At 48.1% G+C, this 57,671-nt stretch carries 45 protein-coding genes (1 of these 45 running past the window's edge); 27 read left to right on the top strand and 18 right to left on the bottom strand.

Annotation, left to right across the window (positions count from 1 at the left end):
• Positions 1 to 363: the 5' portion of an LPS assembly lipoprotein LptE gene (gene lptE, locus PHQ97_08145; protein ID MDD4392697.1), read on the bottom strand. Its footprint begins 159 nt before the window's first position; 363 of the gene's 522 nt are visible here — the first part of the coding sequence; its start codon is at positions 361 to 363; its stop codon lies beyond the left edge, outside the window.
• 167 nt (positions 364 to 530) lie between these two features.
• The gene (gene leuS, locus PHQ97_08140; protein ID MDD4392696.1) at positions 531 to 3,131 is read right to left on the bottom strand and encodes a leucine--tRNA ligase; all 2,601 of its coding nucleotides are present in this window, start codon (positions 3,129 to 3,131) and stop codon (positions 531 to 533) included.
• A gap of 1,058 nt (positions 3,132 to 4,189) precedes the next feature.
• Here leuS and PHQ97_08135 point away from each other — a divergent pair.
• From PHQ97_08135 to PHQ97_08065, 15 genes are all read left to right on the top strand, one after another.
• Positions 4,190 to 5,650, top strand: coding sequence for an Rne/Rng family ribonuclease (locus PHQ97_08135; protein ID MDD4392695.1), 1,461 nt, complete (start codon positions 4,190 to 4,192; stop codon positions 5,648 to 5,650).
• A gap of 86 nt (positions 5,651 to 5,736) precedes the next feature.
• Positions 5,737 to 6,522, top strand: a complete 786-nt coding sequence (locus PHQ97_08130; protein ID MDD4392694.1) for a hypothetical protein — start codon at positions 5,737 to 5,739, stop codon at positions 6,520 to 6,522.
• A gap of 119 nt (positions 6,523 to 6,641) precedes the next feature.
• Positions 6,642 to 7,346 (top strand): hypothetical protein, encoded by a 705-nt coding sequence (locus tag PHQ97_08125; protein ID MDD4392693.1) that lies wholly within the window; start codon positions 6,642 to 6,644, stop codon positions 7,344 to 7,346.
• A gap of 38 nt (positions 7,347 to 7,384) precedes the next feature.
• Positions 7,385 to 7,735, top strand: a complete 351-nt coding sequence (gene yajC / locus PHQ97_08120) for a preprotein translocase subunit YajC (protein ID MDD4392692.1) — start codon at positions 7,385 to 7,387, stop codon at positions 7,733 to 7,735.
• A 139-nt stretch (positions 7,736 to 7,874) separates the two neighbouring features.
• Positions 7,875 to 9,449 carry a protein translocase subunit SecD gene (gene secD, locus PHQ97_08115; GenBank protein ID MDD4392691.1) on the top strand — a complete coding sequence of 525 codons (1,575 nt, stop codon included), beginning with the start codon at positions 7,875 to 7,877 and terminating at the stop codon, positions 9,447 to 9,449.
• Between the two features lie 49 nt (positions 9,450 to 9,498).
• A complete protein-coding gene (gene secF, locus PHQ97_08110) occupies positions 9,499 to 10,533 on the top strand; it encodes a protein translocase subunit SecF (GenBank protein ID MDD4392690.1) in 1,035 nt (344 codons plus the stop codon).
• Positions 10,534 to 10,574: 41 nt separating this feature from the next.
• Complete coding sequence (gene ybgF / locus PHQ97_08105) at positions 10,575 to 11,336, top strand: tol-pal system protein YbgF (GenBank protein ID MDD4392689.1); 762 nt, start codon at positions 10,575 to 10,577, stop codon at positions 11,334 to 11,336.
• A gap of 10 nt (positions 11,337 to 11,346) precedes the next feature.
• A complete protein-coding gene (gene dprA / locus PHQ97_08100) occupies positions 11,347 to 12,462 on the top strand; it encodes a DNA-processing protein DprA (GenBank protein MDD4392688.1) in 1,116 nt (371 codons plus the stop codon).
• A gap of 490 nt (positions 12,463 to 12,952) precedes the next feature.
• Positions 12,953 to 15,229 carry a type I DNA topoisomerase gene (topA, locus tag PHQ97_08095; protein MDD4392687.1) on the top strand — a complete coding sequence of 759 codons (2,277 nt, stop codon included), beginning with the start codon at positions 12,953 to 12,955 and terminating at the stop codon, positions 15,227 to 15,229.
• 258 nt (positions 15,230 to 15,487) lie between these two features.
• On the top strand, positions 15,488 to 17,158 hold the full coding sequence (gene ilvD / locus PHQ97_08090; protein MDD4392686.1) for a dihydroxy-acid dehydratase: 1,671 nt from the start codon (positions 15,488 to 15,490) through the stop codon (positions 17,156 to 17,158).
• 109 nt (positions 17,159 to 17,267) lie between these two features.
• Entirely contained in the window at positions 17,268 to 18,953 is a 1,686-nt protein-coding gene (gene ilvB / locus PHQ97_08085) for a biosynthetic-type acetolactate synthase large subunit (GenBank protein MDD4392685.1), read from the top strand.
• A gap of 16 nt (positions 18,954 to 18,969) precedes the next feature.
• A complete protein-coding gene (gene ilvN / locus PHQ97_08080) occupies positions 18,970 to 19,458 on the top strand; it encodes an acetolactate synthase small subunit (GenBank protein ID MDD4392684.1) in 489 nt (162 codons plus the stop codon).
• Positions 19,459 to 19,555: 97 nt separating this feature from the next.
• Positions 19,556 to 20,608, top strand: coding sequence for a ketol-acid reductoisomerase (ilvC, locus tag PHQ97_08075; protein MDD4392683.1), 1,053 nt, complete (start codon positions 19,556 to 19,558; stop codon positions 20,606 to 20,608).
• Positions 20,609 to 20,761: 153 nt separating this feature from the next.
• Complete coding sequence (cimA, locus tag PHQ97_08070; GenBank protein ID MDD4392682.1) at positions 20,762 to 22,357, top strand: citramalate synthase; 1,596 nt, start codon at positions 20,762 to 20,764, stop codon at positions 22,355 to 22,357.
• A gap of 365 nt (positions 22,358 to 22,722) precedes the next feature.
• On the top strand, positions 22,723 to 24,261 hold the full coding sequence (locus tag PHQ97_08065; protein ID MDD4392681.1) for a 2-isopropylmalate synthase: 1,539 nt from the start codon (positions 22,723 to 22,725) through the stop codon (positions 24,259 to 24,261).
• A 256-nt stretch (positions 24,262 to 24,517) separates the two neighbouring features.
• On the opposite strand, the gene PHQ97_08060 is transcribed toward PHQ97_08065, so the two are convergent.
• The 5 genes from PHQ97_08060 to PHQ97_08040 all read right to left on the bottom strand — a co-directional run bounded on the left by PHQ97_08060 (position 24,518) and on the right by PHQ97_08040 (position 28,855).
• Positions 24,518 to 24,973: a ferritin family protein gene (locus PHQ97_08060; protein MDD4392680.1), complete on the bottom strand. Its 456-nt coding sequence runs from the start codon at positions 24,971 to 24,973 to the stop codon at positions 24,518 to 24,520.
• 29 nt (positions 24,974 to 25,002) lie between these two features.
• Entirely contained in the window at positions 25,003 to 25,929 is a 927-nt protein-coding gene (locus PHQ97_08055; GenBank protein MDD4392679.1) for a dihydroorotate dehydrogenase, read from the bottom strand.
• 363 nt (positions 25,930 to 26,292) lie between these two features.
• A complete protein-coding gene (locus tag PHQ97_08050) occupies positions 26,293 to 27,126 on the bottom strand; it encodes an MBL fold metallo-hydrolase (protein MDD4392678.1) in 834 nt (277 codons plus the stop codon).
• 318 nt (positions 27,127 to 27,444) lie between these two features.
• Positions 27,445 to 28,299 (bottom strand): Mrp/NBP35 family ATP-binding protein, encoded by an 855-nt coding sequence (locus PHQ97_08045; GenBank protein MDD4392677.1) that lies wholly within the window; start codon positions 28,297 to 28,299, stop codon positions 27,445 to 27,447.
• 139 nt (positions 28,300 to 28,438) lie between these two features.
• Positions 28,439 to 28,855, bottom strand: coding sequence for a DUF134 domain-containing protein (locus tag PHQ97_08040; protein MDD4392676.1), 417 nt, complete (start codon positions 28,853 to 28,855; stop codon positions 28,439 to 28,441).
• Positions 28,856 to 29,196: 341 nt separating this feature from the next.
• On the opposite strand from PHQ97_08040, the gene PHQ97_08035 reads away from it, so the two are divergent.
• Entirely contained in the window at positions 29,197 to 30,672 is a 1,476-nt protein-coding gene (locus PHQ97_08035) for a DEAD/DEAH box helicase (GenBank protein MDD4392675.1), read from the top strand.
• Between the two features lie 648 nt (positions 30,673 to 31,320).
• Positions 31,321 to 32,190 (top strand): YitT family protein, encoded by an 870-nt coding sequence (locus tag PHQ97_08030; protein MDD4392674.1) that lies wholly within the window; start codon positions 31,321 to 31,323, stop codon positions 32,188 to 32,190.
• Positions 32,191 to 32,274: 84 nt separating this feature from the next.
• Here the strand turns inward: PHQ97_08030 and PHQ97_08025 are convergent, their stop codons facing one another.
• Together PHQ97_08025 and PHQ97_08020 are read right to left on the bottom strand one after the other, a co-directional pair.
• On the bottom strand, positions 32,275 to 32,904 hold the full coding sequence (locus PHQ97_08025; GenBank protein ID MDD4392673.1) for a LysE family transporter: 630 nt from the start codon (positions 32,902 to 32,904) through the stop codon (positions 32,275 to 32,277).
• An 8-nt stretch (positions 32,905 to 32,912) separates the two neighbouring features.
• Entirely contained in the window at positions 32,913 to 33,395 is a 483-nt protein-coding gene (locus PHQ97_08020) for a methylated-DNA--[protein]-cysteine S-methyltransferase (protein MDD4392672.1), read from the bottom strand.
• Positions 33,396 to 33,554: 159 nt separating this feature from the next.
• On the opposite strand from PHQ97_08020, the gene PHQ97_08015 reads away from it, so the two are divergent.
• On the top strand, positions 33,555 to 34,067 hold the full coding sequence (locus PHQ97_08015; GenBank protein ID MDD4392671.1) for a cob(I)yrinic acid a,c-diamide adenosyltransferase: 513 nt from the start codon (positions 33,555 to 33,557) through the stop codon (positions 34,065 to 34,067).
• A 145-nt stretch (positions 34,068 to 34,212) separates the two neighbouring features.
• Here the strand turns inward: PHQ97_08015 and PHQ97_08010 are convergent, their stop codons facing one another.
• Positions 34,213 to 34,416: a hypothetical protein gene (locus tag PHQ97_08010; protein ID MDD4392670.1), complete on the bottom strand. Its 204-nt coding sequence runs from the start codon at positions 34,414 to 34,416 to the stop codon at positions 34,213 to 34,215.
• Positions 34,417 to 34,552: 136 nt separating this feature from the next.
• On the bottom strand, positions 34,553 to 34,915 hold the full coding sequence (gene dksA / locus PHQ97_08005; GenBank protein ID MDD4392669.1) for an RNA polymerase-binding protein DksA: 363 nt from the start codon (positions 34,913 to 34,915) through the stop codon (positions 34,553 to 34,555).
• A 125-nt stretch (positions 34,916 to 35,040) separates the two neighbouring features.
• Between dksA and PHQ97_08000 the strand changes: the two genes are divergently transcribed.
• Positions 35,041 to 35,421, top strand: coding sequence for a hypothetical protein (locus PHQ97_08000; protein MDD4392668.1), 381 nt, complete (start codon positions 35,041 to 35,043; stop codon positions 35,419 to 35,421).
• The gene (locus PHQ97_07995) at positions 35,418 to 37,376 is read left to right on the top strand and encodes a penicillin-binding protein 1A (protein MDD4392667.1); all 1,959 of its coding nucleotides are present in this window, start codon (positions 35,418 to 35,420) and stop codon (positions 37,374 to 37,376) included. The genes PHQ97_08000 and PHQ97_07995 overlap by 4 nt, the downstream gene beginning before the upstream one ends.
• Positions 37,377 to 37,522: 146 nt before the next feature.
• Here the strand turns inward: PHQ97_07995 and PHQ97_07990 are convergent, their stop codons facing one another.
• The 7 genes from PHQ97_07990 to PHQ97_07960 form a co-directional block, all read right to left on the bottom strand.
• Positions 37,523 to 38,584 (bottom strand): hypothetical protein, encoded by a 1,062-nt coding sequence (locus PHQ97_07990; GenBank protein MDD4392666.1) that lies wholly within the window; start codon positions 38,582 to 38,584, stop codon positions 37,523 to 37,525.
• 220 nt (positions 38,585 to 38,804) lie between these two features.
• Entirely contained in the window at positions 38,805 to 39,989 is a 1,185-nt protein-coding gene (locus tag PHQ97_07985) for a phosphoglycerate kinase (protein MDD4392665.1), read from the bottom strand.
• A gap of 394 nt (positions 39,990 to 40,383) precedes the next feature.
• A complete protein-coding gene (radC, locus tag PHQ97_07980) occupies positions 40,384 to 41,115 on the bottom strand; it encodes a DNA repair protein RadC (protein ID MDD4392664.1) in 732 nt (243 codons plus the stop codon).
• A 9-nt stretch (positions 41,116 to 41,124) separates the two neighbouring features.
• On the bottom strand, positions 41,125 to 42,168 hold the full coding sequence (locus PHQ97_07975; GenBank protein MDD4392663.1) for an NAD(P)H-dependent glycerol-3-phosphate dehydrogenase: 1,044 nt from the start codon (positions 42,166 to 42,168) through the stop codon (positions 41,125 to 41,127).
• Between the two features lie 237 nt (positions 42,169 to 42,405).
• Positions 42,406 to 44,835, bottom strand: coding sequence for a DNA gyrase subunit A (gene gyrA, locus PHQ97_07970; GenBank protein MDD4392662.1), 2,430 nt, complete (start codon positions 44,833 to 44,835; stop codon positions 42,406 to 42,408).
• Between the two features lie 125 nt (positions 44,836 to 44,960).
• Entirely contained in the window at positions 44,961 to 46,097 is a 1,137-nt protein-coding gene (locus tag PHQ97_07965; protein MDD4392661.1) for an AI-2E family transporter, read from the bottom strand.
• 576 nt (positions 46,098 to 46,673) lie between these two features.
• Positions 46,674 to 46,832, bottom strand: a complete 159-nt coding sequence (locus PHQ97_07960) for a hypothetical protein (protein MDD4392660.1) — start codon at positions 46,830 to 46,832, stop codon at positions 46,674 to 46,676.
• Positions 46,833 to 48,150: 1,318 nt separating this feature from the next.
• On the opposite strand from PHQ97_07960, the gene PHQ97_07955 reads away from it, so the two are divergent.
• From PHQ97_07955 to map, 7 genes are all read left to right on the top strand, one after another.
• The gene (locus PHQ97_07955) at positions 48,151 to 48,732 is read left to right on the top strand and encodes a 2-oxoacid:acceptor oxidoreductase family protein (GenBank protein MDD4392659.1); all 582 of its coding nucleotides are present in this window, start codon (positions 48,151 to 48,153) and stop codon (positions 48,730 to 48,732) included.
• 72 nt (positions 48,733 to 48,804) lie between these two features.
• Complete coding sequence (locus tag PHQ97_07950; GenBank protein MDD4392658.1) at positions 48,805 to 50,547, top strand: FAD-dependent oxidoreductase; 1,743 nt, start codon at positions 48,805 to 48,807, stop codon at positions 50,545 to 50,547.
• Positions 50,544 to 51,713, top strand: coding sequence for a transketolase C-terminal domain-containing protein (locus tag PHQ97_07945; GenBank protein ID MDD4392657.1), 1,170 nt, complete (start codon positions 50,544 to 50,546; stop codon positions 51,711 to 51,713). The genes PHQ97_07950 and PHQ97_07945 overlap by 4 nt, the downstream gene beginning before the upstream one ends.
• Positions 51,710 to 52,588 (top strand): thiamine pyrophosphate-dependent enzyme, encoded by an 879-nt coding sequence (locus PHQ97_07940; protein MDD4392656.1) that lies wholly within the window; start codon positions 51,710 to 51,712, stop codon positions 52,586 to 52,588. Before PHQ97_07945 ends, PHQ97_07940 begins: the two co-directional genes overlap by 4 nt.
• 378 nt (positions 52,589 to 52,966) lie before the next feature.
• Complete coding sequence (der, locus tag PHQ97_07935) at positions 52,967 to 54,403, top strand: ribosome biogenesis GTPase Der (protein MDD4392655.1); 1,437 nt, start codon at positions 52,967 to 52,969, stop codon at positions 54,401 to 54,403.
• Between the two features lie 107 nt (positions 54,404 to 54,510).
• Positions 54,511 to 55,875: a replication-associated recombination protein A gene (locus tag PHQ97_07930; protein ID MDD4392654.1), complete on the top strand. Its 1,365-nt coding sequence runs from the start codon at positions 54,511 to 54,513 to the stop codon at positions 55,873 to 55,875.
• A gap of 45 nt (positions 55,876 to 55,920) precedes the next feature.
• Positions 55,921 to 56,808: a type I methionyl aminopeptidase gene (map, locus tag PHQ97_07925; GenBank protein ID MDD4392653.1), complete on the top strand. Its 888-nt coding sequence runs from the start codon at positions 55,921 to 55,923 to the stop codon at positions 56,806 to 56,808.
• Positions 56,809 to 57,671: the final 863 nt, after the last annotated feature.

The raw sequence follows: 57,671 nt of genomic DNA, 5'->3' as shown, positions 1-57,671 counted from the left end.
CTGTGAATCCATCATTTTCAGATCCATACAAACGGTTACGCGAGTTTCGATCGACGTATGGCTGTCTCTGTGCGACACAGAATCGATGGTCATGGATTTTACAGTTCCATGAAGAAATGCGTCTGCCCTGTCACGTTCGTTTGCAACCGGGTTTCCGTTTCGAATGAACTCGATGACCAGATCGTTGCTGAACACACTCTCGATCCCGGTCTCGGCGGTTCGATTTTCAAAGACATTGATAAAGATCGATTGTACGTTGCCCGGAAGCACCCCGTTGCCCGAAAACCGGTAACCGCAACCGGAACATGCCATCATGAAAAACAGCAGAAAAAAAATCGGAATATATTTTTTTACAGTACTCAATAAAAGCCTCCCTTTAAAAAGTAGGCAGTAATCAGTAGGGAGCGGGCAGTAGACAGCAAAGTGCAAAGGAACATAGCATATGCGGCTATCAGTTATTTACTGTTTACGCCTTACTCCTTACTCCTTACTCCTTACTCCCTGCTCCCTGCTCCCTGCTCCCTACTTGCCTATATCACAATATTAACCAGCTTTTTCTTGATCACAATGACTTTTTTTACCGGTTTTCCGGCGATAAACCGGATGGTATTGTCATCGGAAAGTGCGATTTTTTTAATAGTTTCATCATCCGCATCCGCATCCACGGTAAACCGGCCTCGGAGTTTGCCATTCACCTGAATCACGATGACCAGTTCGTCTTTTTCGAGCGCCTCTTCTTTCCATGTCGGCCAGGACCTGGCCACGATACCGGTATCATATCCGAGAGACTGCCAGAGTTCTTCGCAAAAGTGGGGCACGATCGGCGCCAGAAGCAGGACAGCAGATTCAATTGCAAACCGCATAACGCTGCTGTTCCGGCAGCTTTCTCCTGAGGAATCCTGAGGGTCCATTCCGTACATGGCATTGACCAGTTCCATGACCGCGCTGATGGCCGTGTTAAAATGAAACCGGTCTTCAATATCGCCGCTTACCTTCTTGATCGCAGCATGTGTTTTTTTATACAGGTCTCTGAATTTTCCTTCCAGTTGATCCGGACTGCCGTCAAAGGCATCGACATCTTTGATACGTTCCATCCAGGAAACGGCCAACCGCCAGATCCGGTTCAGAAAACGAAAGCCCCCATCAACCCCCTGCTCACTCCATTCCAGATCTCTTTCCGGCGGCGCGGCAAACAGGCAGAACAGCCGGGTGGTATCGGCTCCGTACCTGTCAAGAAGCACATTGGGATCAATGACATTTTTTTTGGATTTTGACATTTTTTCAACCCGGCCGATAGTTACCTGACTGCCGCATTTACTGCAGATCCGCTGCTCACCGCTTCCCACGACTTCCTCCGGAAATATAAATCCGTGTTCCGGGCATGATGCAGTTTCCTTACAGACCATACCCTGGGTCAGAAGACGGGTAAACGGTTCGTTGTGATCCACCAGACCGAACGCTTTCAGCACACGGGTAAAATAGCGGGAATACAGCAGATGCAGGATGGCATGTTCCACACCGCCGATATATTGATCCACCGGCATCCAGTAGGCAACCGCTTCTTTGTCAAACATGCCTTTATCATATGCGGGGCTGCAGTATCGATCAAAATACCAGGAGGATTCCACAAATGTGTCCATGGTATCGGTTTCCCGCCGGGCATCCGTACGGCCGCATTCCGGGCAGGTGGTCTGTTTGAACGAATCCAGAAACGGAAGCGGTGATTTGCCGCCTTCAAGCAGATTGGCATCTTCGGGAAGCGTTATCGGCAGATCTTCCAGAGAAGCCGGAACAATTCCGCAGGATTTACAATGGATCATGGGAATAGGCGCGCCCCAATAGCGCTGTCTGGAAATCCCCCAGTCTCTCAGCCGGAAACTGATGGTCTTTTTACCGATCCCCCTTTGGGCCATCTCCGCAACGATATCTTCTTTGGCCTGCGTATTGCGGATGCCGTTAAACCGGCCGGAATTGATCATATTTCCTTCTCCGGCATAGGCTTCGGTCATGATGCCGGAATCGGGTTCTCCTTCTTCCGGTTTTACTACCGGTATAATCTCCAGCCCGTATTTTTCAGCAAAATCAAAATCCCTCTGGTCGTGAGCCGGTACAGACATGACCGCACCCGTACCATATTCCATCAGGGCAAAATTAGCGGTATAAATGGGCATTCGGTAGCCGCTCATGGGATTGATACACCAGGCGCCGATAAAAACGCCTTCTTTTTCATAATTTTCCAGGGCCTTTACCGATCGTTCCTGAAGCGCCATTCGATCGACAAACGCACGCGCCTGGGTTTGCTGCCGGGTACCTTCAGACAGCTCAAGCACCAGCGGATGCTCCGGCGCCAGACACATAAATGTTGCCCCAAAAATCGTATCCGGCCGTGTTGTAAAAACGGAAATATCCTGATCACGCCCCTCAATAGCAAACCGGATCTCAGCGCCGTAACTTTTCCCGATCCAGTTTCTCTGCATGGTCGTGACCTTTTCCGGCCATCCCGGCAGCTGATCGCAATGCACCAGCAGATCATCGGCATAATCGGTAATCCGGAAAAACCACTGCCAGAGTTTTTTCTGACGCACCTGTCTGCCGCAGCGCCAGCACATGCCCGATTCCACCTGTTCATTGGCCAGAACGGTCTGGCAGGTGTCACACCAGTTTACGAACGATTCCTTCCGGTACACCATGCCTTTTTCATACATTTTAATAAACAGCCACTGCTCCCACCGGTAATATTTCGGATGACAGGTGGCTATTTCCCGGTTCCAGTCATAGCTGAATCCCATGCGTTTGAGTTGTGCCCGCATGGTTTTAATATTTTCATACGTCCATTTTGCCGGATGGGTGTTGTTGGCAATTGCCGCATTTTCCGCGGGCATACCAAACGCATCCCAGCCCATGGGGTGAAGGACGTTATATCCCCGCATCGTTTTGTATCTGGCGATCACATCTCCGATGGTATAATTTCTCACATGCCCCATATGAATCTTACCGGACGGATAGGGAAACATTTCCAAAAGATAATATTTTTTCTTATCCGGATCTTCGGTAACTTCAAACATCTTTGATTCATCCCAGAATCTCTGCCATTTGGCCTCTATGGCCTGCGGATTGTATTTTTCTTCCATGATATATACTCAACCTCCGGTATATGAACTGCAATGGGCTTCATTCCGTTTTTACTGCGACGGGCTTACGTACACCTTATTGCAAAAAATTCGCGACGCCTTGAACGTAAACTTTTTACGCGTTCACCACTCTTCATCTTCAAAAAACAAAATGTCGCGCGGCTGGAACCCGATCCTGACGCAAAAATTGAAAAAAATGGGGTTGGCCCTATCATCGGCCATTGCGTCATTTCCTCGCTGTAGAAATAAATCCGGCCGAAGTTAAAACCAAGCCCCAAAAAACAGACAGTTGTGGATGGCCACGACCTGAGGGCTTGCTCAAAAACCGATCCGTGTCCGTAATCCTCATGCCACAATATGACATAAATAGCAAGACTGCCGCCACGGTTTCATCCGGCTGAGTTCCAAAATGAATAACTCTGAAAACACAGGCCAGACGCCTGCTGTCCAATGCAAAGGAATTAGTGCATTTACGTCATTTTATGTGTTATATTTAATTTTCATTACGACGGACGGGATATTTCGTCAACACGCCCACGGATAATTCCGTAAAAAAACCGTAATGGAATTAAAATCGGAAGACTTACGACTTTTGACTCACAACTGAAGACTGACCGTTTCATGACTGACAAAAAGACAATTATTAAGAAAACAATTGACTTGTTACTATCAATTTCATATTCATGTAAATTAACCAAATGCCCTAAGGCTCCCATCCGGACAGATCAGCAGAAATCTGCTTTACCCGATCAACCGAATATTTCATGGACTTTCCGGGTGATATTTCAGACACACGCGACATGGTGAATTCAAAACGATCCGGACAACATATTTTATTTAACCGGAGCATAAAATATAAGATATTCAATTGCTATCAATGCCATCGGCTTGAAAAAATTACACTTCAGATCGGCATGTAATGACGCTTTCCGGGAATTTATCCGTGGCCACCCCTTTCATGCGGACAAAAAATGAGATTTAATTTTTTAAGTCTTTTGCATTGATGAAAATACTCTGAAAAAAGAGTATGAGAGGAGAGAAAAAAGGATGAACATTGTATGAACATTAAGATATTAATCAACGCCATCGATCCGGAAGAATGCCGGATAGCGACGGTAAAGGACAACAAGCTTGAAGAATTTAATATCGAAACCACTACAAGAGAAATTACACAGGGCAATATTTATAAAGGAATCGTCACCCGGATTGAACCGGCGCTTCAGGCCGCATTCGTAGATTACGGAGCAGAGCGGCATGGATTTCTTCAAAAAAATGAAATCCACAGTGATTACTATCAGGATAACCATACCGGAGATAATTCCATCGAAAATATTGTCAAACGAGGGCAGGAAGTTCTAGTACAGGTCAGCAAAGAGCCGGACATGAAAAAGGGGGCGATGCTTACCACGTTTGTGTCCCTGCCCGGCCGGCATATCGTCCTGATGCCGGGAAGTAGCAGCCGGGGCGTATCCAGAAAAATTGAAGACGAGGAAGAAAGAGCCCGGCTCAAAGACCTTATGGAGTCTCTGAAAATGCCGGATGGTTTTGGTCTCATCATTCGAACCGCCGGCTCTGACTGCTCCAAGACACTGATATACAAAGACCTCCGGTACCTGCTGAAGCTCTGGAAAAACATCATGACCAAGGGGCTCAATGAAAAAGCCCCGACCCTGCTGTACAAGGACCGGATTCTGGCTCTCAGATCCATTCGGGATTCGTTTTCGGATGATGTGACCGGCATTCTGGTGGATAACGACGCCATGTTCAATGAAGTCAAAGAATTTATCAATATTATTTCCCCGAAACATACAAAAATTGTCAAGCTCCACAAGGGGCCAAAACCCATTTTCACGAAATACCAGCTGGAAGATCAGATCGCTTCCATTTTTGAGACACGGGTCATCTTAAAATCAGGCGGCTCCATTGTGATCGAACGTACCGAAGCGATGGTAACCATCGATGTCAATTCCGGCAAAGCCATCCATAAAAAATCCGTTGAAGCGACGGCGTTTTTAACCAATATCGAGGCGGCGGAAGAAATTGCCCGACAACTGAGAATGAGAGATCTCGGAGGGCTTATCGTCATTGATTTTATCGACATGAGAGAGACCAAGCATAAAATGGAAGTTGAGAAGACCCTCAAAAACCATATTAAACCGGATAAAGCACGGACAAAAGTGGGGAGAATCTCAAAATTCGGTCTGATAGAAATGTCCAGACAACGAATCAGGCCTTCCATTGAATTTGGCAGTTACGAACCCTGCCCGTACTGCCGTGGAAAAGGCCTCACGCCTTCAACGGAAACAATGGGGTTGAGTTTTTTACGGAAACTGCGCATAGAAACCCTGAAATCAGATATTCACACAGTAAAAGGCATTGTCCCTGTGAGGGTCGCGGACTACCTGCTCAATAAAAAGCGGAAGGAAATTCTGGATCTTGAACTTAGAAGGGATCTGAGTATCAAAATAGAAGGCGACACGTCCTTGATACCGGGCAAATGCAAAATTATGAGTGAATGAGAAAATCAGAGGGCAGAGGGCAGAGGGCAGAGGGCTCTTGACTCACGACTCACGACTCACGACTGTCAACGTACGCTGGAGGTTACATGCCGGCAAAATCATCAGGCAAAGTCAATAAAATCATCATCTTTTCGATCATCATCATCCTGACGATGGCGGGTGCAATTGGGGTGAGCCTTTTCATGAAAAGCCATTCAAACAAGATGACCGGCACCTCTGCGCCCGAAAACCGTATATCCATAAAGGCCCCACCGCTCATCGATTACAATACACTGGAAAAAGACGAGGCGCTTAAGGCGATGATGCAGCGCCGAAAAGAAAAATACGGTTTGGAAAAAGGCGTCAATATCATTGCCAGGCCGGATGAATCCCTGAAAATCGGAAACTCAACAGTCACAATGAGGGAAATTTTAGACAGCATCCATCTGGATAAAGGCAACATCATTGAAGGCAATCTGCTGCAGCCCGGCGATGTGCCCGGCTCCAAAACCGCCGTGTATACAGACACCAATGACGTTTATGGTATTTATATTGTCCAGCCGGGCGACAATATCTGGAACATCCATTACAGATTTTTGAAAAGCTATTTTGGACACAGGGGAATAGCCCTCTCCCCTGTTGCCGATGAACCGGATATCAAGGGACACAGCTCAGGTGTCGGAAAAATTTTGAAATTTTCCGAAACAATGGTATACATTTACAATGTCAAAGACCGAAAACTTGAAGCGGATATCCACCTGATTTACCCGTTAAGCAAAATAGTCGTATTCAATATGAAAGAATTGTTTACGCTTCTGGATCAAATTGATTATCCCCGCGCTAATCACATCCAGTTTGACGGAGAAACCATTTGGATACCGACGGAACAGTAACGGTCTTGAGCTTTGTGGCCGGTTTCTGACAAACAAAATATGAAGAACTATTTGACGCCAACAATCTTTTACAGTATATCTGCGCCATTTCACTTGGCAATGGGTGTGGGAAAACAGCTATGGCGACATTCAAAGGGTTCAACAGACGATTGACCTGTCTGCTGATTATGGCAGTCCTGCTGGTGCTGTCCGGTTGCCAGGGATGCGGGAGCATGGCATCTGTTGAACGTTTTCGCAAATCGTCTGATCCGTATCAGGGAAGCCCTTATCAGGTTGCACTGTCGCAGTGGACCCGGGAAGCCCGGATATATCAGGGGCTGGATGTTAAACTAATTGCATCCGCAACGTACAAATCTCCTGCGTTCAGGCAGGCGTATATCGCCGAATATGCCAGGGCCTATGCCCTGACAGATGCCCGGAAAACCCGTCTGGAAAAAGACCATCAGGCGGCAGCCGGCATGTTTAACGATTTTATTCTTGCCGCTTATGTTCCGGAAAAAGACTGGGATAATTTCAGCAGAAGGGATTCGGCCTGGAGCATGTTTATCATTACCGGCTCAGGTAAACAGGTTCTGCCGGTTGAAATCCGAAAAATAAAAAAACCCGACGCGGTCTTCACGCACTTCTTCCCATATGCCACTCCATGGAAATCGATCTATCTGGTTCGATTTCCAATGCAGGTTACCGGGACACGGGAACCTGTCATCAACGATGATGCTGATGGGACAAAGCTTGTCATTACAAGCGTACTGGGAAAAACGGAAATGGTATGGAGCAGGAACGCAGCCGGCAACCGTCCATCAACTAAAACCGTACAACCATAACAAAACCATACAATCTTATTATCTAAAGGAGGTTTATCTTGACAGGAATCGCTTACGCAATGGGCCAGGGAGGCGCTCAAGGCGCTCAAGGTGGATTTGGAGCATTCATTCCTCTTATTCTGATGTTTGCCATTTTCTATTTTCTGCTGATCAGACCTCAGCAGAAAAAGAACAAGGCCCACGCTGATATGGTTAAAAACCTGAAAAAAGGCGACAGGATTGTTACATCCGGAGGCATTCATGGACGTATCACGTCAGTGGATGAAACGGTTATGACCATAGAGGTAGCTGATAAAGTCCGCATAAAGATCTCCAGGGGCAATGTCTCCTCATTACTTCAGCCTGCACCCGCAGCAAAAGAAGACACCTCCGAAAAAAAAGATGTATAAAATCAAATAACCGAAAGCATCAGGCTGGCAAAGGCTGTGCCTCTCAAACGGCACGAACACAGATTGCGTTTAATGGCTTCTTCCAGCGGGTCATACGGGAAAACAGCTCTATAAGATCTTTGCGGAAAGGAACGGATCAGTGAAGACTCTTTCTTGGAAACATATTATTGTTTTATTAATCACTGTTGCGGCAGTTATTCATATCATGCCAACGGTAAATCCGGCCCTGTGGCCCCACAAAAAAATCAACCTCGGACTTGACTTGCAGGGAGGTATGCATCTTGCCCTCGAAGTCGACACGGAAAAGGCCGTGGAAAGTACTGTGGAACGAATCAGCCAGGAGCTGCGCAACAGTCTTAAGAAAGAACATATCCGGTACACCGGCATTGACCGGGTAGACGGTAATAAAATATCCGTTCAAATCCCTGAAGACAGCAAACAGTCATTTGACCAGATTCTTGGCAAGGAATTCAAACAGTTGCGTCTGATTTCCACTGTCCCGGACAGCGGACAGATCCACATCACAATGGACCTGCCTGACAGAGAAACAATCCAAATCAAAAAACTGGCCGCGGATCAGGCGCTTGAGACGATCAGAAACCGTATAGACCAGTTCGGAGTCAATGAACCGGATATCCGTCGTCAGGGAGAAAATCGAATCCTGATTCAGCTGCCGGGGGTCAAGGAAACAAAAAGAGCCAAAGATATCATTGGCAAAACAGCGATTCTTGAATTCAAGCTCCTGGATGATACGCATGATGTCAATGCGGCGCTCAAGGGCAATGTCCCCCCGGGCAGCCAGATTCTGTATGAAATCAAAGTCGACCCTGCCACATCACGCGAAATCAAAGTTCCTTACCTGCTGAAAAAAGGAACCCTGCTGACCGGGGCCTATCTGACCGATGCCCGGGTTCAGATTGACTCTCAGTACAATGAGCCCTATGTGTCCATTGATTTTGACAAAAAGGGCGCTCGCCTGTTTGAACGGATTACCGAAGAAAATGTGAAAAAACGGCTGGCGATCGTTTTGGACAATAAAGTATATTCGGCACCGGTTATTCAGGAAAAAATATCCGGCGGATCGGCCCGTATTACAGGAAATTTTTCACCGGAAGAAGCCCATGACCTTGCCATCGTCCTCCGCGCGGGCGCGTTGCCGGCACCGGTTCAGGTCATAGAAGAGCGTACGGTCGGCCCCTCTCTGGGAGCGGACTCCATTCGAAAAGGGTTGATGTCCATGATTGTTGGCGGCATTCTTGTGGTGGCCTTCATGGTCCTCTATTACAGACTGTCAGGCTTGATTGCCGATGTCGCTTTGTTCATGAATATTATTCTCATTGCAGCAGGACTGGCCGCGTTCCAGGCAACGCTGACGTTACCGGGCATTGCTGGAATCATTTTGACCATCGGTATGGCCGTAGATGCAAATGTGCTCATCTTTGAACGTATCAGAGAGGAAATGGCCGTAGGCCGATCTCCGCGGGCCGCGGTTGATACCGGTTACCAGCGTGCCACCCTTACCATCCTTGACGCAAACGTCACAACGCTGATTGCCGCACTGGTGCTGTTCCAATTCGGGACAGGGCCGGTGAAAGGATTTGCCGTAACCCTGAGTCTGGGTGTGATTTCCAGCCTGTTTACTTCGCTGATTGTTACACGGATGATTTTTGATTATTTGCTGTTGAAACGGAAAACCCGAACATTGAGCATATAACGGCGCCAAAGAAAATAAGCGTATAATATAAGGATTAAGGATCTCACTCATGCAGCTTATTAAACCCGGTATTCATATAAATTTTATAGAAAAACGAAAAATCGCTTTTACCTTTTCCATGCTTATGATCCTTGCCGGAATCGTATCTCTGATCATTCATCAGGGACCCAAGTATGGAATCGATTTTGCAGGTGGAACCGTCATTCAGATTAAATTGAGCACGGCTGCAACCATCGGTGATATCAAATCGGGCCTCAAATCCATCGGACTGGAAAAATCCTCTGTTCAATCGTTCGGTGAACGGAATACCAATGAATTTCTTATTCATACCGACATAACCGATACGGACGAAAATTATTCCGATACGCTTCAGCAGGCGCTGAAATCATCGACTGGAACCGATGTTGAAATTCGACGAATCGAAATGGTCGGGCCCCAGGTCGGCAAAGACCTGCAGGAAAAAGCCCTTTTTGCCATGTTTTACGCACTGCTGTTTATCACGATCTACATCTCCGGCCGGTTTGAATTAAAATGGATGTTGAGTGGCATCATGGCCGCCGCCCTCATGGCTGCCGTGTATTTCTTTACCCTGTTTAAGGTCAGCATCCCGTTTTTGATTGGCACGGCATTGATCTTATCACTGGTGCTGTTCTGGTTTCTTGAACTCAAATATGCCATGGGAGCCATTGTTGCACTGATCCATGATATCATCATTACGGTGGGAATTTTCTCGATTTTCGATAAAGAATTCTCTTTGCCGATTATCGCCGCGCTGTTGACCATTATCGGTTATTCATTAAACGACACGATCATCGTATTTGACCGCATACGCGAAAACATGAGAAAGCACAACAAGCTACCCCTGGATACGATTATCAACAAAAGCATCAATGAAACCTTGAGCCGAACCCTGCTCACGTCAGGGACAACTATTATCGTTGTGCTGGCATTGTTTGTGCTCGGCGGCGGAATCATCCACGACTTTGCATTTGCCATGCTTGTCGGTGTGGTGATCGGAACCTACTCGTCCATATACGTGGCAAGCCCCATTCTGCTGGCCTGGCAAAACAAGGAGAAAAAATAGGTGTCCAGATCAGCAGATTCAGTGTGACAAGAGGAAGCTTCATGAGGCAGTTTATTAAAATAGCAGGCGTTTTAGCGTTCGCCGGCATATGCCTGTCAGCGTGCGCCATGGCACCGGCAACTGACGATAACGAGCTGCAGGTCCTTCAAAATCAGGCAGATGAGACGAATCAAAAAATCAAGGAAATCTATCACCGGATGTCGGTCATGCAGTTCATGCTCGATAATCATCAGAAAACGATCCATGACCTGGAAAAATGCAACGTTCAGCAGGCGCGACAGCCCCTGGCCGTGGCTGAAACTCAGCCCGTTTTCTCACCGGCTGAAAACATGGATGAAACGGATACCGTCACGACAGATAGATTATCATCATTGCCCGCAGCCTCTCCACCACCATCCCCTGCCGTCAAATCTGTTGCTGAACCGGCAAGGGCGCCGCAGCAACTTTACGACGAGGCCTTATCGACGTATAAACGCAATGATTATGCGTCAGCACTGTCAATGTTTAATTCATTCATCGCACATTACCCGGCCCACGATCTCATCGACAATGCCTTATACTGGTCCGGGGAATGTTTATACTCTCAAAAAAAATTTTCAGCGGCCATTGCCTTTTTTAAAAAAGTGATCGATACATATCCCCGCGGTGGGAAAGCGCCTGACGCTATGCTGAAAGTCGGATATACGTATCTGAATCTTGATGATCCACCCAAAGCGAAGTATTATTTTAAAGAAGTGATCAAATCATACCCGTTTTCATCGGCTGCTGAAAAGGCCGAATTGAAATTGAAGCGAATCAGGTAACTTCAGGGATATGGAAAAAATACTGCCATGGTTTACGCTGAAAAGCGTTCCGGGTATCGGCAATCTGCTCTTTAAACGGCTGATCGATCGTTTTCGATCCCCGGAGTCAGCTCTCAACGCGTCATATGACGAGCTGATTCAGGTTGAGGGGATAACGCATCGGCTTGTTTCCGGAATCAACCGACATAGCCTGCCGGATCATATCAAAAAAGAAATGGATCTGATTCAGAAAAAAGGCTATCAGGTCATCACCCTGACCGATGATGTTTATCCTCCCCGATTACGGGAAATTTATGATCCGCCACCGTTTTTATATGTGTACGGTACGCTGAAAAAAACCATTCGAAACATCGCGGTTGTGGGCGCAAGAAAGGCGACCACATATGGTATGGCGTCGGCCAGAGACCTGAGCATGGCGCTTGCCCGTCACGATTTGACGATTGTCAGCGGCATGGCCCGGGGGATTGATACCGCAGCTCATCACGGCGCACTCATGGCCGGGGGACAAACGGTTGCAGTGCTTGGAAGCGGTCTGGACCGTATTTATCCGGCAGAAAACACAAAATTATTTCACAAAATTGCTGAAAACGGGGCGGTAGTTTCAGAACTGCCACTGCTGACAGAGCCCGAAGCATATCATTTTCCCGCACGAAATCGCATCATCAGCGGCATGTCGCTGGGCACGGTGGTCATTGAAGCTGCCAGAAAAAGCGGCTCTCTGATCACAGCCCGTTTGGCCGCAGAGCAGAACCGGGAAGTGTTCGCAGTTCCGGGCAGTATCCATTCCATGAAAAGTTCAGGCACCCACAGCCTCATCAAGCAGGGAGCCAAGCTGGTCGAAACAGCACATGACATTCTCGAAGAAATCGCGTATATTATTGATGTAACCGATCATAGCGGTATGAAATCAGACAATGCCCATCCGCACCCTGGACTTCCTGACCTGTCAGCTGATGAATCAATGGTTTTCGAATGCCTTGAGGCCTATCCTGTCCATATCGACGATCTTATTTGCAAATCAGCCCTTACGCCGGGAAAACTTCAGGGCGTATTGCTTCAGCTGGAGCTGAAAGGAATGGTTCACCAGTCTGAGGGGAATTATTTTTCTTTGGCGCGAAATGGTTAAGGGGTAAAGGGTGTAGGGTGATGAAAATCATCCATGCTGACCCAATTTTTGCTTTGAAAATTATCACCAAGCTGAAAGCTCAACAGGGCAAACCGGCTGATATTTTTGAGCATTCAGCATTCAGATTCGAGCTTACGCTGAACAGAAATGGAATAATACCCAAAAGCCGGGTTAAGATTGATTTTCATTATCCCAGGGGCGGGCCCCCGTGTCCGCCCGTCGGGCCAAAGGAACAAGAATTAGTGCAGGGGTCACGGTAAATGATATAGGTATAAGAGGGAAAACAGCTGATGGCTGCTAAAATCTGGCCGTAAATACAGAGTGTTTCAGCAGGTAAACGAAAAAAACAGTCGTCAGTTCTCTGGCCTCTGACCTCTGACCTCTGATTTCTGTCTTCTGATTTCTGTCTTCTGATTTCTGACATCTGTCTTTAAATCTCGACTCGCGACTGAGTTTTCGCGACTGACATATATTGTAAGAGGGGAAAGCTTTGGATAAACCACTTGTGGTAGTTGAATCACCTACAAAGGTCAGAACCATAAAAAAATATCTCGGCGATGGCTATAATGTTGTGGCAACGGTGGGTCATATCATGGACCTTCCGTCAAAGGAAATCGGCATCGATATCGAACAGGGGTTCAAGCCCCAGTATGAAACGATTCCCGGGAAGCAGAAGATCATATCCTTGCTGAAAAAAGCGGCCGGCAGCGCCATTGAAATCTTTCTTGCCCCTGACCCGGACCGCGAAGGCGAAGCCATCGCATTCCATACTGCAGATGTATTGAAAAAAAAAGGAAGAAAATTTCATCGGGTTCTGTTTCACGAACTGACCCGCAATGCCATTCATGAAGCGATTTCATCCCCCGAGCCGCTGAACGAACATAAATATGAGGCGCAAAAAGCGCGCCGGATTCTGGATCGGCTGGTGGGTTATCAAATTTCTCCCCTGCTGTGGAAAAAAGTTCAACGGGGGCTGAGCGCCGGACGGGTCCAGTCCGTGGCCGTTCGGATCATCTGTGAACGGGAACGGGCAATTCAGGCGTTTGAACCCGAAGAATACTGGTCAGTCACCGCACATCTTGAAGGCGCTGCGCCGCCGGAATTTACGGCAAAGCTGGTCCGGAAAAACGGCAAAAAAATTAAAATCACCGATCAACTCAGCGCGGATACCATTGTCAAAGCGCTGGCCGATCAACCCTTTACGGTTGATCAAATTATCAGCAAGACAACAAAACGTAATCCCATGCCCCCGTTTACCACCAGCAAGCTCCAGCAGGAATCGATACGAAAACTCAGATTTTCCGCAAAAAAAACCATGATCATCGCCCAACAGCTCTATGAAGGCATTGACCTCGGACCCGGCGAACCGGTGGGGCTGATCACCTATATGCGAACCGACTCCACCCGCATTGCGTCAGAAGCGGCATTAGAAGCGCTGGAGTGGATACGAAGTCAGTATGGCAATGATTATGTCATCGACAAACCCAGAGAATTCAAAAATCGAAAAAAAGTACAGGACGCCCATGAATGTATAAGGCCCTCATCCGTATTGAACTCGCCGGAGCAGGTGGCGCCTCATCTGAATAAGGACCAGTTGGCATTATACACCCTTATATGGCAGCGTTTTGTCGCCTCTCAGATGAAACAGGCCCTCATCAACCAGAACTCCGTACTGATCAAAACCGATGACTGCGAATTGACCGCCAGTGGTTCCACGGTTGCGTTTCCGGGGTTTATGATACTGTACCTGTCCGAGGATGCCAAAGCAGAAAGCGAGATGGAAAAAGACAAAGGCCCCCTGCCACCGCTTTCAAAGGGTCAGGTGCTGAAGCTGAATCAGCTCGTCCCGAAACAGCATTTTACCGCCCCTCCCCCGAGATTCTCTGAAGCCTCCCTTGTGAAAGAACTCGAGGAAAACGGCATCGGACGGCCCAGCACCTATGCAAGCATTTTATCCACCATACGCGATAAAGGGTATGTGGACCTGATGAAAAACTATTTCAGACCCAATGAACTGGGCTTTATTGTCAATGACCTTTTGGTTGAAAGTTTTCCCGATATTTTAAACGTGGATTTCACTTCAAAGATGGAAGACGATCTGGACAAGCTGGAATCTGCCGAAGAAAACACCTGTCAGGTGCTCACACGATTTTATACTCCGTTCAAAACGGAACTGGATGCTGCAACCGAAGGGATGCTCAGTGTCAAAGGCGTCGGAGTGCCAACCCCTCTGAAATGTCCGAAATGCAAGGCGACACTTCATATAAAAATGGGTCGGAACGGTGCCTTTATCGCCTGCAGCAGCTATCCGGAATGTACGTTCACCGGCAATTACCTCCGGGATGAAAAAGGCAATTTTCAACTGATTGAGCCCCCGCCGGATCAGGTTTCAGATCAGATATGTGAAAAATGCGGAAAACCGATGGTGATTAAAACGGGGCGGTATGGTCAATTTTTAGCATGCAGCGGTTACCCGGACTGTAAAAACGCCCGGTCTATGAGTTCAAACGGCCAGGGTGAGGATACCGGTGTCAATTGTCCTGAACCCGGTTGCAGCGGGAAACTGGTTCAGAAAAGCTCCAAACGCGGAAAAATTTTCTACGGGTGCAACCGTTATCCGGACTGCACATTTGCCATCTGGGAAAAACCGATTCCCCGAAAATGCCCGCAGTGCGGCGCCGAGTTTCTGGTTGAAAAAACGACCAAAAAGGCCGGCACATGCATTCTTTGTCTGAATAAAGAATGCGGATTCAGAGAAATGGCTTGACAAGCACAGGCCGGCTTGTTAAACAAGCAGGAATTATTAATATTCAAATGAAGTACACATGTAAAAACTATGAATACAGCAATCATTGTCACCCTCATACTTAGCGTCGTTATTATTAGCCTCGTGGCGGTTCTAATCAGCTGCTGCGGGGAAGAGGCTTGATAATGGCTTAAACTAACTTCTGTCATCTGAACATCAAATCCGTTATCCGCTCTCTCCGAAGCAGATAGCGGATTTTTTTTATGGGAAGGGAAAAAGATGAAAAGCGACATTGCCAAGAAAGGGATTGAAAGGGCACCACACCGTTCTTTGTTTAAGGCCATCGGTTATACCGATACGGAAATCAACCGGCCGCTTATCGGTATTGCCAATTCCGCAAACGCAGTGATTCCGGGTCACGTCCATCTGGATAAAATCGTTGAAGCGGTAAAAGCCGGGGTTTACATGGCAGGTGGAACGCCTGTCGAATTCGGAGTCATCGGCGTCTGCGACGGCATTGCCATGAATCATGTCGGCATGAAATATTCACTGGCCAGCCGCGAGCTGATCGCCGATTCGGTTGAAGTCATGGCAACCGCCCATGCCTTTGACGCTCTGGTACTGGTACCCAACTGTGATAAAATCGTGCCGGCCATGTTGATGGCCGCTGCCCGTATAAATATCCCCGCCATTGTCATCAGCGGTGGCCCCATGCTGCCGGGGAGGTATCCCGGGAAAAAAGGCAATGAAAAAATCGATCTGATCTCGGTATTTGAGGCGGTCGGAGCCGTTCGCTCTGGCCAGATGACCGAAGACCAGCTGGCCGCCATTGAGGATGCGGCCTGCCCGACCTGCGGTTCCTGTGCCGGCATGTTTACAGCCAATTCCATGAACTGTCTGACTGAAGCGATTGGCATGGCGCTGCCCGGCAACGGGACCATTCCAGCGGTCATGTCCGCCCGAATCCGTCTGGCCAAACAGGCGGGCATGCAAATCCTTCATCTGCTGGAGCATCAGATCACCCCTAAAAAAATCATGACGGACAACGCATTCATGAACGCGCTGACCGTAGATATGGCGCTGGGTTGCTCCACCAACACGGTGCTCCATCTTCCGGCCATCGGCCGGGAAGCCGGAATTACGATCGATCTGAATCTGATCAACGACGTCAGCCGGAAAACGCCGCATCTGTGTTCGTTGAGTCCCGGCGGCAAAGACCATCTGGTTGATCTGCACTACGCCGGCGGCATCAGTGCGGTGATGAACGAACTTTCGGGTGCCGGTCTGATCCATACCGACTGCATGACGGTGACGGAAAAAACTGCCGGGGAAAACATACGGCACTGCCCCATTCTCGATACCGATGTTATCCGGCCCATTGCAAATCCGTATCATGCGCAAGGCGGCCTTGCTGTTTTATTCGGAAATCTGGCCCCCCTGGGATGTGTGGTCAAACAATCGGCGGTAAGGGATGAAATGCTTCAGCATCAAGGCCCTGCCAGAGTGTTTGAGTCAGAGGAAGAAGCGACAGAGGCGATTATGGCCGGCCGGATTCAAAAAGGAGATGTCATCGTCATCCGCTATGAAGGTCCGATGGGCGGACCGGGCATGCGTGAAATGCTCACGCCCACATCGGCGATTGCCGGAATGGGCCTTGACGCGCATGTCGCATTGCTCACGGATGGACGGTTCTCCGGTGGCACGCGAGGTGCGGCCATCGGCCATATTTCACCGGAAGCCATGCAGGGAGGCCCTGTAGCCGCTGTCCGGGAAGGTGATCTGATCTCCATCGATATCCCTTCAAAGACTATCCGGCTGAACGTGCCGGATCAGGAAATAAATGATCGATTGGCTGCCTGGACCCCGCCGCCGGCAAAAATAACTCACGGCTACATGGGCAGATACGCCCGGATGGTGTCATCGGCCAATGAAGGGGCTGTGGTCAAATGAGAGATGGGTCAAATCAGCAGGGAGTACCAGACAAACAGAACGAGATCAGGACTGGGAACAGGCGACTGACAACTCCCGCCTGGAAAAACAGATAAGGAATACAACCAGCATGAAACTAACCGGCGCACAAATTTTAATGAAAGTGCTCAAAGAAGAAGGCGTGGATACGATTTTCGGATATCCGGGTGCCGCAACCATCGACATATATGATGAACTGGAACGGACCGATATCCGCCATATTCTGGTTCGCCATGAGCAGGCGGCGGCTCATGCCGCGGACGGATATTCGAGAGCCAGCGGTCGTGTGGGCGTCTGCCTGGTAACCTCCGGACCCGGAGCCACCAATGCCGTTACCGGAATCGCATCCGCGTATATGGATTCGGTTCCCATGGTCATTCTCTGTGGCCAGGTTCCGACCCATCTGATCGGAAATGACGCCTTTCAGGAAGTCGATATTGTGGGTATTACCCGTCCCTGTACCAAGCATAATTATCTGGTCAAAAATACCGAGGATTTGCAGAGGGTCTTGAGGGAAGCGTTCTATATCGCCCGATCCGGCAGACCCGGGCCGGTTCTGGTAGATCTGCCTAAAGATGTGATTAAAAATTCCATCAATTACACATCTACCAAAAAAATTAAATTGCAATCCTACAATCCGAATTATAAACCGAATAAAAAGCAGCTTCAGAAGGTCATCGAACTGATTCAGCAGGCCAAAAGGCCGGTTATCTTTGCCGGCGGCGGTGTCATCCTGTCGAAATCATCCGGGGAGCTGACTGAATTTGCCCGAAAAGCCCGGATTCCGGTTACCGCATCCCTCATGGGGCTGGGGGCTTTTCCGGCTACCGATCCGTTATGGCTTGGGATGCTGGGCATGCATGGCACCTACCGGGCCAACATGTCTACATCCGAATGTGATTTGCTCATCGGTATCGGCGTCCGGTTTGACGATCGGGTAACCGGAAAAACCGATTCGTTTGCCTCCCAGGCAAAAATTGTCCAGATTGATATTGATCCGACCTCCATCCGGAAAAACGTTCACGTGACAATTCCGGTGGTAGGCGATTGTAAAATCAGCCTGCAGTACCTGAACCAGCTCATCGATGAGGTCAAGCTCGGAGATCTGACGGCCACCCGAAAAGACTGGATGGATCAGATTAAGGTGTGGAAGGATACCAACCCGCTGGCCTACTGCCTGAGCGACAGGATCAAACCGCAATATGTGATCGAAACGCTGTATGAACTGACCGGCGGAAAAGCCATCATCACCACTGAAGTCGGCCAGAACCAGATGTGGACTGCCCAGTATTATCATTTTGACCAGCCGGATCATTTTATTACATCCGGGGGTCTGGGTTGTATGGGCTTTGGACTGCCGGCAGCCATCGGCGCTCAGATTGCCTGTCCGGAGCAGCTGGTTGTCGATATTGCCGGTGACGGAAGCATACAGATGAACATTCAGGAACTGGCCACAGCGGTTCAATACGGCCTTCCCGTAAAGGTGGTCATTCTGAACAACGGGTATCTGGGAATGGTTCGGCAATGGCAGGAATTGTTTTATGACAAGCGATATGCCAGCACCAGAATGGATCATACGCCTGATTTTGTCAAACTGGCTGAAGCGTTCGGTGCGGTGGGATTTAAGGCTGAAAAACCCGATGAGGTAAAATCGGTTCTCGAGCAGGGTCTGGCCTGCCCTAAGCCTGTGATTATGAATTTTATCATCGAACCGGAAGAATGTGTCTATCCGATGGTGCCGGCAGGTGCTCCGATTACCGAAATGCTTCTGGTGTAATGTAAGGATATTCGATATGACAGAAGAAAAAAATATACTTTCCATTCTTGTGGACAATGAAGCTGGCGTGCTGTCACGAATCATCGGCTTATTCAGCGGAAGAGGCTATAATATTGAAAGCCTGTGCGTCGCAGAAACGACAGAGGCCGGAGTTTCAAGAATTACCATAGTGACCCAGGCCAATCCGCCGCTGGTTGAACAGATTAAAAAACAACTCAACAAGCTTGTGAATGTGATTAAAGTCCATGAGCTGACCGGAACCGAGTACGTGGAACGGGAAATGGTGTTGATCAAGGTCAAAGCCAAACCCGAAAACCGGGCTGAAATCCTCAGAATTGTCGATATCTTCCGGTGCAGGGTCGTCGACGTGGGAACGGATCATTATACGCTTGAAATCACCGGAGATCAGAGCAAGCTGTCGGCAATCCTCAGTCTTTTAAAACCCATAGGAATCAAGGAAATCGCCCGGACCGGGATTATCGCTCTGTTCCGGGAAGCGAAGTGAAGTGACAGAGGTCAGAGATCAGAGGACAAAGGACAAAGGACAAAGGACATATGTCCGATAACAGATAACAACAGATATAAGGAATAAGGAGAAAAACATGGCAAATATCGATTTTGGAGGCGTTATTGAAGAGGTGATTACTTCTGAGGAGTTTCCTCTTGAAAAGGCGAAAGAGGTTCTGAAAAATGAAACGATTGCCGTCCTGGGCTATGGAATCCAGGGCCCCGGCCAGTCGCTGAATATGAGAGACAACGGATTTAACGTCATCGTGGGACAGAGAAAAAACAGCAAATCGTGGGACCACGCGGTTAAAGACGGTTTTGTTCCCGGCAAAACCCTGTTTCCGCTGGAAGAGGCCGCACGGAAAGCAACCGTCATTCAATATCTTCTCTCCGATGCCGGTCAGATGGCCTTCTGGCCTACGCTCAAAAAATATCTCAACGAAGGCGATGCGCTGTATTTTTCACACGGATTTTCAATCGTGTACAAAGATCAGACCGGCATCATCCCACCGGCCAACGTGGATGTGATTCTGGCAGCGCCCAAAGGCTCAGGCAAAAGCGTCCGGACAAACTTTCTCAATGGAAGCGGCATTAATTCCAGTTTTGCCGTTTTTCAGGACTATACCGGAAAAGCCAAGGATCGTGCGCTGGCCATGGGAATTGCGATCGGCTCCGGGTACCTGTTCTCCACGACATTTGAAAAGGAAGTACACAGTGACCTGACCGGAGAACGGGGTGTTTTAATGGGCTGTCTGGCCGGCGTCATGGAAGCCCAGTACAATGTATTGAGAAAAAATGGTCACAGCCCCAGCGAAGCCTTTAATGAAACTGTTGAGGAACTGACGCAGAGTCTGATCCGGCTGGTGGCTGAAAATGGCATGGACTGGATGTTTGCCGCCACCAGCACCACGGCCCAAAGAGGGGCGCTGGACTGGGCGCCGAAATTCAGGGACGCTGTGGTTCCGGTATTTGATGACCTGTATGACAGCGTGGTAACGGGAAAAGAAACCCAACGGGTACTCGATGTCAACAGTTCACCGGATTATCGTGAAAAACTGGATAAAGAACTGGCTGCGATTAAAAATTCTGAAATGTGGCGGACCGGAGCCGCGGTCCGGGCACTCAGGCCTGAAAACCGAAATAAATAAGAGCGGCTCAATTCGCGCAGCAAGGATATGAGAAGCCACTCGGGCTAATGAGCGGATAAGCGGCCAGGATTTTCTGCTGATTCCTGACAGCTTATCCGCTCAACCGCTTCATCGCATATCCGGCCGGTCAATCCGATCAGGAGAAAGAGACATATGGAACCGATCTATTTGTTTGATACCACCTTACGGGATGGAACCCAGGGAGAAAATGTATGTTTTACAGTCGAAGAAAAATTAATGATCGCTCAGCGGCTGGATGACCTTGGGATTCATTATATTGAAGGGGGATGGCCCGGTTCCAATCCCAAAGATCAGCGTTTTTTTGAACAGGCCCGCAATATTCGATTCAAAAATGCCCGTTTAACCGCTTTCAGCGCTACCCGAAGGCCCGGCATCCCGGCAGCCGAAGATAAAAATTTAACGGCGCTGCTGGAAAGCGGGGCACCGGCCTTGACTGTTTTCGGAAAAAGCTGGGATCTTCATGTCGAAGAGATCATGAAAAACACGCTGGAAGAGAACCTGGCAATGATTCGCGATACGGTCGGTTTTTTAAAGCATCATGACCGAGAGGTCATCTACGACGCGGAACATTTTTTTGACGGGTATAAGCATAACCGGGATTATGCGCTTGAAACCCTGTATGCCGCCATAGAGGGCGGGGCCGACTTCATTGTCCTTTGTGATACCAACGGCGGCACCCTGCCCTTTGAGATAGAAACCATTATCGGCGAGGTATGCGGCAGCATCCCGGAGAGGTTCGGCGCTGAACCGGATCACCTGCCGGTCAACATCGGCATTCATGCCCACAACGATTGCGGACTGGCCGTGGCCAACTCCATTTCAGCGGTCAAATCCGGAGCGGTCATGGTACAGGGCACGATAAACGGCTATGGAGAACGTTGCGGAAACGCGGATCTGACCTCCATCATTCCTGTTTTGAAACTGAAGATGGACTGCCCGTGCATTTCGGAAACGAATCTGAAAAAGCTTAAAAGCCTTTCCCGGTTTGTCAGTGAAATTGCCAACATGATCCCCTTGAATTCAAGGCCCTTTGTAGGCCGGAGCGCATTTACCCATAAAGGCGGCATTCATGTCAGCGCCGTCATGAAAAACCCCAGAACCTATGAGCACACCACCCCGGACCTTGTCGGCAATAAACGTCGGGTACTGATGTCGGATCTGGCCGGCAAGAGCAATGTGGAATACAAAGCCAGGGAACTTGGAATCGAACTCGGGGCCAACGGCTATGACAGCCGGAAAATCGTTTCAGAAATCAAACAGCTGGAAGAAAATGGATATCAGTTTGATGCGGCAGACGGTTCGTTTAAAATTCTGCTGCAAAAGTATACCCAACAGTTCAAGCCCCTGTTTGAACTTAAATCGTTCAGGGTCACGATTGAAAAAGACAAAGACCTGCCGTGCTCGTCCCATGCCACCATCAAAATTTCCGTCGAGGGACAGGAGGAAATCACAGCGGCTGAAGGTCTTGGACCTGTCAGCGCCCTGGACAACGCCATGCGAAAAGCGCTGGACAAATTCTTTCCGGATATTGCTACCATGCACCTGGTGGATTTCAAGGTCCGCGTAATCGATGGACGGGATGGAACCGCTGCCAAGGTCAGAGTACTGGCCCAATCCAGAGATCAGGATCATATCTGGAGTACCATCGGCGTTTCTGAGGACATCATCGAAGCCAGCTGGCATGCGCTGGCAGACAGTTTCCAGTACAAATTATCCAAACTGGAATAATGGGCGCTTCGCTGCAGGAGACGTCTTTCAGAGGGTTGTCAGATTTTTATAACCAAACTGGCTTGGAAAGCACATTATGAACCACTTCTCGAATCAACAAAAGGCCTGGAATAACGCCGCAGGGTTTCATGTTTCTCCCGCCCTGCGGTCCATGCTCATTGTTTTGCCTTCCGCAAAAAAAGACGGCCGGGCGGCCGGCCTTTCCGCTTTACTACGGCTGCTGTAAATCCTTTGGTCAAAACACGGTTTCACTTTTTCACCCGGCAACGTCATGAAAACCGATACCGGCCATGAAATCGTATACACCCATGCCGACTTGTTTCGATTGACCGCGTTTAATTTGTTACATTTAAAGGAGCAAAACAATGACTGATAGAGTATATATTTTTGACACCACGTTAAGAGACGGGGAGCAATCCCCCGGGGCCAGTATGAATACGGCTGAAAAAGTCCGCGTGGCCATCCAGCTGGAAAAACTCGGGGTTGATATCATGGAAGCCGGATTTCCTGCGGCATCTGAAGGAGACTTCGAAGCGGTCGCAGAAATTGCGGCAAGAATCAAACAGGTAGAGGTAGCGGCATTGTGCCGAACGCGAAAAGAAGATATTGACCAGGCATGGGGTTCGGTTTGTCACGCAGAAAAGCCCAGAATCCATACGTTTATCGCCACCTCGGATATTCATATGAAATACAAACTGAACATGTCCCGGGACGAAGTGGTTCAGGCGGCCGTAGATGCGGTAAAATATGCCAGAACGTTTACCGGAAATGTCGAATTTTCTGCTGAGGACGGATCGAGAACTGACCGGGATTTTCTCTGTAAAATTTTCGAAGCCGCTATAGCCGCCGGCGCCACCACCGTCAATTTGCCCGATACGGTCGGCTATGCTGTCCCGAGTGAATTTGCGGAACTGATAAAATATGTCATGGCCCACACCCCTGATATTCATAAAGCCATCGTCAGCGTTCACTGCCACAATGATCTGGGGCTGGCGACCGCCAATACGCTATCGGCCATCTGCGCCGGTGCAAGGCAGGCGGAAGTCACCGTTAACGGGATTGGAGAGCGCGCCGGAAACACGTCTCTTGAAGAGCTGGTCATGGCTCTGCACACCAGAGGCAACCGGTTTCCGCTGTCAACCGGCATCCAGACCGAGCAGATTTATCCCACCAGCCGACTGGTGAGCATGACCACCGGTATCATGGTGCAACCCAATAAAGCCATCGTCGGATACAACGCCTTTGCCCATGAGGCAGGCATCCATCAGGACGGGGTACTCAAAAATCCCATGACCTATGAAATCATGAAACCCGAAACGGTAGGCATCAGCACAAACCGCCTGGTTCTGGGTAAACATTCCGGAAGACACGCGCTGGACGACCACTTAAAAACACTGGGATATGACCTGAGCAAAGAGGAACTCAAACAGGTATTTATCAAATTCAAGGACCTGGCCGACCGGAAAAAGTACATTCTGGATGAAGATCTGGAAGTAATTATTTCTGAAGGAATCCTGAGGACCGCGGACACGTTCCGTCTGGAATACCTTCATGTTGCCAGCGGCACTACGGTACTGCCCATGGCCAGTGTCAAACTGTCCATAAACGATCGGTCCGTTCAAGGGGCCGGTTATGGAAACGGACCCATTGATGCGGCTTTTAATGCCATAGCCAAACTGGCAGGCACTGAGTCGGAACTGTTGAGATTTTCCATCAGCGCCTTGAGCGGTGGTACGGACTCGCAGGGCGAGGTTACCGTCCGGCTGCGCGAAAACGGTCTGATCGCCATCGGCAAGGGGGCTGATCCGGATATCATTACGGCAAGCGCCAAGGCATATATCAACGGACTCAACCGGCTGGAATATCTCAAATCCCATCCGGTCGTCGGGCACAGGGAGATGTAAAAAAAGGGGTATGGGGTATGGGGTATAAGGTATAAGGGGAAAGGGTATAGGGGGAAAGGGTTAAGGTACAGGATAAAAACAACTATTGATCTATGAAAGTACGAACGTAGGGGCGGCCCCCCGTGTCCGTCCGTTGGGTCAAGGGGCACGGTTTACGGTGTATAATTTATGAAAAAGCCGGACTGGGTGCTGATGAGGTCTGAAATCCCCCCTCAATTTCTCAAGATATGAGGATTAAGGGGGGATTTTTGAAGGGTTAGTCGCCTGACTCGGCCATGAAGTCATCATACAGGGTTTCGAGTTTCAGTTTATGCTTGCCCTCTTCCTGGGCCAGAATATGAAAAAGATTTTTCACGACTTCCTGATGGGCATGTTTCTCCAGCTCCAGATACATATTCCGGGAATTTTCTTCCCGTTTCATTCCGACCCTGAGAATATCCCGATAATTCATTCCCTTCTCGTATTCCAACTCCACCAGAAAATCACTTCGCTTCAGGTTGGCTATCGTTTCAAACTTGTAGTCCGAGATGGCCTGGCTTCCGATGTTTTCAAGCATGGTCTTGTGTTTTCGTTCTTCACTGGCAAACGTTTTCAACATTTTTCTGGCCCCTGAAAAAGATGCCTCATCGCTGGCCTGATCATAGAAAGCGGCTGCCTCAACTTCCTTTTCAATGGCAAAATCGATAACGGCCTGAAAATCTTCAAACATCATGTGTCTCTCCTTTCACCGATATAAAGGGATTAAGAGCGGATTTCCAATTTACCTATCATCTCTTTTACACTTAACATGCCGTATTTCATCAGATATGCCTCAATGCCTTCCACTATATCCACGGTCGCATGAGGATTAATAAAATTTGCCGTACCCACCTGTACGGCAGACGCGCCGGCCAGAAAAAACTCCAATGCATCATCGGCTGTCATAATGCCGCCAATGCCGATGACGGGGATATGGACCTGCCGGGCTACCTGCCATACCATCCGAACCGCCACCGGTTTGATGGCAGGGCCTGAAAGCCCTCCGGTAATATTGGCAAGCCTGGGCTGACGGGTGTGAATATCGATGGCCATGCCGGTAAGGGTATTAATCAAAGACAGCGCATCGGCGCCGGCATCCTCAACGCGTTGAGCAATTTCGACAATATCGGTCACATTCGGAGAAAGCTTGACCATCACCGGTCGGGTGATAGCGGCCCTGACGGATTTGACCACGCGGCCGGCCAGATCCGGATCAACCCCGAAGGCAATGCCTCCGGCCTTGACATTGGGGCATGAGATATTGACCTCAATCCCCGCTATTCCCTCGGTATCATTGATACGCGATGCCAGGCGGGTATATTCCTCAATGCTTCTTCCATAAATGTTAACGATCAGCGGAACGGACAACCGCCTGAGAAACGGCAGCTTTTCTCGGATAAATGCATCTATGCCGATATTTTCAAGACCGATGGCATTGAGCATACCGCAAGGCGTTTCAACGATCCGGGGAGCCGGATTTCCTTTTGACGGATAAAGGGACAGGCCTTTTACGATAACGGCTCCCAGACGGTTCAGATCCATAAACGGTTCAAATTCACTGGCATACCCGAATGTACCCGATGCCGTCATTACCGGGTTGGCAAGCTGTATGCCTCCAATATCCACACTCAAATCAGGGTGATGTTTCATCATAACCATTCATTCAATTCCTTAACTCTTCAATCAACCACAAATTCAATATATTACGTCACTTCTGGAGGTGTATGCCAACCATATGCTGACACAATAAAGAAGGCAGGCGCATCAATAAAAATGCCGTATGACGCACGCATTATCAGTGCCGGAGATTACGAAACCTGGAAGATCATCCTTTTTGTACGGAAAAGTCATTCGGAAGAGTATCTATTCATATTTATAAAATAGTTGCTAATAGAAATCAAGAAACTCATGACCGGTTAGAAAAAAACAGGGCCGGGTCATAATTTCGGCCACAGTTCCGAAGTATGACCGCGAAGTCCCGCGGCAACGTGGCCGAAATTTATAACCCGGCCCTTAAAATACCATGGTGTGGCCAACCGTATTTACCGTTACGCTTCCCGGAAATTCATTGAAAAGGCGAATGATGGCCCTCATTCCCGTACAATGGCCGACCACCATTTTCATTATTTTAAATTTCCGGAGAGATTCAACGACAGACGTTAATCCGGCATCCGATACATTTCCCAGATGCAGCCCTCCCATGATCGCATGGATGCGCTGACGGCCGGTTAATGTCAGCACATGTTCCAATGTATTGATAATTCCCCTGTGACTGCAGCCCAGTACAACCACCAGACCTTTTGGAGTATCCAGTATCAGGGCCTGATCATCGGCCATCGGATCGGGTATTACCCTGCCTTGTTTTCGGATATAGAAACCGGATTCAACGGCTTCAAAATCGGTCACCATGGGAATCTCGCCGGTCGTCATCACTCCCGGACAAATTTCAACGGAGGCTTTTTCGAGCCTGAGCTTACAGTTCCTGTCCTGAAGATACTGTTGATCAAATGGCATTCCGATATTTCTAAACGCTGTTTTATCCCTTATCAGTTTATCATCGTATACGGCAGGGTGAGCAATTAAGGTAAACCGTTTATTCAACCCTGCAAATGCCGGTACCCCCCCTGCATGATCGTAGTGGCCGTGGCTGAGTACAACCGTATCAACCGAATTTAGATCAAGATCCAGAACCGCCGCGTTATTCAAAAGCCCACGGCCCTGTCCGGTATCAAACAAAAGTGTCTGACGCCCGGTTTCAATAAAAAAGGACAGGCCATGCTCACCTATAAGACCTTTTTTCCCGGAAGGAACCGTATTCTCGACAAGTGTTGTAACCGTAATATTCATAGGAAATAACATCGTGAGCAGCTGGTAGCAATATAGTCTGCAGATTGGTTAAAGGCAATTGTTCTTCAGGCCTCGACAAAAACAAACTGTGCAAAAATTTCGCTGTTTTTTTATTCGTCGTCAAGGCCTATCAAGCTATGCAGACTTGTTGTATGTGCACTTCGATACAACGAGAAAGACGGATAAAAATTCAGCCAAGGCGGATGCAATTTATTTTTGCCGTGGCCCTGAACTGTAAATAGAATCAGAAAGATGACACACCGCACCGCAATATCACAATAAAGCAACACGGCGGTGTGTACTCTCATGTAACCCCTGTCAGATCAATTCGGCCATTTTTTCTGCGATAACTGCGAACACCTTTGAAGTCTCAGAGCCTTCAAATTTTTCCTGATACGACGTGCCGGAATCACCGCAGGAAACCATTCCCGGATCAAACGGAATTTTTCCCAAAAAGGGAATTTTGGTCTGCTCAGCTGTACGTTGTCCGCCGCCGCTGCCGAACAGCTCCAACTCAACGCCGCAGTGGGGACAGGTAAAGCCACTCATATTTTCAATCAGACCGAATATTTCCAGATTTACCCGCTTACAGAAATTAATGGATTTTCTCACATCAGCAAGGGATACTTCCTGGGGGGTGGTCACAATGATCGCCCTGGCATCGGTTATGGTCTGCGCTATGGTCAAGGGTTCATCCCCGGTACCGGGGGGTGAATCAATTATGAGAAAATCCAGATCACCCCATGCCACATCTCCGATAAACTGCTGGATCGCATTATATTTGATGGCACCGCGCCAGATAATGGCATCATCCTTATTGGGCAGAATAGATTCTATGGAAATAACTTTCAGATGATCGGAATAATTGACGGGAATCAGTTTATGCTCCTCGGTTATGAGTACATCGCCAGAAAGTCCCAGCATCCTCGGCACATCAGGGCCATGCATATCCACGTCCATAATTCCGACCTGATAACCTTTTCTGGACAGCGCAATGGCCAGGTTGACCGAAGTGCTGCTCTTGCCTACTCCGCCTTTGCCGCTCATGACGAGAAATTTATTTTTGATTTTTCCCAATGACCGATCTACGGCCGCCTTCTGAATCGTCTGAGCATTAATCTGCTCTTTCATCGGTCCGGATGAACCGCATCCACCTGCATTGTTCTGCTGCATTTTCTACCTCTCCTACGCTGAATTTGTATATTTGACAATTGTATCGCCCAAATTGAAAAATAAATCTCTCCCATTGATTACGACGCCATATCAAAGCGGTCAATGAATCACAACCATCGGGTGAGGTCCGCATTCCGGATCAGATTTTCCGCTCAATTCGATGAATATGATCTCCCTCACAAGACGGACATTTCACGAGCTGTTTTACTGAAATGGATTCTTCCCATTTATGATGGCAACCGACACATTCCATCTGGCGCCCGTCACCGGTCAGCTCATAAACGCCTCCGTCAATACGAATGGCTTTGCCGTTGATCAGTGCATCGGCTACGGCATTTCGCGCACGCTGAACAATTCTTCCGAACGTTGCTCTGGACACCCCCATGCGATGGCCTGCGTCTTCATGGGACATCCCCATCAGATCAGCCAGCCTCAAGGCTTCCCGCTCATCAACGGTCAGATGCACTTCGGAAAGAATCGACAGCTGAACGCCTTTGGGTTTAAAATAATTTATTTCAGGGCTATACCCGACTATCCTATGTTTACGGGGTCGCATCAAGCCACCTTCCTATGAGCATATACTTATAAAAACGTTTTATAAGCTATGTATTGCCGAACGAATTGTCAAGAGTTTTCAGTAGATGAGGGGGGGCAAATGGGATACGTTATGAAAAAGTCCTACGGCCGGAATTTAAGCCCGGGCGCGCGGCTGAAACGACGGACAACGGACTAACGCTGTCATATCCGGAGCCACACGCCATTGCCCGGGCCTGAAATTCGTGCTAAAAAAAATTAAATTACCGATTTTATCAGAAAAATGGCTAAAAAAGACTTTAAAGAAGCGCGCAGATAGTATAAATAATAATTTTGAATAAAATTATCGGAAAGAGGGGCAATTTGATAGAAAAAATTTTAAATTTTTTTCGTTTAATTTTGAGTAAAAAATCGGATCAACATCAGAAAATTCCCCAGAAGCCTTCAGGCGAATCTTCATCGACCAAAACCGAAGACACCTTCCTTAAACCGCTACAGACGCGACGGAAAAAAAAGCCGAGGTGGGACATCTCACAGTTTAACGTCCCGCCGGCGGAAGGCAGGACCCGGTTTCACGATCTGAATCTGCCGGTCTGCATCATGCATGCCATCGCAGACCTGAAATTTCAGTATTGTACCCCTGTCCAGGCTGAAATCCTTCCAAAAGCCATATTGGGACAGGATGCCACAGGACAGGCTCAGACCGGCACCGGAAAAAGCGCTGCTTTTCTCATTACCATCCTGACCCGGATATTTCATAACCCGATCAGAGGAAACCGACGCCCGGGGGTTCCAAGGGCTCTGATTCTCGCCCCCACCCGGGAACTTGTGCTTCAGATTGAGCAGGATGCGTTTTCTCTGGAAAAATATACCCGAAGCCTTACGCTAGCCGTTTTCGGCGGGATGGGATATGAAAAACAAAAAAAAATACTGCGCGAAAAAACAGTGGACATCATTGTGGCCACGCCCGGACGCCTGATTGATTTTCAACAGCAGAAAATCATCGATTTAAGCCGGATTGAAATACTGATCATCGATGAAGCTGACAGAATGCTTGACATGGGTTTTATTTCAGATATCCGCCAGATTATTTCCAGTACGCCGCCAAGGGGAAAACGGCAGACCATGTTCTTCAGTGCCACCATTTCCCCTGAAGTGGAACGGCTGGCCAGTCAGTGGACAAAGGATTCCTTCAGTGTTGCAATTGAGCCGGAAACCGTTGCCGCTGATAGCATTCACCAGGTGGTGTATATTGTCACCTCCGATGAAAAATTTCCACTCCTGTATAATCTGATAAAAACCCATGACCGGGTGCTTGTTTTTGCCAACCGCCGTGATCAGGCACGTGATCTCATGGAAAAGCTCAAAACGTATAACGTGAGCTGCGATCTTCTGTCCGGTGCAGTTTCACAGGACAAGCGGATCAGAGTTCTGGATAACTTCAAATCCGGAAAAATCCGTGTTCTTGCGGCTACAGACGTGGCGGCAAGAGGAATCCACGTGGACGAGATCAGTCTTGTCATCAATTTTAATCTGCCGGAGGACCCCGAGGATTATGTCCATCGGATCGGACGGACCGGACGGGCCGGCAGCACCGGCACATCCATCAGCTTTGCATGTGAGTATGATTCTTTCTGTATTCCTGGCATCGAAGCGTTTCTTAAAAAACCGCTGCCCTGCGAATATCCGGATGCAAAACTTCTGGAACCACCACCCGAACCTGTGAGGAAACGACAAAGGCCCGTATCCGATCTACAGAAAAGACGACGCACCGGGGCAAAAACAAGACGGCCGTATCCCCCCAGAAAACGAAAAACACCCCCCCCGGCAAAACAATGATTTTGAGCTCTCCGTTTACAGACTTTACGGTTGACAAGATCGGGCTTGATCATAAGGTCCTTTGACCGGATTCAATGACTGACAAATCCTGAATACTTGTTGCGGGCCTGATAACACGTCATTGACATCCACACCCACAGCCGATTTTCTGCTTAGGGCTCGCTCAGAAATAAATTCGCAATTTTAAGTGTTAAGACGCCTGTCTGGCAAAGCACGAAAGTGCAGGAATATCAAGCATATTCCGAGCTTTCGTAACGCAGCCAGGCAGAGGATGTATCGGCGCTTAAAATGGGAAGTTATTTCTGAGCGAGCCATCAACCCGGTGACAGAACAAACGAACAGCCGCAAGGGCAGCCCTCCCCGATTGATACTCACGTATTATGTATTTCTGCGGAGGCAGCCCCGTCCTGAATATCGAAACGGCCCCTGGCAAACTCCGAAAATTTGGAACCACTGGCTGACCAGCAATTTTCTGCGATCAATTCTGCAACCGGAAAAAGAAATGACTAAAAAAACTTTTTTTCATCATCAACCGAGGTTTTTATTAAAACTCTCTTTGACATTTACCGATACGTTCTTATTGTTCAAATATTTATTTTTATTTTATGACAACTCTCTGACAAAAGGATTTTTACAGCGGACTACCCCATGGACACAAATACATTATTAAATAAAATCAAATACTCAATAGGTTGGAACTTGTTCATCATCACGATCGGATCGCTCATTTTTGCACTGGGCGTCAACGGGGTGATCATTCATCATGATTTTATCACCGGAGGAGTATTCGGGCTGGCGCTTTTAGTCTATTATAAAACGCAGGTATTATCGCCGGGAATCTGGTTTTTTCTAATGAATATCCCCTTGTTTGCCATCAGCTGGTTCTACATCAGTAAACCGTTTCTGTTTTACAGTCTGTATGCGATAGTGGTGGTAGCCATTGCAACAGAATATATTCATCTGGATTTCGGAATTCATCAACAGCTGTATGCCGCCATAGCCAGCGGGATTATTTACGGTGTCAGCGGCGGAATCATTCTGAGATCTCTGGGGTCAAGCGGGGGGCTGGATGTGATTGCGGTAATTTTAAACCAGAAATTCAATTTCCGCATCGGAGCCGTGTACCTGGTGTTCAACGCGATCCTGTTTACCTTCTGCATCGCTCAAATGGGAACAGACCTGTTTATCGCATCACTTATTCTGGTGTTCATATCTTCGGTATCTCTTGAATATGTGCTGGCCATGTTCAACCAGAAAAAAATGATCTATATTATCAGTGAGCAGAATCAGGCTATTTCTAAAACCATCCTCGAAGAGCTGCAGCACAGCGCCACTTTCATCAAAGCAAAAGGAGCCTATTCCGGAAAAGACTGCGACATCCTGATGACCATCACCAACAATATTCAGCTCAAACGGATGGAAGAAGTTGTTTTCAAACTCGATCCCAACGCCATGTTTATTGTGGAAAAGACATTCAATGTCATCGGGTCAACATTCGGTAAAGGAAAACCGTATTAACGCTTTTCTGAAAAGCCGGGCGCCCCTTTCGATGATGAAAACGGCGGCCGGCCGATTATCCTGATGAAATTCACCTGGTCCGATTCAGGCAATCAGTTTCTGAATCCCGGACCAGGCAAACCCGCAGGCAAAGACAACCAGAAAAGCAGCACAAACACCCATCAGCCATCGATACATTTTATCGGTCAAAAAATTTTTGCCTTTCCAGACAGCTGCAGAAATAGCCGAATACCAGAGCAGATCGGCCATGATGTGACCGATAAAGAAAAAGAAAACCCCCCATTTTCCGAAGGTGAGACTGTAGACGATATAACCGACCCCGATCGATACCCACCAGATGGTCCAGTACGGATTGGCCACGCTGATCATGGCACCGGCGATTACCAGATTGTTCTTTCGGCTCGATTCATTGCCCCCGCCTTTCAGACTCAAAGACGGAAGTGCCCGGAACATCCCCACCGCCATCCAGATCAGAATGGCAGCGCCTGCCAGAGCGATCGTTATAAATACACGCTTCTGATTCAGAACCGGGGCCAGTCCGAACAGTATGCAAATCACCAGCACCAGCTCAAGCATACCGTGGCCGAGAATAAGCAGCGGGCCGACCATCATACCCCTTCGTGAACTTTCGCTGATGGTTACTGTCAACAGGGGCCCGGGCATCATTGCACCGGAGAGGCCAACGACAAACGAACTCAACAAAATGGACAGCATCGAAAATATCATACAACCGACTTTTTCGGATTCATTGCGGATTCATGTTCCAGCAGCCATTTCTTTCGCCACAGGCCGCCGCCATAGCCGATCAGATCGCCATTTTTCCCGATGACCCTGTGACAGGGTATGATAATGGCCACCGGATTTTGATGATTGGCGTTGCCAACCGCACGGCATGCATTCGGGTTAGCAATGTCCCGTGCGATATCGCTGTAAGACACCACCCTGCCGTAGGGAATTTTTTCAAGTTGCCGCCATACGGTTTTCTGAAACCCTGTGCCCTGGAGATCGGTTTTGACAGAAAAGGAGGTCCGTCCGCCCCTGAAATAATCATCGATCTGAAGCCGACATTCGGCTACTGCAGCCGGCAGGTCAGTACCTGGCTGTTTTGAAGAATCTACAAACTGAACGGATATGATTCTTTCCCGGGTCCCTGTAATTTCCATAACACCGATGGGCGAAGAATAATATGTTTTGAACAGCTTCATGGTAAATATTTCCTGGCTACCCTTTCAGACAATGAACAGTTGGGCTTGATCAGCTGTTTCATATATCCGGTATTGTTTTGACATACAAGCCGATTTTTTTTAACGTATGTATAAAGGGCCCGTCAGATAAAGAATCTATAGACTTAAGGGGGGATATTTATGAAAACGTATGATGCCTACACAGATTCAGGCGGCACGCTTCTTGCGGACGGTTCCAAACGAAGAAAGGATGACATGCTGCTGGAAGCCATCGGCAAGCTGGATGAAGTCAATTCATTTTTGGGAATTATTTATTCACGGATATCTTTTCATGACCTGCAGGAGATAATGGATCATATTCAGACAGACTTATGCACCCTCAATTCGTTTCTGGGAAATGCCGGGGTCGTATTTGGCCACGATCGGGTCAGCTGCCTTGAGCAGATGATTATACAACTGGAATCCGATTTACCCCCGCTCAACCATTTTCTTCTGTCAGGCTCTGGAAGAATATCAGCCCAATTTCAGTATGTTCGCGCGCTGACCAGGACCGCTGAACGTCGGGTTCGGTCGCTCAACACCCCGCATGCAGAACTTCTGCCATACCTGAACAGACTCTCAGATGTGATGTTTTTACTCGCCAGGACAGTGGACCACAGAACAAATCGAAAAGAAAGGCTGTGGCAATCATGACCGGCAGATCTGAGAAAGCATGACGATTTCTCAGGGAGCAACGCGATCTTTTTCAACGATAGCCCGAAAATTTCGTATACAATTTCCGGGCTATCGTATCCTGTCAGCAACGCTAATCCATCCGAATTTCAGCAGGCGATGTTATCTACATTCTGCCTTTGCATTCAGGGCAATATTTCCTAGGAGCGCCCCGACCGATCCACCGGAAATTCATATAATGCTTCATGCCACATTTCGGACAGATACATTCAATATTTTTAGCCTCCACATCGTCTGCCAGAACATCATCGACCGGATCACTTTTTTTGTGTTTTCTAATTAATTTTTCAGCTGTATTTGTCTCAACCATTTCTCATCCACTTTCCGTTTCATGCTTCCCGCTGTTCAATACTTTTCTGTAACCCTTTTCTGATACTCACGCATTGCATTGCGACTATCAGATGCCCGTCTGTCATCTGCACATCACCTGCTGTTCACGAACGCCATCAGGCATGGACCATATACTCACGAACCTCCATCCTGGTTTTACATTTAATACAATAGCTTGTCACCGGTCGTGCTTTCAACCGCTCAATCGATATATCATCACCGCACATCTGGCAAATCCCGAATGTACCGTCTTCGATGCTGTCCAGCGCCTGCATGATTTTATTGATCAACTTCCGCTCCCTGTCCCGGATTCGGAGTACAAAATTCTGATCCAGATCATATGCCGCCCTGTCTACCGGATCCGCCAGTTCTTCGCCTGACAACTTCAAACCCGAAACCGTCGCATCGGCTTTTTCCAACAGTTCCCGAAGCTGATCGTTGAGCAGCTTTTTGAAGTATTCGATATCACTTGTTTTCATACGTTATGGTTCCGTCCTCATTCCAATGGGTATCCAATTTACATCCATGGTCTGATCGCCAGACCGTTTGAATGTATTTCCAAACTGATCATTTTTCATGCCCGACCGATCTTCATCATCCCAAATTGAAAACCATCAACGTTTCAAGCGCTGTTGCAATGCGCAGCCACCGCTCCGAACCCTTGATATCATCCGGAACAATGAATTCGGTCTTTTTAAGCGCATTAAAATTAATTATTTTAGAAAAATTAGCAATAGATATTTTACATTTTTTTATCATTCTGCGCCATTTTTTTCCTGTTGATTTTATCAAATCTAACATCCTTTTATTATTGGCAATATCAGCCTCTAAAATTACGCCGAACCGATTCGCAATTTGGGCCTGTTTTCTTCAGCGCCCTTCCGTCGGAACAGAACCATTCCGACCCGTGCAATCGAACAAACCGGATATCGACACAAGGCGTTTGATCATTTTCAAATCAAATGTTATTGCAGGAGAATCATGAAACTCAAAAAACGTACGACCCTCAGACTTTTTCCGGCTTTAGTGTTGATCACAGGGGTAGCCATCGGAATCATGTCCGGTATTTTTTTCGCCCTGATAAATGATCTGCCGCAAATCCGTTCCCTCGAAGGCTTCAGGCCGTCCTCGGTTACACGCATATATTCTTCCGACAAGGTTCTTCTGGCGGAACTGTTTATGCAAAAACGTGACCCGGTTTCATTCCAGGATATTCCCCGATATCTGATACAGGCAGTGATCGCCACCGAGGACAGAAACTTCTACCATCACAGCGGCATTGATTTAAAAGGGATTTTCAGAGCTGTTGTAAAGGATGCCCTGGCCGGAGAATTTATCGAAGGCGCCAGCACCCTCACCCAGCAACTGACCAAAACCCTTTTTCTCAATCCGCAAAAAACCCTGACACGAAAGCTGAAAGAAGCCATTCTTTCAGTTCAGCTCGAAAGACGCTACACAAAAAATGAGATATTGACCATGTACCTGAATCAGGTGTATTTCGGCAGTGGCGCCTATGGGGTTGAATCTGCAGCCAGACTGTATTTTGGCAAACCCGTAAAGAACCTGACCCTTTCGGAATGCGCGTTGATAGCCGGAATGCCCAAGGCCCCTTCCCGGTATTCCCCCCTGGTAGACAAAGACCTGTCGCTGAAACGAAGAAATATTGTTCTCAGACAGATGCTTGCAACCGGCATCATTACAGCGTCACAGTACGATACGGCATCCCGAGATCCCTTTCCGGAACCGGACGGGCGGCACCCTGCCATCAAAGCGCCTTATTTTATCGAATTCGTTAAAAAACAGCTCGAAACGACTATAGGCGCCTCCCTGCTGTACAAGGGCGGGCTTACGGTTTATACCACTCTCTCATATTCCCTGCAGATGGTTGCTGAAACAGCGTTATCAAACGGTCTTAATGCTCTTCAACAGCGGATGAACCACCGGACAATCAGCTGTCCTGATCCACAGGGGGCTTTGCTCGCTTTAAATGTCGATACCGGTGAAATGCTGGCGATGTCAGGAGGGAAAAATTTTTTCAAAACCCCCTTTAACCGGGCTGTTTCCGCCAGACGACAGCCCGGATCGGCGTTCAAACCCATCATATTTGCTCATGCAGTAGAACGCGGTTTTACTCAGAGTACGATGCTTCTCGATGCCCCGGTTGTATTTAAAGGCGGGAAAAACGGCAGTGACTGGCAACCGGAAAATTTTTCACACACCTATCAGGGAGAAATCCCCTTGAGAACAGCGCTTGCCCTGTCCGAAAACATACCGGCAGTCAGGCTGATTGAAAAACTCGGAATTACTTCAGTTATAAAATTTGCACATTCCCTGGGCATCCAATCGACCCTGTCGCCCAATCTGTCTCTGGCTCTCGGCACATCGGAAGTATCTCTGCTTGAGCTGACCGCAGCATATTCCGTATTCCCCAATCGGGGCAAATGGATTCAGCCCTTTGCGGTTACCGAAGTGGTCGATCACCACGGCAGAATCATTTGGCAGATAAAACCGGAAAGCCATATTGCGATGTCACGGGGCGGGGCAGCGGTCATGGTCAACATGCTTGAAGCGGTGATCAGAGAGGGCACCGGCAAAAAGGCCGGATTTATCCACCGGCCCGTTGCAGGAAAAACAGGGACCACCAACCGATATAGGGATGCCCTGTTTATCGGGTTTTCTCCTGCGGTTGCTGCAGGCGTGTGGGTGGGAAACGATGATCATTCAACACTTGGCAAAGGAGAAACCGGCGCCAGTGCCGCGTTGCCCATCTGGATTGAATTCATGCAGAAAACGCTTGAGCCCGGTGTCTGCCACTACTTTGATATCCCGGATGATACGGTGAAGATATCCATCAATTCACGGACCGGTCAACGATCATTCGATCATTCGACAAACTCCGCCGACGCGCTGTTTATAAAGGGTTCGGAACCGGGCTGTTGAAAAAAATCGGGACCCGCGAGGTATCCAGCCCCCTGTCCGAAGGAGGGCTATGACCCTGTCAGAGATTTCAGAAGCTGTACAGACGCAGAAACAGAACGGGGCGCCGAAGGCTGTACGCTGCAGTTCTGCGGGCAAGCGCTTGCAGATCAGGTATAAATCAGATTCAATGAAATGGGAGGATATTTCCAGGTTCCGGGTTTGGGCATGATATACTGCGAATCCACCGTCAGCCAGTTCAAATCGGCTTTTATCTCGCGGAGCTTTCCATCCTCAGGGGGTCTGGCAGGGATTGTCGGCGTATAGGTGGCCTGAAAGATGCAGACATCTTCTTTTCCTTCCCAGGCCACCACATAATGTTTTCGGAACGTTCTCAGGGTCATACGGCTGATATCCAGAATCTGGGCGATGTTGTCAGCTGTCAGCTTCATCAACACCGATTTTGCCACCCAGCGTTCAGAGATCCTGAACACGGCTCTGGCCTCACTGCTCCCGGCGTATACCGTGGAGATACAGGGAATTTTTCTCAGATACTGAGCCGCAACGATAGCCGCCGTCCGCCGGCCGCCGGCCATTAACGGCAATCCATAGTACTCGAAAAATTTCTTCTGAATATCTTCGGCGTACTTATCCCCTTTTTCATATAAATCTTTTGAAATATATCGAAGATTCTTGGCCAGATCTTCTGCCGCTTCAGAAATGGGCCAGTCAATTCTGACATGGAAATGAGACAGGGCATACCGGTCTCTGATCCGGCTAGCCGGATCTCTCTGAATCAACAGGGCATAATCCACCGGCAGAAGCGATTTTAAAAAATCCGGAAACTGTACATTTTCCAAGTACTTCTGATTTCTGTCAAATGCCTGATTCAGCAATAGTGTCTTTGACCTCAGAAGATTGGTTTTGTTTGTCTGGTTAACGTCAAAAAAACGAATATATTTCTTATGCATAGCCGGAACTGAGTCTTCAACGAAAATAACCAGAAACGTGTTCTGACTTTCATATTCCACATCGGGTATACGAGCGCGGGGTTTAAGCTCTCTTTTTTCCACGAATGGATAGGGAAGATTTTTTTTCTGAAAATTCTGATAGGAATCAATCAGGGCATGTTGAAGCATGAATTGATCTATCTCATCCCTGAGCAATTCATAATAAGAACGCCTTAACCGATTGGCCTGACTGAGATCCTCCCGGACGCACCAGTATGACAATTTTCTCTCCTGATCCTGTCAATATTCAAAAGTCCCCGACATACAAAAAATCTGAAAAAAACATACCGTTAACCGGAAACAACTCTTTATTTTAAGAATTAACACCCATTTAACAGATATATCTGTTAACACCATATTCAGACAGCGTCAACTTTATCTATGGTGGTTGAGATAATTATTTTTGCCGGGACCGTGAGCACCGAAAAGATATCAGATATAATCAGCCGTTACCCAGCGCCGCAACCGCAGGCAGGACCTTTCCCTCCAGAAGATACAAAAAGGCGCCCCCTCCGGTTGAAATATAGGTGATATTGTCTGTTTCGCCCGACTGATGCACCGCCACATCCGTATCCCCGCCACCGACGATGGTCATTGCTTTGGATTCGGCCATGGCCCGTGCCATGGCCATCGTACCTTTGCTGAAGGCCGCCATCTCAAACACGCCCATCGGACCGTTCCATATGATGGTGCCGGCATCATTCATCACCTCGGAATACAGCAGCGATGTTGCCGGACCGATATCCAGCGCCATCAAATCCTCAGGAATTTCATTTACAGGCACAATCCCTGTTTCAGCCATCGGTTCACGCTGCCCTGCCACGACAACGTCTACAGGAAGATACAGCTTGACCCGCTTGTCTATCGCCTCTTTGAGGATCGAATCGGCAACTGCCAGCAGATCATCTTCGACTTTTGAACGCCCCACACTGATGCCCTGACTTTTCAGGAAGGTATTGGCCATGGCACCGCCGATCACCAGCTTATCCACAAAAAGAAGCATATTTTTCAGAGCGCCCAGTTTGCTGGAAACCTTTGATCCCCCCACAAGAGCAACCACCGGCCGTCTGGGCTCAGACATTGCCTGTTTAAAATAATCCAGTTCTTTTTTCAGTTGAAATCCTGCAACGGATACCGGGGCAAATTTCGTGATACCGACCACTGATGCATGCCGACGATGAGATACGGCAAAGGCATCGTTCACATAAACATCACAAACCGATGCAAGCGCCATTGAAAATGCATCGTCGTTTTGCTCTTCCCCTGCATGAAACCGCAAATTTTCAAGCAGAATCACATCCCCGTTGTTCATTTCGGATACAGCCGCATGAACCTCGGGTCCGATACAATTTTTTACAAACCGGATATCCTTACCCAACAGATTCCCCAGGCGCACCGAAACAGGCGCCAGGCTCATTTCCGGCACCACTTTACCTCTGGGCCGACCTAAATGAGACAGGATGATCAGTTTTGCATCATGCGCTATAGCGTATTGAAGGGTTGGTAAGACAGAACGAATCCGGGTGTCATCGGTAATATTCCCCTGTTCGTCCAGCGGTACGTTAAAATCGACTCTGATTACCACTCTTTTTCCAGTGATCGATAGATTATTATCGAGATATTTCATGATTTCCTCCTTGAAAACAGATGAGTTTTTGAATGCCGGCCACGGCGATTGAAATATTTTTTTCTTGACCACCTTTGGAAAAAACTCAACATACCCGCCTCGTAGGCGTTGTCCACCATTTTTTCCCGGGCCTTGAAACCGTCTGACTGCTGCATGGCACAGCAAAGGCATGCCGTTTTATATGAACAATGAAAACAGGAATCCGGGGTCATTCTCAGCCCGTCTTCACCTTCCGGGAAAACGATGTCCAGCTGTCCAAAACAGCTGGGAGTATTGTCTTGATTAACGGTCATTTGATCTCATTCGTAAGTCTTAAATCGTGAGTTGTGAGTCTAAAGTTTGACCCATTTTTCTCTGATTCTCGCTTAAACACCCACTGGGGCTCAGCCATGAACTACAGGGCGGCATCATATTCGCGGTTTATTCTGGAAATATAGCCCTGATCCGCAAAGCTGAAATACTGATTGTCACCAATAATCAAGTGCTCATGAACCGTTATGCCCACTGCTTTGCAGGCAAACATGAGACGCCGTGTTATCGAGATATCTTCATTGGACGGATGCGGATCGCCTGAAGGATGGTTATGAGCAAAAATCATTGCAGCGGCCCGATGTTCTAAAGCGGCAAGAACAACCTCCCTTGGATAAACGGCGCTTGACGTCAGCGTCCCTTCAAACAGCGTCTCAGCGCCAATCACCCGGTTTTTGACATCCAGAAAAATCGCCTTGAAGTGTTCACGGCCTTTATCCCGCATGGTGTGATACAGGTAATCAAAAAGCTGGCTGGAATTTGAGACCGTTTCCTTTTTTATTAATCGTTTTTCCAGATATCGGTCCGCAACGGCCTGAATTAATTTAATACCCAGGACATTGGTCGGACCGATCCCGTCGATTTCAACAAGTTCATGGACTGAAGCTTCAAAAACGCCCTGAAGTGTTTTAAACCGTTTCAACGCATCCTTGGCGCTTGTCTTGCAGTCTTTTCTCGGTGTGGCAAGCGTTAACAGCAGTTCAATGACTTCATAATCCTGAAACCCCGAAAGGCCGGACTGCAAGAATCTGTCCCGCAGCCGTTTCCTGTGCCCTTCACCTTTATGAAGTTGTCGCTGTACTCGGGGGCTGCTCATATCATCCGGTTACTGTTCATCCAGTTCCTGCTTAAGACTCCGGGTCATCAGACGATAAACGGCTTCTTTGGGAGGAACATTCTCATAAAGGATCCGATATATCTCATGGCAAATCGGCATATCAACACCCAGCTTCCGGGACAGATTATAAACCGATTTTGCGGTCTTTACACCTTCGGCAACCATCCGCATTTCTGATAAAATATCATTTAAAGTCCGACCCTCACCGATTTTTTTACCGACCATATGATTACGGCTCAAATCGCCGGTACAGGTCAGTATCAAATCACCGGCGCAGGCAAGGCCCATAAACGTCCTTGGGTTGGCGCCAAGCTTCAGGCCTATCCGTCTGATCTCTGTCAATCCCCTTGTAATCAAAGCCGCCCGGGTATTTAAACCCATCCCCATCCCGTCGATGATACCGGCCGCGATAGCGATGACATTCTTGACAGCTCCGCCCAATTCGACGCCGATGACATCATCGCTGCTGTATACCCTGAAATAGTCTGTGGCAAACACGCGTTGAAGGAATGCAGCCACCTGTTTATCTTTGGAAGCGACGGTAACAACCGTCGGAAATTTTTTTGCCACTTCCCGTGCAAAACTGGGGCCGGACAAGGCAGCCACCTGATTTTCAGAAATCCGGGGCAGCACATTCCTCAACACCCCGGACATTGTCAAATGGGTCGTATTCTCAATGCCCTTGGAAGCCGTCACAACAATGGTATCCGGGGAAATACTGCTGTCGATGCGCTGAACGGTTTCTCTGAAAACATGCGACGGCACAACAATTACCACAACATCTTTACCTGAAATCACACGGGATATATCATTTGAAGGAATAATGTTCGATGACAGGTGTACACCGGGCAGAAAAATTTTATTCTCCCTGCCCGTTTCGATCTGCTCCATGACTTCTTTTTCATATACCCAGAAATCAATAAGAAACCCTTTATCCGCAAGCAGATTTGCCAGGGCTGTTCCCCAGCTTCCTCCCCCGACAACGCCAATTTTGACCTGATCCGTATCTATTTTAATTATACTGTTCATCATAGCTAATCAACTTTTCATTTAATGATCTCAAAAAACAAGCCCTCCAACCGGATCGAATCCAAAGCGCATCAGCCGGTACATTTACCGCGATCGCCGCTGATGCAACCCCCTCATCACAATCCGGTCCATTCTGCAACAGAGCAAAATATTATACTTTTCCCGACGCACTGACAGGTTTGGGACATGACGATACTATTGTCAGAACGTCAAGACAGATGTACCGGATTCTCCGGAGGTTCATTCTTCTTTTTCTGCCAGCCTTGCCGCTCCGGTGAGATATTCATCCGTATCCATCCCCATCAACTTGACGCCCTGAGTATTCCGGCTGATGATAGAAATCCCGTTGATCGCCATACGAATGATTTTACCGGCACTGGTCATGAGCATCAAATCATCATCATCATCAACCAGCAATATGGCAACCACCTTTCCGTTGCGATCGCTGGTTTTAATTGTAATGACACCTTTTCCTCCACGTTTCCGGATCGGATATTCATCGATGGAGGTCCTTTTCCCATATCCGTTTTCCGTGCCAACAAACAGGGTCTGACCGTGAGACAACACCTCCATGCCAACGATACGATCCCCTTGGGAAAGACTCATTCCTCGAACGCCCCTGGCGGTCCGACCGGATGCCCGGATATCGGACTCATGAAACCGTATGGATTTTCCCATGGCCGAACCTAAAAACACATTGTTGGTTCCATCAGTGATTCTTGCCGCGATCAGCTCATCATCCGGAAGCAGATCAATGGCAATGATCCCTCCGGCTCGCGGACGGCTGTAGGCCATCAAATCGGTTTTTTTGGTCAGACCATTTTTGGTAGCCATCAGGATATACTCCCCCGGCTCGAATGATGGCACCGCCAGAACAGTGGAAAGTTTTTCATTGGTTTCCAGATTCAACAGATTTACGACGGCTTTGCCCCGGCTGGCCCGTCCGGCCTGGGGAATATCATATACCTTGCACCAGTAGACTTTACCGAGGTTGGTAAAAAACAAAAATGAATGGTGGGTTGAAGCGATGAACAGGTGCTCGACAAAATCTTCTTCTTTGGTTCCCATCGCGGTTTTCCCCTTACCGCCCCGATGCTGGCTCTGGTATAGGGTTATGGGATTTCGTTTGATATAACCGCTGTTTGAAATCGTAACGACCATATCTTCTTCCACGATCATATCTTCAATCGTGATTTCCCTGCCGGATTCAACGATCTCGGTACGCCTCGGATCTCCGAAGGTCTCCTGAATTTCGGCAAGCTCCTCTTTGATGATATTGAGAACCAGACGTTCACTTCCCAGAATCTCCATATACCAGGCAATATCTTTCAATACATTCGCGTATTCTTCCAGAATCTTGTCTCTCTCGAGGCCTGTAAGTCTCTGAAGGCGCATATCCAGGATTGCCTGTGCCTGAATGAGCGACAGGGAAAATTGCCCGACAAGTCTTTCTTTGGCTTCTTTCGGGGTTGTTGATGATCGAATCAGGGATACCACCTCATCGAGATGATCCAGGGCGATCTTCAACCCTTCCAGAATATGAGCCCGTTCCTGCGCTTTATTCAGGTCATAACGGGTTCTGCGAATGATTATTTCCTTTCGGTGAGCAATAAAATACTCAAGGATCTCTTTGAGATTCAATACCTGAGGCCGGTTATTGACCACCGCCAGAAAAATAATACCAAAACTGTTCTCCATCTGGGTATGCTTATAAAGCTGATTGATAAGAACCTCCGGCATCTGATCCTTTTTCAAAGCGATGGCGATTCGCATCCCCTGACGGTCAGATTCATCCCGGATATACCTGATTCCCTCAATCTGTTTGTCCTTTATCAGCTCTGCGATTTTTTCAATCAGCCGGGCTTTATTTACCTGATAGGGCAGCTCCGTAACGAGAACCGTCTCGGCGCCGGTTCTTTTATCCTTTTCGACAATCACTCTTGCCCTGATCCGGATAATGCCGCGTCCGGTTCGATACGCATCATAAATACCTTTTGTTCCGTAAATAATTCCGGCCGTGGGAAAATCCGGACCGGGGATATGTCCCATCAGTTCGGTAAAGGTCATGCCGGGATTATCAATCAAGGCCTTAATCGCGTCGATGACTTCGGACAGATTGTGAGGCGGTATATTGGTGGCCATCCCGACCGCAATCCCGGATGAGCCATTGACCAGAAGCGAAGGAAACTTGGCAGGCAGCACAGACGGTTCCATCAAGGATTCATCATAATTGGGCATAAAATCCACGGTTTCCTTCTCAAGCCCTTCCATCATGAGATGAGCCAGCCGCGTCATTCGGATCTCCGTATACCTCATGGCTGCCGGAGGATCACCGTCGATGGACCCGAAGTTTCCCTGGCCGTCAACCATAGGATACCGCAGGGAAAAATCCTGAGCCATTCTGACGATGGTATCATACACAGCCGTATCGCCATGGGGGTGATACTTACCGATGACATCACCGACGATACGGGCCGATTTTTTATACGCCTTGTTCCAGTCGTTTTTCAGATCTTCCATCGCAAACAATACACGACGGTGAACAGGCTTGAGCCCGTCACGGACATCGGGCAATGCCCTGCCGATGATCACACTCATGGCGTAATCGAGATATGATTTTCTCATTTCACTCTCGATACTGATTTCAGTGCGTTTATCTATATCTACCATTTGAACACCTGACTTTCTAAATCTCTCATTTATTATAAACCGCTACATGACGTCCTTGCGCCTGAAGCGCTGGATTCACCTTCAGACTGTTAACCGTCACGCTGTCTTGTTCGACCTTTTTTGAATCATCCGCTGTTTTCGGATATGTTCAAGTCATCGTCATGCTCAGACGCGGCGCCTGTTCTTTTCGTTTTATGGTTTTCAAACTGTTTCCGATAACTGGAGTTATAAATATCGGTCAACGTCAAAAATCCCGTTACCACAAGCGGGCCGTATATAATACCCAGTATTCCAAACAGTTTCAAGCCGCCGACTATGGAAAAAAACACCAGAAGGGTGTGCATCTTAACCCGCTGCCCCACCAGCTTCGGTTTAAAAATATATTCAGTTACCCCGGACAGTATCACATAAAAAATAATGAAAAAAATGCCGGCTCCGATTCGACCGTCCAAAAACAGAAAAATTGATGCAGGCAAAAATACTGCGCCGACACCCACGATCGGAAGAAACGCCAGCAGGCCCATGATCACCCCCCATAAAAAAGGCGAATTCAACCCGAAAAACCCAAACACCATCCCCCCCAGGGTCCCTTGAATCAGCCCCCCCAATCCATTTCCCATCAGGACAGCCCCGGCCATATCCTTAAACTTCTGAATCAGTTTTTCATCCTGTTTCTCAGGCAGCGGGGATAAATCCGTAATAAACGAAATCAATTTATGCCCGTCTATCAGCAGAAAATAAATGACCAGCAGCATTAAAAAGAAATTTACCAGAAAATTAAACATATTTGAAGCAATTGAACTGGCCTGTTTGTACAGGAAAAGGCCGACAATTTTGCCGGTTTCCGACAGGGCTTTGTTAAGCTCTTCCCCGGTAACCTCAATTTTAAAATGCGAAAAAAACTGATTTGCCCTTTCAATGATCTCGCTGCTTTCAAGCAGGTTTTTAACCTGATCGCTGATAACCGCGCTTTTTCCCATCAGATACAGGTCATACGCTTCTTTTGACAGGATACCCACAAAAAACACTATCGGAACAAAAAGAATGAAAAATATCAAAACACAGGTGATAAATGACGCGAGTGAATCGGCAATCTTCCCTTTTAGGAACCTGTAGACGGGATTAAAAATTCCCGTTACAACAGAAGCCAGGATGATGATGGAAACAAAAGGCCATAGCAGCCAGCCCAGCATTACAATTGAAATCAGAAAAAGAGCCAGAAAAAACCACAAAATTATCTCTCCTGAAGTGTCTTCCTTCATAACGCCCCCACATCCGAACCCCGCCTGATGAAATACTGACAGCGGTATTGTATTTCAAAAACGATGTTATAGCAATTGTTACCTGTCATGAACAAAGGACTCCAAGGGATTTCCGGTCATACGGATGTTCCAAAAGCGGTATTGCGGGTTTAAAATCGGATTATAAAACGGAAGCGGTATAATGATAGACAGTTTGCTGTCTGAGTGTTAACGGTCAATATCCGCAAATGCGTCCGGCTTAATTTTATCCTGAAAATACGGAACGGCGTCCGGTTAAAATTTTCGCCCGACTTGAATTCAAAAAAAATATCGAGGATGTCCTGTCACCATTTAAAGACGCGACACGCCTTTTCCTTCACGGAAAAAGGCGTGTCGCATCTTCAGAGCTCACACAAAAACAACTTTACATTAGGCGCCGATGCATCCCGGCTGGCTGCGTTGCGAAAAACTGAAATAGCCGGATGGTACAATTTCGTGCCTTGCCAGACAGATGTCTCGACACCTAAAATTGCGAACTTATTTTTGTGCGAACCCTTTAATCAGAACAAACAAAACAAGCTCCGGACTGCTTGCATATCACTTTCTCAGGACAAAGCCAAATGCCCCCAATGCAAGCAGGACTTCATAAATAAACACCGGAGTATAATCATGAAAAATGCCATAAACTATACCGCCGCCGACAATCGCCGGCACACCGCAACACACTAAAATTCCCAACTTTCTGCTGATGTGCATCTTTAAATATCTCCTGTAAGCTTTATGATTCGGTTACTCTGTCCCCTTGCTTCATAGCTTTCGACTACATCTTCAATGCCCTGAAATACGAAAATCCGGCGCATTGTTTTCCGTAAAAGCAACGTCCTGTCAGCAGCGAAACATACTCCATCAAGATGCCCATCATTCAGCTGATGATGCCGCTTACAACTGCTTTTCGGAGGATCAAAAACTGATTTTTTTAAAAATTTTTCTGAAGTTTAGCAATAACAGATAATTAAGTAAAGGGAAAAATCATATCTGATTCGACTTGAAACGCTATTTGATCATCAGCTTCGATTGATTTAAAAAGTGCTGAACCATGATCCTTACCTGACATCATCCGTAATCAGCCGATGTTCATCCGGAGGTGTCTGCTCTTCTCAATTTCCGGATAAACAGCGCTTATTGCCGTTAATCATATACTCATCACAGTTTCCTTGTGTTATGCGGGGCCGAGTCAGCCTCGCGTTAACGGCCGGTATCGGGGCAATGAAACGCTATTCGCCTCGGGCTTTGACAGAGGTTGGATGCAACCGGATTGCAGGACGCAGCCGGCGGACAAAATAAGTTCACCGCCTGCCAACTGAATGACTAATATTTTTTACTTGCAAAATAGCATTCACAGATTGAACTCATGCTTATTAAGTAAATTATTTTTGACATTCTAAAGGCGGATAATCCGTTAATCATCTAAAAATCTCTATAATTATGGATTATATGAACGCCCGCCCAGTCAAATTAACACTTATCAAGTGTTATTTGAAATAGTTACATAATTCAGTAATAATAAAACCATATTTTTTGCTCTGAAATTATCTGAATTTTCATATTTTTCTCCATATTTCACCTTATTTCCAGTTCAAGATAAATACTTATAAATTTTCATTTGACACCATATAAACTTTATCCTAATCTAAGAATTCCATTTTGTTACCGACACATGCAAGAGTTTCAGCAGGTTAGCACATAATTCCGACATAATTCTGGAATGGTAAAATATTTCAGCCGGGTTCATCGAGAATAGCTGCGATTCATATTGAAGTCATTATTTACTCAACCGAACCCATTTACAAAAGAGGTTTTATGATTCCATTTTTATTAACCAGGGAACGAGGACAGAATAACTTGATCAAATATCACCCCGGCTGCCGGTTCGTCTCCATTGCGCATCATTTTTTCGACGCCCGGTCGCATACGCATTGTATGTAAAAATTCAACTCAAAGACCGGCCGGACAACAGGCAAAATTGTTTACATTTTATTTTATTCACGTTCCGAATTAAAAAGGTGAGAAAATTATGCAGGAAATACGTTTTCATGGACGTGGGGGACAGGGAACCGTTCTGGCCTCTATCACTCTCGCCAAAGCGTTTTTCAAGTCCGGATATTATGTCCAGACCTTTCCAGTTTTTGGAATGGAACGGCGGGGCGCACCGGTTGAGGCCTACCTCAGGCTGAACAAAAAAAAGATTCTGCTCCGCTGCAATGTTTACACACCCGACCATGTAGTAATTCAGGATTTCAAGCTTCTTCAGACACTCGATGTTACCAAAGGGCTCAAACCCGGCGGCTGGATTCTTCTTAACGCGCCGGGACTGCCTGACAATCTTAAACCCTTTGAAGGTTTCCGGCTGGCTTTCATCGATGCCAATCAAATCGCTATGAAACACAAGCTGGGGCCACGGACTCAACCCATCATCAATACGACCATGATGGGCGCCTTTGCCCGGACGTTCGAAATGCCGTCCATGGAGGTTCTATCTGAAGCCATCCTCAACGAAATTCCGGCAAAAGCACACGAGAATGTTGAAGCTGCCCGCGATGGGTATAATCAGGTGACCCTCTACGGAATGGTTACCGGAAAGAATGCGGCGCTCTGAAAAGCCAAACTGTCTTTATCTTAACCGGAGACAACGTCTGGATATATCACTTCAATATAATAAGGGAAAAAAATGATTACACCACCCGAATTATCTGAAAAAGTTCCTTTGCTGATTCCGCAATCACGCGGATTTACCGATGAAAACAAAACCGGTTTCTGGCGCTTTGTCCGCCCCTGTTATGAGAATAAGACCGCTCCCTGCAGCACGGCCTGCCCGGCGGGAGAAGATATCAGCCGGATTGAGATGCTCGCCAGCCGCGGATTATTCAAGCAGGCCTGGGAGACGATTCTTCAGGAAAATCCGTTTCCGGCAGTTTGTGGCCGGGTGTGTTTTCACCCGTGCGAAAACAGCTGCAACCGGAAAGAATTGGATCAGGCCGTTTCTATCAATCGCCTGGAACGATTTCTTGCCGATACCGCTTTTCAGGACGGCTCAGTGCCGGCCCTGACGAATCTGCCACCCAACGGTAAATCGATTGCCGTAATCGGAGCCGGCCCTGCAGGTCTCTCAGCCGCCTGGTTTCTGTCACGGCTAGGATATACCTGCGATGTTTATGAAGCCACATCATCCCCGGGCGGACTCCTGCGCTGGGGAATACCCGGTTACCGTCTGCCTGAAGGCGTTTTAAACAACGAAATTCAGCGAATCCGGAATCAGGGCGTCAATATCATCTGCAACCAGCCGATAACCCGGAAATTTCTAACCGAATCAAAAGAAAAATATGACGCCTTCTTTATCGGCTGCGGGCATGGCCGGAGCCTGATGATGAACATCCCCGGAGAAGATATGGCGGTTGACGGCATGGCGTTTCTCTCTGATATACGAAACGGTTCGGCTCAGTCGGTCCATGGCGAAGTGGCGGTCATCGGAGGAGGAAATTCGGCCATTGATGTGGCCAGGTCCCTGATCCGGCTCGGTGCCCGTCCGGTTCTGATTTACCGACGGCGAAAGCAGGACATGCCAGCCTTTGACCACGAAATTGAGATGGCCGTCAAAGAGGGCGTTCAAATTCAAGAGCTGCTCAGCCCTGTCCATATCGAATCCCTCCGGGATGACTTTGTCCTGACCCTTCAGAAAATGAAAATCAGCGATACGGATACGGATGGAAGAGCCCGTGTCATACCTGCCCAGGAAAAAAGCAGAACCATGCGCTTCAAGAAAATTTTCTCGGCTATCGGCTCAGAGGTTCAAGAGCCATGGCGCTTTCCTCCGCGAAAACACGACAAAAGCCTCCTTCACCTGAGCCACTGCATTATTCACCACCAGGATCTGCCGATCGTTTACGGGGGGGATTTAACCAATGAGGTCAAAAGCGTAACCGATGCCGTGGCTTCGGGAAAGCAGGCGGCCATGGCACTGGATATACTGTTCAAGGACGGCCGCGATGTTATTGAAGACAAACTTGCCACCTGCCGGATCGGGAACAGCGCATCCCTGTCCATGGAGATCTATCTGGGAGGGGACAGAAAACTCAGAACACCTCATGTCGTGACATACAATGAAATTAACCCGGACTATTTTACACCGTCTGCCAGGGCGGATCATCCACGGCTGCCGATAAAAGACGGAATAAAATCCTTTGAAGAAACAGATCATACCCTCCCCCTTCCCGTTGCACTCCAGGAAGCGCAACGCTGTTTTAACTGCGGGATTTGTAATGACTGTGACAATTGCCGGATATTTTGCCCCGAAGTAGCCGTTACCGTCGGGAAAAACGGGCGAAGCATTAATATGGACTACTGCAAGGGATGCGGCATCTGCGTGGAGGAATGCCCGCGCAACGCCATGGTTATTGAGGAGGAAAACTTATGAAACAAGTTCTGGAAGGAAATCACGCCGTCGCCGAAGCGGTTCGCCTTGCACGGGTTCAGGTCATGTCAGCCTATCCCATCACGCCACAGACCCATATTGTGGAGGCGTTGTCTGAATTTTGTGCAGACGGCTCCATGGACGCGCGCTTTATATGCGTAGAAAGCGAACACTCGGCAATGGCCGCCGTTATCGGCGCTTCGAGTGCAGGTGTCCGAACGTTTACCGCCACCTCCGCCCACGGACTTGCACTGATGCACGAGATGCTTCACTGGGCCTCAGGCGCTCGCCTGCCCATCGTAATGGCGGAAGTCAACCGGGCACTCGGACCCGGATGGAATATCTGGATGGATCAGTCTGACAGTCTGGCCCAGCGGGATACCGGCTGGATTCAGCTCTACTGCGAAGACGGACAGGAAGTTCTGGACACAACGCTTCAGGCATACCGCCTGGCGGAAATCATGAATCTGCCGGTCATGGTGGTCCTGGATGCTTTTTTTCTCTCCCACACCTATGAACCGGTGGACGTCCCCTATCAGGATCAGGTCGACCGGTTTCTTCCACCCTATTCGCCGCGGTTTCAACTGGATGTCAACAACCCAAAAGCCCTGAATCAAATGACCCCGCCGCCGTTTTACATGGAAATGCGGAAAAATATCCAGATGGCCATGGAGCAGGTGCCGGCACGTTTCAGTCGGGTCGAAGATGAATTTGCCGCCATATTCGATCGCCGCTATGGCCTGATTGAACCGGTTCACTGCGAGGATGCGGACATCATCATGATCACCACCGGCACCGTTACCAGCACCTGCCGTGAAGTCATCGAAACGCTGCGGGCAAAAGGAGAAAAGGTCGGCCTTCTTAAGCTGAAAATGTTCAGGCCGTTTCCGGCTGCCCAAATTCGCCGGGCGCTTGAAAACGTTCCAAAAGCCGCCGTAGTTGACCGGAACTTTTCATTTGGCGCCAGCGGTATATTTGCCCAGGAGATCCGGGCCGCCCTTTGTGACGCCCCCAGACACGCTTCCATCTACAACTATATCACCGGACTTGGGGGACGGGATGTCACCCCGCAGGTGCTGGAAGAAATTTACTGGGCCACAAAAAACAATCCCACCCCGGCTGAAGAAAGTGTATGGGTCGGTTTAAATCAGGAGTTTCTGGAATCATGACACAACTCAATATTTCCAATACAAGCCAAATGTGTTCCGGACACGTAGGCTGCCCCGGATGCGGGGCCACCATTGCCATGAAGCTGGCATTTGAAGCCTTCGACGATAAAACCATCATTATCATACCCGCCTGCTGCTGGGCGATTGTCGGCGGATTTTTCCCGAATACCGCGTTAAAAGTTCCCATATTTCATACGGCTATCGAAACCTGCGGCGCAGCGGGCAGTGGCATCCGGGCAGCACTGGATATGAAAGGCGATACGGAAACCAACGTGGTGGCCTGGGCCGGAGACGGCGGCACGTTTGATATCGGATTTCAGTCCCTGAGCGGGGCAGCGGAACGAAATGAAAACATGATATATGTCTGTTATGATAATGAAGCCTATATGAATACCGGCATCCAGCGAAGTTCCGCAACGCCTTACGGTGCATGGACCACCACGACTCCGGGCAAGGACTGGAAGCAATCACGCAAAAAAAATCTTGTGGAAGCCATGGCCGCACACCGGGTACCGTATGCGGCAACGACCAACATCGCCTTCCCGGAAGACATGATCAGAAAATTTAAAAAGGCCAAAGAGATGAAGGGGGGCTTCAGACTGCTCCATGTTTTTTCAAGCTGCCCCACCGGATGGCGCGTTCCTTCCGAAAAATCCATCAAAGTGGCTCGACTGGCATCGCAGACGAATGTATTTCCGCTGTATGAAGTAGAAGACGGAAAGCATTACACCCTGAACTATGAAGGGCACCTTCCGGTAGCCGATTACCTGTCGATCCAGGGTCGATATAAGCATTTAACGCAGGACGATATCAATCAGATTCAGCATATGGTCGATGATGACTGGGATCTTCTGGCAAGAAAAATCCGCATGTAACACATGCAATCGCAGCCGTTTGTCGATATCTGATAAAAAAATACAAACTATTCAATAAGCAGGAGCCTGTCGTACGGCTCCTGCTTTTATTTTTTTACCCCCTCAGCGACCAAACTGCCGTTTGACAATCAAACCGTGAATCATGTATATCAGAACTGATTTTAAAACTAACTTCCGGCAAAAATTTTGATTTCTGACCAACAATCAATTTCCGTCATGCGCTAAAATCAAAGAATTTCCCCGGAAAAATATAACTTTTCGATATCATTCTTTATTCCTGATTCTTCACCGAATTTTTTTCGTTAGGACCTGATACGATAGCATCAGGGACAAACCATATGTTACTTATTATGTTACTTATAATGTAAAGCAAAAACAATGAAACCAATTATTGCATTCATCGGCCGTCCCAATGTAGGCAAATCAACACTGTTTAATCGGATCACCCGAACCAAAGACGCTCTGGTGGATAATTTGCCGGGTGTTACCCGGGACCGGCATTATGGAAATGCCACCTGGAACGAAATTGAGTTTACCGTGGTGGATACCGGGGGATTCATCAGCAACGACGAGGACACCTTCGCATCGCAGATTCGCGATCAGGTCCATCAGGCCATAGAGAATGCGGATGCGATCGTTCTGGTACTGGATGGTAAATCCGGCATTTCACCCTTCGATACCGATCTGATTGCCATGCTCAGGGGCGTTGACAAACCGGTTTTTTATATCGTCAATAAAATTGACGATATACAGCATGAAGTCAACCTGTATGATTTCTATCAGATGGGGATCGAGCCCTTATACCCTGTTTCTGCAGAACACGGCTACGGTTTGTCAGACTTTCTGGACATCATGGTCCTGTCGTTTCGTAAATCTGAACCTGAAGACACCGCAGAAATGATCAAACTGGCGGTGGTCGGAAAGCCCAATGTCGGAAAATCGTCCCTCATCAACCGCATTCTGGGAGAAAACCGGATGCTGGTCAGTGATATCCCCGGCACGACCCGCGATTCCATAAACTCCATTGCCGAAACGAGCGCAAAGGCCTATCTTCTGATTGATACCGCCGGAATCAGGCGTAAAGCAAAGGTTGAAGAAAAAATTGAAAAGTTTTCTGTCATCAAGGCGCTGAGAAGCCTTGATGAATGCGATGTCGCACTGATCGTGATTGATGCCGAGCAGGGCATTACCGAACAGGATATCAATATCGCCGGATATGCCTATGAACGAGGCTGCGGATGTATTTTCCTGCTCAATAAATGGGATCTTGTTGAAAAAGACCATAAAACGGCAAAACGCTATCAGGAAGATTTGAGAACGGAGGCAAAGTTTCTCAACTTTGCTCCGATGATCACCATATCCGCCAAAACCGGAAAACGTGTCCCGCAGATTTTCAATCTGGTTGATGAAGTCTACCGTCAGTACAGCTTCCGCATATCAACAGGGCAGCTGAACCGAATCATCAATGACGCCGTTCAAGCCCATGAACCGCCCATTCACAAAGGAAGACGAATTAAATTTTATTATTCTTCTCAGGTTTCTATCAAACCCCCGGCGTTTGTCTGCTTCGTCAATTTCCCGGATGCCGTACATTTTTCCTACAAACGCTATCTGATCAATCAGATCCGAGCCCAGGCAGCGCTTGAAAACACCCCTGTCCATCTGATATTCCGGGAACGAACCGGGCGGCGAGATTACGAAATAAAACGATTATCCGGACAAAGCGCCGGAAGAACCCCCGGAAAAAACAGGCCTTCAAAAACATGCAGGCCAGCCGAAAGAAACGGAAAAAGAAAAAAAAGAATAAAAAGATAAAGATCTCGGCAAGAATACATTGCACAATGTATTCTTGCCTGGAACGAATCTGTCGTCTTATTGAAAATACAAACACGACCGATAACCATCAATTTTCAGGAATGCCTTTGAATCTCTTTGAATATCAAGCGCAAACAGATGTTCAGAACACCAGCCCCCTGGCAGAAAGAATGCGGCCCAAATGCCTCGAGGAGTTCGCGGGACAGGCCCATGTCATCGGCGAGGGGGCTTTGATCTGTCATGCCATCAAACACGACCGAATATTTTCAATGATCCTGTGGGGGCCTCCGGGATGCGGGAAAACCACCCTGGCACGATTGATCGCCAGGGAAAGCCGCTCCCATTTCGTCCATTTCTCAGCGGTGCTCTCCGGTGTGAAGGAAATCCGATCGGTAATCGAAGATGCCCGGACACAACGGCAGATGTTCCGAAAAAAAACCATTCTGTTTGTGGATGAAATTCACCGGTTTAACAAGGCACAGCAGGATGCGTTTCTACACCAGGTTGAAAGCGGCATGATTACGCTTATCGGTGCAACGACCGAAAACCCGTCATTTGAGGTGATTTCTCCTTTATTATCAAGATGCCGGCTCATTACTTTAAAGCCATTAACTGAAGCCGACATCTCGTCCATCGTTGATCGCGCCTTGTCAGAGCCGGACAAAGGGCTTGGCAAACTCAACATCCGCCTTAACAGCGACGCACGCTCACTTTTGATCGGCTGTTGTGAGGGCGACGCGCGTATGGCATTAAACACGCTCGAAATTGCAGCGTCCTTAACCATTGACAGCGTGCATAGTGCCCCGGATCATGGTATACTGAACATCGACATAAAGGATGTGGAAAACGCCATCCAGAAAAAAGCCCTGTTGTACGATAAATCCGGGGAGGAACACTTCAACCTCATCTCGGCCTTTCACAAAAGCCTTCGGGGCAGTGATCCGGATGGGGCCCTGTACTGGCTGGGACGTATGCTGGCCTCAGGGGAAGACCCTTTTTATATTGCCAGAAGAATGGTCAGGTTCGCGTCCGAAGACATCGGGCTGGCCGACCCGAATGCATTGGCTAACGCAATCAGCGCCATGGAATCGTTTAAATTCCTGGGTCCGCCGGAGGGCGAGCTGGCCCTGTGCCAGGCGGCCGTATATCTTGCTACCGCCCCGAAAAGCAACAGCATCTATAAAGCGTACGGGAAAATCCGGGAAACCATCAGGCGGACAGGGGCCCTTCCGGTTCCGTTGCATATCCGCAATGCCCCAACGAAACTGATGCAATCTGCCGGCTATGGCAAAGGATACAAATATGCCCACGATTTTAACGACGCCTATGCCGCCCAGGAATACCTGCCGGAACCCCTTCAGGGAACGGCGTTTTATATTCCTACCGAGCGGGGGTATGAAAAGTTTATCAAACAAAGGCTTGACACATGGTCTGATTTTAAAAAAAAAGACGGTGACCGTAAAACTTCATAATGTACATTATTCAACTGAGGCATTATCTTTCAAAAGGATTTTATGATGAAAAAAGATACGGAAAAAATCGGGCGGAATGATCCATGCCCGTGCGGAAGCGGATTGAAATATAAAAAATGCTGTCTGACAAAGCACCTGATCCAGTCACTATCCGACGATCAATGGTATGCGAAAAAACACAACATCCGTTTAAAAGGACCAGCGGATATTGAAGCCATCAGAAAAGCCGGCCGCATCGCCGTAGACACTCTCAACCTGGTGGAAAGCAACCTGCACCCCGGAATGACAACCGATGACATAAACAAACTGGTCCATGAATTTACGATAGCCGCCGGAGCCATCCCCGCCCCTTTAAATTACAAGGGATTTCCCAAAAGCGTCTGTACTTCCGTAAACGAGGTCATCTGCCACGGGATTCCGAGCGATCGGATTCTTAAAGACGGGGACATCGTCAATGTGGATGTCACCACGATTCTCAACCGGTATTATGCAGACACGAATAAAACTTTTTTTATTGGTACCCCCGGGCCTGATGCAAAAAAGCTTGTCGAAGTCGCCCGCGAAAGCCTCAATCTGGGAATTTCCATGGTAAAACCCGGCAACACACTGGGAGATATCGGTTGGGCGATTCAAACTTATGCTGAAGGTCAGGGCTGCTCGGTCGTCAGAGAATTCGTCGGGCATGGCGTGGGTTTCGATTTTCATGAGCTACCGCAGGTAGCTCATTACGGCCGAAAAGGGGAAGGCCTCAGATTGATCCCCGGAATGGTTTTTACCATTGAGCCCATGATCAATGCAGGGAAAAGATACCTTAATGTATTAGACGATAACTGGACCGCCGTCACCCGAGACGGCTCACTATCCGCCCAATTCGAACAAACGATCGTGGTCACCGGTACAGGATATGACATACTGACTCCTTTTGAGGATTAATTTAGGGTTCGCCCAAAAATAAGTCCGCTATTTTAAACATTGAAGCATCTGTCTGGCAAAGTACGAAAGCGAACAATCCGGCATATTCAGAGCTTTTGCAACGCAGCAGACAGGAGGCACCGATGCTTATATGTGAAGTTGTTTTTGTGCGAGCCCTTAATGCTGATACAAAAATATCCATATCCACAGATGTGCGCGAATTTTCGCAGATGTAAAGGATAATCCCCTTTATTAATCGCCGGATGAAAGCATCTCTGGGGCTTTACCATAACTGCGGCCACCATGTCACGGAGTCTGTTCAGCCCATTGCCGGCTTCTCCAGCACGATCCGGGGAGATGCCGGCAACAGGCGGGAGGCCGAGGCTGCGCACAGCAAAATATGGCCGCAGTTATGATCAGGCCCTATTTTTCTATTGGCATTTGCCGGTACCCGGCAAAAAGATTAAAGCCTTTTACTGAAAAACTGCTATTCAATCCCAATTATTATTTTTTATTTGACTCATTAAAACAAGCCACTCAGACAGCGTTAGTATTCATTCCCCAATCACACCTCTTTACCGACGCACTCGCACGTTCTTCGATCAGATCGGGAGAAACTCCCGAATATTGGGAGTTTTCTCTATAAAAATAAATCTCCCACCCTATGGACAAATTGATTGAATCCGTTGATATTAATATCATGAATTTATTTCAAATCAGCTATACAATTAACGCAAACGAATCAACGATAAATTAACTTAACCCAAGTTCGCCAATTTAGATCAAGGCTTGGCGTCATTCGGGGGCTTGGCGATTTTTGTGGTCACTACTCATTTTGCAGCATATCGTTTCCTCGGTAGCGGGACCTCCTTGAGTCCCAGGTT

It is taken from the genome of Desulfobacterales bacterium, assembly GCA_028704555.1.
Classification (GTDB): domain Bacteria; phylum Desulfobacterota; class Desulfobacteria; order Desulfobacterales; family JAQWFD01; genus JAQWFD01.
Note: the sequence above shows the minus strand (reverse complement) of the source record. Positions and strands in the feature narration are given on the sequence as shown.

Coding starts and splice junctions, on each gene's coding strand:
- PHQ97_08060 (MDD4392680.1), bottom strand. CDS start 24,973: ATGATGTTTGAAGATTTTCAGGCCGTTATCGATTTTGCCATTGAAAAG.
- PHQ97_08055 (MDD4392679.1), bottom strand. CDS start 25,929: ATGAAACATCACCCTGATTTGAGTGTGGATATTGGAGGCATACAGCTT.
- PHQ97_07955 (MDD4392659.1), top strand. CDS start 48,151: ATGCAGGAAATACGTTTTCATGGACGTGGGGGACAGGGAACCGTTCTG.
- secF (MDD4392690.1), top strand. CDS start 9,499: ATGCAGCTTATTAAACCCGGTATTCATATAAATTTTATAGAAAAACGA.
- PHQ97_07985 (MDD4392665.1), bottom strand. CDS start 39,989: ATGAAATATCTCGATAATAATCTATCGATCACTGGAAAAAGAGTGGTA.
- PHQ97_08040 (MDD4392676.1), bottom strand. CDS start 28,855: ATGCGACCCCGTAAACATAGGATAGTCGGGTATAGCCCTGAAATAAAT.
- cimA (MDD4392682.1), top strand. CDS start 20,762: ATGGAACCGATCTATTTGTTTGATACCACCTTACGGGATGGAACCCAG.
- ilvB (MDD4392685.1), top strand. CDS start 17,268: ATGAAACTAACCGGCGCACAAATTTTAATGAAAGTGCTCAAAGAAGAA.
- PHQ97_08020 (MDD4392672.1), bottom strand. CDS start 33,395: ATGAAGCTGTTCAAAACATATTATTCTTCGCCCATCGGTGTTATGGAA.
- PHQ97_07995 (MDD4392667.1), top strand. CDS start 35,418: ATGAAACTCAAAAAACGTACGACCCTCAGACTTTTTCCGGCTTTAGTG.
- PHQ97_08050 (MDD4392678.1), bottom strand. CDS start 27,126: ATGAATATTACGGTTACAACACTTGTCGAGAATACGGTTCCTTCCGGG.
- PHQ97_07940 (MDD4392656.1), top strand. CDS start 51,710: ATGACACAACTCAATATTTCCAATACAAGCCAAATGTGTTCCGGACAC.
- dksA (MDD4392669.1), bottom strand. CDS start 34,915: ATGAAAACAAGTGATATCGAATACTTCAAAAAGCTGCTCAACGATCAG.
- PHQ97_08025 (MDD4392673.1), bottom strand. CDS start 32,904: ATGCTGTCCATTTTGTTGAGTTCGTTTGTCGTTGGCCTCTCCGGTGCA.
- PHQ97_08130 (MDD4392694.1), top strand. CDS start 5,737: ATGCCGGCAAAATCATCAGGCAAAGTCAATAAAATCATCATCTTTTCG.
- ilvC (MDD4392683.1), top strand. CDS start 19,556: ATGGCAAATATCGATTTTGGAGGCGTTATTGAAGAGGTGATTACTTCT.
- PHQ97_08010 (MDD4392670.1), bottom strand. CDS start 34,416: ATGGTTGAGACAAATACAGCTGAAAAATTAATTAGAAAACACAAAAAA.
- ilvD (MDD4392686.1), top strand. CDS start 15,488: ATGAAAAGCGACATTGCCAAGAAAGGGATTGAAAGGGCACCACACCGT.
- ilvN (MDD4392684.1), top strand. CDS start 18,970: ATGACAGAAGAAAAAAATATACTTTCCATTCTTGTGGACAATGAAGCT.
- PHQ97_08065 (MDD4392681.1), top strand. CDS start 22,723: ATGACTGATAGAGTATATATTTTTGACACCACGTTAAGAGACGGGGAG.
- dprA (MDD4392688.1), top strand. CDS start 11,347: ATGGAAAAAATACTGCCATGGTTTACGCTGAAAAGCGTTCCGGGTATC.
- der (MDD4392655.1), top strand. CDS start 52,967: ATGAAACCAATTATTGCATTCATCGGCCGTCCCAATGTAGGCAAATCA.
- PHQ97_08135 (MDD4392695.1), top strand. CDS start 4,190: ATGAACATTAAGATATTAATCAACGCCATCGATCCGGAAGAATGCCGG.
- leuS (MDD4392696.1), bottom strand. CDS start 3,131: ATGGAAGAAAAATACAATCCGCAGGCCATAGAGGCCAAATGGCAGAGA.
- PHQ97_07975 (MDD4392663.1), bottom strand. CDS start 42,168: ATGATGAACAGTATAATTAAAATAGATACGGATCAGGTCAAAATTGGC.
- PHQ97_08125 (MDD4392693.1), top strand. CDS start 6,642: ATGGCGACATTCAAAGGGTTCAACAGACGATTGACCTGTCTGCTGATT.
- PHQ97_08015 (MDD4392671.1), top strand. CDS start 33,555: ATGAAAACGTATGATGCCTACACAGATTCAGGCGGCACGCTTCTTGCG.
- PHQ97_07950 (MDD4392658.1), top strand. CDS start 48,805: ATGATTACACCACCCGAATTATCTGAAAAAGTTCCTTTGCTGATTCCG.
- PHQ97_07965 (MDD4392661.1), bottom strand. CDS start 46,097: ATGAAGGAAGACACTTCAGGAGAGATAATTTTGTGGTTTTTTCTGGCT.
- ybgF (MDD4392689.1), top strand. CDS start 10,575: ATGAGGCAGTTTATTAAAATAGCAGGCGTTTTAGCGTTCGCCGGCATA.
- PHQ97_08030 (MDD4392674.1), top strand. CDS start 31,321: ATGGACACAAATACATTATTAAATAAAATCAAATACTCAATAGGTTGG.
- PHQ97_08045 (MDD4392677.1), bottom strand. CDS start 28,299: ATGCAGCAGAACAATGCAGGTGGATGCGGTTCATCCGGACCGATGAAA.
- PHQ97_07960 (MDD4392660.1), bottom strand. CDS start 46,832: ATGCACATCAGCAGAAAGTTGGGAATTTTAGTGTGTTGCGGTGTGCCG.
- radC (MDD4392664.1), bottom strand. CDS start 41,115: ATGAGCAGCCCCCGAGTACAGCGACAACTTCATAAAGGTGAAGGGCAC.
- gyrA (MDD4392662.1), bottom strand. CDS start 44,835: ATGGTAGATATAGATAAACGCACTGAAATCAGTATCGAGAGTGAAATG.
- PHQ97_07945 (MDD4392657.1), top strand. CDS start 50,544: ATGAAACAAGTTCTGGAAGGAAATCACGCCGTCGCCGAAGCGGTTCGC.
- map (MDD4392653.1), top strand. CDS start 55,921: ATGAAAAAAGATACGGAAAAAATCGGGCGGAATGATCCATGCCCGTGC.